Annotated in this window: 44 protein-coding genes and 2 tRNA genes (1 of these 46 running past the window's edge); 21 read left to right on the forward strand and 25 right to left on the reverse strand. The window is 72.1% G+C overall.

What is annotated here, in order from left to right; genetic code table 11:
• Nucleotides 1-79: 79 nt before the first annotated feature.
• Both A3Q37_RS30095 and A3Q37_RS30100 read left to right on the forward strand, forming a co-directional pair.
• The gene (locus A3Q37_RS30095) at nucleotides 80-550 is read left to right on the forward strand and encodes a PPOX class F420-dependent oxidoreductase (protein WP_065489354.1); all 471 of its coding nucleotides are present in this window, start codon (nucleotides 80-82) and stop codon (nucleotides 548-550) included.
• A 112-nt stretch (nucleotides 551-662) separates the two neighbouring features.
• On the forward strand, nucleotides 663-1,649 hold the full coding sequence (locus tag A3Q37_RS30100) for an NAD(P)-dependent oxidoreductase (protein WP_079138053.1): 987 nt from the start codon (nucleotides 663-665) through the stop codon (nucleotides 1,647-1,649).
• An 89-nt stretch (nucleotides 1,650-1,738) separates the two neighbouring features.
• On the opposite strand, the gene A3Q37_RS30105 is transcribed toward A3Q37_RS30100, so the two are convergent.
• On the reverse strand, nucleotides 1,739-2,482 hold the full coding sequence (locus A3Q37_RS30105) for a TetR/AcrR family transcriptional regulator (protein ID WP_065489357.1): 744 nt from the start codon (nucleotides 2,480-2,482) through the stop codon (nucleotides 1,739-1,741).
• Between the two features lie 265 nt (nucleotides 2,483-2,747).
• The gene (locus A3Q37_RS30110; protein ID WP_065489359.1) at nucleotides 2,748-4,316 is read right to left on the reverse strand and encodes a DHA2 family efflux MFS transporter permease subunit; all 1,569 of its coding nucleotides are present in this window, start codon (nucleotides 4,314-4,316) and stop codon (nucleotides 2,748-2,750) included.
• Nucleotides 4,317-4,582: 266 nt separating this feature from the next.
• On the opposite strand from A3Q37_RS30110, the gene A3Q37_RS30115 reads away from it, so the two are divergent.
• Nucleotides 4,583-5,488: an endonuclease/exonuclease/phosphatase family protein gene (locus A3Q37_RS30115; protein WP_065489363.1), complete on the forward strand. Its 906-nt coding sequence runs from the start codon at nucleotides 4,583-4,585 to the stop codon at nucleotides 5,486-5,488.
• Between the two features lie 137 nt (nucleotides 5,489-5,625).
• On the forward strand, nucleotides 5,626-6,804 hold the full coding sequence (locus tag A3Q37_RS30120) for a serine hydrolase (RefSeq protein ID WP_176711538.1): 1,179 nt from the start codon (nucleotides 5,626-5,628) through the stop codon (nucleotides 6,802-6,804).
• 46 nt (nucleotides 6,805-6,850) lie between these two features.
• Here A3Q37_RS30120 and A3Q37_RS30125 read toward each other — a convergent pair whose 3' ends face one another.
• The 7 genes from A3Q37_RS30125 to A3Q37_RS38255 form a co-directional block, all read right to left on the reverse strand.
• Nucleotides 6,851-9,022, reverse strand: coding sequence for a glycosyltransferase family 39 protein (locus tag A3Q37_RS30125; RefSeq protein WP_065489367.1), 2,172 nt, complete (start codon nucleotides 9,020-9,022; stop codon nucleotides 6,851-6,853).
• Nucleotides 9,019-10,383: a bifunctional glycosyltransferase family 2/GtrA family protein gene (locus tag A3Q37_RS30130; RefSeq protein ID WP_176711539.1), complete on the reverse strand. Its 1,365-nt coding sequence runs from the start codon at nucleotides 10,381-10,383 to the stop codon at nucleotides 9,019-9,021. Before A3Q37_RS30130 ends, A3Q37_RS30125 begins: the two co-directional genes overlap by 4 nt.
• A 25-nt stretch (nucleotides 10,384-10,408) precedes the next feature.
• Complete coding sequence (locus A3Q37_RS30135) at nucleotides 10,409-12,121, reverse strand: cell wall metabolism sensor histidine kinase WalK (RefSeq protein ID WP_065489449.1); 1,713 nt, start codon at nucleotides 12,119-12,121, stop codon at nucleotides 10,409-10,411.
• A gap of 72 nt (nucleotides 12,122-12,193) precedes the next feature.
• The gene (locus A3Q37_RS30140) at nucleotides 12,194-12,940 is read right to left on the reverse strand and encodes a response regulator transcription factor (protein WP_010071439.1); all 747 of its coding nucleotides are present in this window, start codon (nucleotides 12,938-12,940) and stop codon (nucleotides 12,194-12,196) included.
• 82 nt (nucleotides 12,941-13,022) lie between these two features.
• Nucleotides 13,023-13,931 carry an amidohydrolase family protein gene (locus A3Q37_RS30145; RefSeq protein ID WP_065489369.1) on the reverse strand — a complete coding sequence of 303 codons (909 nt, stop codon included), beginning with the start codon at nucleotides 13,929-13,931 and terminating at the stop codon, nucleotides 13,023-13,025.
• Between the two features lie 44 nt (nucleotides 13,932-13,975).
• A complete protein-coding gene (locus A3Q37_RS30150; RefSeq protein ID WP_065489371.1) occupies nucleotides 13,976-14,875 on the reverse strand; it encodes a DUF2797 domain-containing protein in 900 nt (299 codons plus the stop codon).
• A gap of 9 nt (nucleotides 14,876-14,884) precedes the next feature.
• Entirely contained in the window at nucleotides 14,885-17,368 is a 2,484-nt protein-coding gene (locus A3Q37_RS38255; RefSeq protein WP_065489374.1) for a helix-turn-helix domain-containing protein, read from the reverse strand.
• Between the two features lie 202 nt (nucleotides 17,369-17,570).
• On the opposite strand from A3Q37_RS38255, the gene A3Q37_RS30160 reads away from it, so the two are divergent.
• The 5 genes from A3Q37_RS30160 (at nucleotide 17,571) to A3Q37_RS30180 (ending at nucleotide 22,375) form a co-directional block, all read left to right on the forward strand.
• Complete coding sequence (locus A3Q37_RS30160) at nucleotides 17,571-17,810, forward strand: hypothetical protein (protein ID WP_255311987.1); 240 nt, start codon at nucleotides 17,571-17,573, stop codon at nucleotides 17,808-17,810.
• Nucleotides 17,811-17,859: 49 nt separating this feature from the next.
• Complete coding sequence (locus A3Q37_RS30165) at nucleotides 17,860-18,780, forward strand: hypothetical protein (RefSeq protein WP_065489378.1); 921 nt, start codon at nucleotides 17,860-17,862, stop codon at nucleotides 18,778-18,780.
• 46 nt (nucleotides 18,781-18,826) lie between these two features.
• Nucleotides 18,827-19,939 carry an alpha/beta hydrolase family protein gene (locus A3Q37_RS30170; protein ID WP_065489379.1) on the forward strand — a complete coding sequence of 371 codons (1,113 nt, stop codon included), beginning with the start codon at nucleotides 18,827-18,829 and terminating at the stop codon, nucleotides 19,937-19,939.
• A gap of 177 nt (nucleotides 19,940-20,116) precedes the next feature.
• Nucleotides 20,117-21,070: an RNA polymerase sigma factor SigJ gene (sigJ, locus tag A3Q37_RS30175; RefSeq protein WP_065489381.1), complete on the forward strand. Its 954-nt coding sequence runs from the start codon at nucleotides 20,117-20,119 to the stop codon at nucleotides 21,068-21,070.
• Nucleotides 21,071-21,163: 93 nt separating this feature from the next.
• The gene (locus tag A3Q37_RS30180) at nucleotides 21,164-22,375 is read left to right on the forward strand and encodes an NAD(P)/FAD-dependent oxidoreductase (RefSeq protein WP_107471617.1); all 1,212 of its coding nucleotides are present in this window, start codon (nucleotides 21,164-21,166) and stop codon (nucleotides 22,373-22,375) included.
• A gap of 88 nt (nucleotides 22,376-22,463) precedes the next feature.
• Here the strand turns inward: A3Q37_RS30180 and A3Q37_RS38095 are convergent, their stop codons facing one another.
• Nucleotides 22,464-22,721 carry a hypothetical protein gene (locus A3Q37_RS38095; protein WP_255311988.1) on the reverse strand — a complete coding sequence of 86 codons (258 nt, stop codon included), beginning with the start codon at nucleotides 22,719-22,721 and terminating at the stop codon, nucleotides 22,464-22,466.
• A 370-nt stretch (nucleotides 22,722-23,091) separates the two neighbouring features.
• Here A3Q37_RS38095 and A3Q37_RS30190 point away from each other — a divergent pair, with 370 nt between their 5' ends.
• A complete protein-coding gene (locus A3Q37_RS30190; protein ID WP_065489390.1) occupies nucleotides 23,092-23,625 on the forward strand; it encodes an NUDIX hydrolase in 534 nt (177 codons plus the stop codon).
• A 136-nt stretch (nucleotides 23,626-23,761) separates the two neighbouring features.
• On the opposite strand, the gene A3Q37_RS30195 is transcribed toward A3Q37_RS30190, so the two are convergent.
• The 3 genes from A3Q37_RS30195 to A3Q37_RS30205 form a co-directional block, all read right to left on the reverse strand.
• Nucleotides 23,762-24,232, reverse strand: a complete 471-nt coding sequence (locus tag A3Q37_RS30195) for an NUDIX domain-containing protein (protein WP_065489392.1) — start codon at nucleotides 24,230-24,232, stop codon at nucleotides 23,762-23,764.
• 105 nt (nucleotides 24,233-24,337) lie between these two features.
• Nucleotides 24,338-24,410 (reverse strand) — tRNA-Arg (locus A3Q37_RS30200).
• Nucleotides 24,411-24,614: 204 nt separating this feature from the next.
• Nucleotides 24,615-24,705, reverse strand: a tRNA-Ser gene (locus A3Q37_RS30205).
• A 300-nt stretch (nucleotides 24,706-25,005) separates the two neighbouring features.
• Between A3Q37_RS30205 and A3Q37_RS30210 the strand changes: the two genes are divergently transcribed.
• Both A3Q37_RS30210 and A3Q37_RS30215 read left to right on the forward strand, forming a co-directional pair.
• A complete protein-coding gene (locus A3Q37_RS30210) occupies nucleotides 25,006-25,581 on the forward strand; it encodes an SSI family serine proteinase inhibitor (RefSeq protein WP_065489394.1) in 576 nt (191 codons plus the stop codon).
• Between the two features lie 316 nt (nucleotides 25,582-25,897).
• Nucleotides 25,898-30,451: a PAS domain-containing protein gene (locus A3Q37_RS30215; protein ID WP_065489396.1), complete on the forward strand. Its 4,554-nt coding sequence runs from the start codon at nucleotides 25,898-25,900 to the stop codon at nucleotides 30,449-30,451.
• Between the two features lie 143 nt (nucleotides 30,452-30,594).
• Here A3Q37_RS30215 and A3Q37_RS30220 read toward each other — a convergent pair whose 3' ends face one another.
• The 8 genes from A3Q37_RS30220 to A3Q37_RS30255 all read right to left on the reverse strand — a co-directional run bounded on the left by A3Q37_RS30220 (nucleotide 30,595) and on the right by A3Q37_RS30255 (nucleotide 38,647).
• On the reverse strand, nucleotides 30,595-32,247 hold the full coding sequence (locus tag A3Q37_RS30220) for a long-chain fatty acid--CoA ligase (RefSeq protein ID WP_065489399.1): 1,653 nt from the start codon (nucleotides 32,245-32,247) through the stop codon (nucleotides 30,595-30,597).
• A gap of 130 nt (nucleotides 32,248-32,377) precedes the next feature.
• Nucleotides 32,378-32,941 (reverse strand): SigE family RNA polymerase sigma factor, encoded by a 564-nt coding sequence (locus tag A3Q37_RS30225; protein ID WP_065489401.1) that lies wholly within the window; start codon nucleotides 32,939-32,941, stop codon nucleotides 32,378-32,380.
• Between the two features lie 180 nt (nucleotides 32,942-33,121).
• A complete protein-coding gene (locus A3Q37_RS30230; RefSeq protein ID WP_065489405.1) occupies nucleotides 33,122-34,288 on the reverse strand; it encodes a lipid-transfer protein in 1,167 nt (388 codons plus the stop codon).
• Nucleotides 34,285-34,713: a MaoC/PaaZ C-terminal domain-containing protein gene (locus tag A3Q37_RS30235; protein WP_065489406.1), complete on the reverse strand. Its 429-nt coding sequence runs from the start codon at nucleotides 34,711-34,713 to the stop codon at nucleotides 34,285-34,287. Before A3Q37_RS30235 ends, A3Q37_RS30230 begins: the two co-directional genes overlap by 4 nt.
• Nucleotides 34,710-35,783, reverse strand: coding sequence for an acyl-CoA dehydrogenase family protein (locus A3Q37_RS30240; RefSeq protein WP_065489407.1), 1,074 nt, complete (start codon nucleotides 35,781-35,783; stop codon nucleotides 34,710-34,712). Before A3Q37_RS30240 ends, A3Q37_RS30235 begins: the two co-directional genes overlap by 4 nt.
• A gap of 1 nt (nucleotide 35,784) precedes the next feature.
• Nucleotides 35,785-36,699 (reverse strand): bifunctional MaoC family dehydratase N-terminal/OB-fold nucleic acid binding domain-containing protein, encoded by a 915-nt coding sequence (locus A3Q37_RS30245; protein ID WP_176711540.1) that lies wholly within the window; start codon nucleotides 36,697-36,699, stop codon nucleotides 35,785-35,787.
• Nucleotides 36,700-36,923: 224 nt separating this feature from the next.
• Nucleotides 36,924-38,087, reverse strand: a complete 1,164-nt coding sequence (locus tag A3Q37_RS30250) for an acyl-CoA dehydrogenase family protein (protein WP_065489411.1) — start codon at nucleotides 38,085-38,087, stop codon at nucleotides 36,924-36,926.
• A 245-nt stretch (nucleotides 38,088-38,332) separates the two neighbouring features.
• Nucleotides 38,333-38,647 (reverse strand): hypothetical protein, encoded by a 315-nt coding sequence (locus tag A3Q37_RS30255; RefSeq protein WP_006126089.1) that lies wholly within the window; start codon nucleotides 38,645-38,647, stop codon nucleotides 38,333-38,335.
• Between the two features lie 337 nt (nucleotides 38,648-38,984).
• Here A3Q37_RS30255 and A3Q37_RS30260 point away from each other — a divergent pair, with 337 nt between their 5' ends.
• Both A3Q37_RS30260 and A3Q37_RS30265 read left to right on the forward strand, forming a co-directional pair.
• On the forward strand, nucleotides 38,985-39,893 hold the full coding sequence (locus A3Q37_RS30260; protein ID WP_065489414.1) for a bifunctional DNA primase/polymerase: 909 nt from the start codon (nucleotides 38,985-38,987) through the stop codon (nucleotides 39,891-39,893).
• 240 nt (nucleotides 39,894-40,133) lie between these two features.
• A complete protein-coding gene (locus A3Q37_RS30265) occupies nucleotides 40,134-43,106 on the forward strand; it encodes a family 16 glycoside hydrolase (protein ID WP_065489417.1) in 2,973 nt (990 codons plus the stop codon).
• On the opposite strand, the gene A3Q37_RS36080 is transcribed toward A3Q37_RS30265, so the two are convergent.
• The 3 genes from A3Q37_RS36080 to A3Q37_RS30280 all read right to left on the reverse strand — a co-directional run bounded on the left by A3Q37_RS36080 (nucleotide 43,036) and on the right by A3Q37_RS30280 (nucleotide 45,444).
• On the reverse strand, nucleotides 43,036-43,887 hold the full coding sequence (locus A3Q37_RS36080) for a thioredoxin domain-containing protein (protein WP_255311989.1): 852 nt from the start codon (nucleotides 43,885-43,887) through the stop codon (nucleotides 43,036-43,038). The two genes, A3Q37_RS30265 and A3Q37_RS36080, sit on opposite strands and share 71 nt — an antisense overlap.
• A 207-nt stretch (nucleotides 43,888-44,094) precedes the next feature.
• A complete protein-coding gene (locus A3Q37_RS30275; protein ID WP_065489451.1) occupies nucleotides 44,095-44,589 on the reverse strand; it encodes a hypothetical protein in 495 nt (164 codons plus the stop codon).
• A 210-nt stretch (nucleotides 44,590-44,799) separates the two neighbouring features.
• Nucleotides 44,800-45,444, reverse strand: a complete 645-nt coding sequence (locus A3Q37_RS30280) for a dihydrofolate reductase family protein (protein ID WP_065489421.1) — start codon at nucleotides 45,442-45,444, stop codon at nucleotides 44,800-44,802.
• Between the two features lie 169 nt (nucleotides 45,445-45,613).
• On the opposite strand from A3Q37_RS30280, the gene A3Q37_RS30285 reads away from it, so the two are divergent.
• The 4 genes from A3Q37_RS30285 (at nucleotide 45,614) to A3Q37_RS30300 (ending at nucleotide 48,617) form a co-directional block, all read left to right on the forward strand.
• On the forward strand, nucleotides 45,614-46,192 hold the full coding sequence (locus A3Q37_RS30285) for a flavoprotein (RefSeq protein ID WP_065489453.1): 579 nt from the start codon (nucleotides 45,614-45,616) through the stop codon (nucleotides 46,190-46,192).
• A gap of 59 nt (nucleotides 46,193-46,251) precedes the next feature.
• Nucleotides 46,252-46,722, forward strand: coding sequence for a cation:proton antiporter regulatory subunit (locus tag A3Q37_RS30290; protein ID WP_065489423.1), 471 nt, complete (start codon nucleotides 46,252-46,254; stop codon nucleotides 46,720-46,722).
• A gap of 2 nt (nucleotides 46,723-46,724) precedes the next feature.
• Nucleotides 46,725-48,011 carry a cation:proton antiporter gene (locus A3Q37_RS30295; RefSeq protein WP_065489425.1) on the forward strand — a complete coding sequence of 429 codons (1,287 nt, stop codon included), beginning with the start codon at nucleotides 46,725-46,727 and terminating at the stop codon, nucleotides 48,009-48,011.
• Between the two features lie 150 nt (nucleotides 48,012-48,161).
• A complete protein-coding gene (locus A3Q37_RS30300; protein ID WP_065489427.1) occupies nucleotides 48,162-48,617 on the forward strand; it encodes a tellurite resistance TerB family protein in 456 nt (151 codons plus the stop codon).
• A 35-nt stretch (nucleotides 48,618-48,652) separates the two neighbouring features.
• Here the strand turns inward: A3Q37_RS30300 and A3Q37_RS30305 are convergent, their stop codons facing one another.
• Entirely contained in the window at nucleotides 48,653-49,726 is a 1,074-nt protein-coding gene (locus tag A3Q37_RS30305) for a CdaR family transcriptional regulator (protein ID WP_065489429.1), read from the reverse strand.
• A 398-nt stretch (nucleotides 49,727-50,124) separates the two neighbouring features.
• Here A3Q37_RS30305 and A3Q37_RS30310 point away from each other — a divergent pair, with 398 nt between their 5' ends.
• From A3Q37_RS30310 to A3Q37_RS30320, 3 genes are all read left to right on the forward strand, one after another.
• Complete coding sequence (locus A3Q37_RS30310; protein ID WP_065489455.1) at nucleotides 50,125-50,778, forward strand: hypothetical protein; 654 nt, start codon at nucleotides 50,125-50,127, stop codon at nucleotides 50,776-50,778.
• A 208-nt stretch (nucleotides 50,779-50,986) separates the two neighbouring features.
• The gene (locus A3Q37_RS30315; RefSeq protein WP_065489431.1) at nucleotides 50,987-53,101 is read left to right on the forward strand and encodes a flotillin family protein; all 2,115 of its coding nucleotides are present in this window, start codon (nucleotides 50,987-50,989) and stop codon (nucleotides 53,099-53,101) included.
• Nucleotides 53,102-53,464: 363 nt separating this feature from the next.
• Nucleotides 53,465-57,671: the 5' portion of a DNA repair ATPase gene (locus A3Q37_RS30320; RefSeq protein ID WP_065489433.1), read on the forward strand. The gene runs 812 nt beyond the window's last position; 4,207 of the gene's 5,019 nt are visible here — the first part of the coding sequence; the start codon lies at nucleotides 53,465-53,467; the stop codon falls past the right edge of the window.

Genomic DNA, 57,671 nt, shown 5'->3' on the forward strand with positions numbered 1-57,671 from the left:
GGGGCCGGGCCGACCTCGCGCCGGTCGTGGGCGAGGCGCTTCCCGGGCGGCCGCACGGCCCGGTCGTAGGGTGGTGGGCATGGCACCGAACATCGCGACCAACACCGCCGTGGACCTCGATGAGTTGCTGGCGTTCGTACGCCCCCGGCACCGGGCGGTCCTGCTCACCGCCCGGGCCGACGGCCGCCCCCAGGGATCCCCGCTGACCTGCGGCGTGGACGACGCGGGGCGGATCGTCATGTCGACGTACCCCGAGCGCGCCAAGACCCGCAACGCGCGCCGCGACGAGCTGGTCAGCGTGATCGTGCTGTCGGACGAGTGGGACGGGCCGTGGGTGCAGATCGACGGTACGGCGGAGGTCATCGACGCCCCGGACTCCGTCGAGCCGCTGGTGGAGTACTTCCGGAACATCTCGGGGGAGCATCCGGACTGGGACGAGTACCGGGCGGCGATGGTGAAGCAGGGGAAGTCGATCATCCGGGTCACCCCGGAGCGCTGGGGCCCCGTCGCCACCGGCGGTTTCCCGGCCCACCCGGCGCCCGGGAGCTGATCGCGCGATGAGCGGGGGCCGTGAGCCGGACGCGGCGGGCGGGAGCGCGGGGCGGCCGGTTCCGGGGCAGCCCCACGCGCACCTGGCGGGCGCGCTGCCCGCGCCGACCCACCTGTCCGCGCCGACCCCGCTGCCCACGGCCGACGCCCTCGCGCGGGCCCGGCTGCTGGTCGCGCCCTCGCTCGACTCCGACCTGGTACGGGAGGTGGAGCGGATCACCGGGCGCGGTGCGGAGCCCCTGACGGACGTTCCGCCGCCGTCGGACGCGCCCCTCCTCTGCGTGGGCGACGCACTGCCCGACGCCCTGCGGACGGACCGGCTGCTCTGGTTCCACAGCGTCAACGCGGGGACGGACCCACTGCTCGCCAGGGGCCCCTGGCCCGGCCCGGCGCTGCTGACGCGGACCGTGGGCCGGATGGGCGAGCGGATGGCCCAGTACGTCCTGGGCTGGATGCTCGCCGAGGCCCAGTCCGTACCGGAGTTCACCGAGCAGCACACCCGCGCGCACTGGGAGCGGCTTCCCTCGGAACTCGTCGCCGGGCAGACCGCCCTGGTCTACGGCACCGGCCGCATCGGCGCGGCGGTCGGACGGCTGCTCTCGGCCTGCGGGGTGCGGACCGTGGGCGTCGCCCGCACCCCGCGGTACGGGTCGGGGCCCGGGCCCGACCCCGTGGTGCCGCCGGGGTTCGACCGGGTGATCGCGGCCGCCGAGGACACCGGGGCGCTGGGCGAGGCCCGCTGGGTGATCTCCACCCTGCCGTTGACGGCGGCCACGGCAGGCTTCTTCGGGGCCGCCCGGTTCGCGGCGGTGCGCGGGGCGACGTTCGTCAACGTGGGGCGCGGCGCGACCGTGGACATGGGGGCGCTGGAGACCGCGCTGCGGGAGGGCCGGGTGCGGCGGGCGGTGCTGGACGTGCTGCCCGTGGAACCGGCCGCGCCGGAAGACCCGGTGTGGCGGCTGCCCCGTACGGTCATCACCTCGCACTCCGCGGGGATCACCACCGACGAGGACATCGCCGTGGACTTCGCCGCCTGCTGGGCGGACGTGACGGCGGGCCGCCGCCCCGGGCTGACGGTGGACACGGCGCGCGGTTACTGAGCCGAAGGCCCTGCCGGGCCGGGCCGCGCTGCCGAACCGCGGACGCGGCCGCTGCCCGGCCGGCACGCGGCTGCCGAGCCGGGATGCGGTTACTGAGCCGGGGACCCGCTCCGGTCGCGTACCGCCTCGATGCCCGCGATCATCAGGTCCAGCGCGAAGCCGAAGTCCCGCTCGCGCATCTCCTCGACCGTCTCGCCGCCCCGGGCCGCCATGATCTCGTCGGAGTAGTCGGAGATCTCCCGCAGATGCGGCTCCGCGCGGATCGTGCCCATCGCCCGCTGGTGGTACTCGTCCTGCGTGAGCCCGGTCGCGTCGCACCGCGCCTTGAAGTTGCCCTCGACGGTGCCGAATCCGTACACGAACTGGAAGACCGCCGAGAGCGCGCCCGTCTGCCGTTCCAGGGGCAGGCCGGTGTCCCGGATCACGTCCTGGACGGCGTACGAGAACAGCATGGAGTTCGGGCCGATGTTGAGGAACGTCCCGGCCAGCGGCGAGATCCAGATGTGGCGGACGAGGAGTTCCCGGTAGCTGCGGGCCAGTTCCCGCAGCCGGTCCCGCCAGTCGGCGTCCTCGCGGGGCCGGTCGATCTCGGCGTACACCGAGTCGAGCGCCAGCTCCAGGAGGTCGTCCTTGGTGTCGACGTACCAGTAGAGGGACATCGCGGTGACGTCCAGCTCGGCGGCGAGCCGGCGCATCGAGAACTTGGCGAGTCCGTCGGCGTCCAGCAGCCGCACCGACGCCTCGGTGATCCGGTTACGGTCCAGGCCCGCCGGGGACTCGGTCCGCCGCGAACGCGAGGGGGCCGTGCGGCTCAGCCACACACTGGTCTGCACGGCGGCGGCGTCCTTCGAGCCGCCCGACGACGTGGACGACGTGGAAGCAGAAGCCGATCCGGGCGTGGATCCCTGCGCGGACACCGCCTCTGACGTCGGCTCAGACGCGGAATCGGGTTCGGAACCGGGCCCGGACACCATGGCGCACTCTCCTCGTCGTGCTCGGATCGGCCACCGAGCGGTCCTGCCGAACGGCGGGCCGTGCGGGCCCGCCGAAGACCGCGTACCGGACGCTGACGGTCCGGTACGCGCGTCATATCCGATGCTATGCCGCCGGTCCCGTCGCGTCTGCCCGGTCCCCCGCCTGCGAAGCGTCGGCCTCCCGCTCACCCGCTGCCGCCTCCACCCGCTCCGCCCGGCGCAGCAGCAGCGCGGCGAGCAGGCCGCCCGCCAGCACCGCCACCGCGCCGACGAGCTGGCTGGTCTCCAGGCCCGCCGCGAACGCGTCCCTGATCTGCTCCCGGGCGGCGGGCCCGTCGGCGGCGGCCAGGGCCGCGGGCAGCGAGGCGGCGCCGACAGCGGCCGGTACGAGTGCGGCGAACCGGGCGTTGAGGACCGCGCCGAGCACCGCGACCCCGAGGCCGTTGCCGAACTCCGCGAGCGTGCCGTTGACCCCCGCGCCGACCCCGGCCTTCTCCGGCGGAATGGCGCTCATGATGGCGTTGGCCATCGCGGGCATGGCGAGGGCGACGCCCGCGCCCATCACGATCAGGCCGAACAGCATGCCGCCGTACCCGCCGTCGCCCCCGCCGAGCACCGCGATCGCGACCAGACCGGCGGCCAGACAGCTCATCCCCACCGCGATGACGGCGGGCGTGCCGAACTTCCGGACCGCCCGCGCGCCCAGCCCCGTGAGGTTGAGCGCGACCACGGTGAGCGCCATCGGGGCCGTCCGCAGACCCGCCTCCAACGGCCCGTACCCGAGGACGAACTGAAGGTGCTGGGTGAGCAGGAAGAGCGAGCCGGTCATGCCGAAGGCGACCAGGATCACGCCCGCCACCGCGCCGGTGAACTTCTGGTTCCGGAAGAAGTGCATGTCCAGCATCGGGTTCGGGATGTGCAGCTCCCACAGCACGAACCCGGCCAGCACGGCGGCGCCGACGAACGCCGTCAGCAGCACCCGGCCCGACCCCCAGCCGTGCTCGGGCCCGGAGATGATCGCGAAGACGACGGCGGTCATACCGATCGTGGAGAGCAGCGCGCCCAGCAGGTCGGGCCGCTGCCCCTGGCCGGACTTCGACTCCGGTACGAGCCGGACGACGGCGACCAGGGCGATCAGCGCGACCGGGATGTTGATGAGGAAGATCGCGCCCCACCAGAAGTGGTCGAGGACGAACCCGCCGAACAGCGGGCCCGCCGCGAACCCGAGGGAGGAGACGGTCGACCAGATGCCGATCGCCTTGACCCGCTCGGCCTCGTCGAAGATCTGGACCACGACGGCGAGCGTCGTCGTGAGCAGCAGCGCGCCGCCGACGCCCATCCCGGCGCGGGCCGCGATGAGCTGGCCGGAGGACTGGGCGAGCCCGGCCACGAGCGAGCCGACACCGAACAGGGCGAGGCCCACGATCAGCATCCTCTTCCGCCCGTAGCGGTCCGCCGAGCTGCCCGCGGTGAGCAGCAGACCGGCCTGGACGAGCGAGTAGGCGTTGATCATCCACTGCACGTCGGCGGTGGAGGCGTGCAGCTCCGAGGTGAGGGACGGGATCGCGACGTTCAGGACGGTGTTGTCGAGCAGCACCGTGAGCTGGGCCAGGCAGATGACGCCGAGGATCAGCCAGCGTTGCGGATGTCCCTGGTGGGAGAGGTCGGGTCGCTCTGCGGCGGGCGCCGTCATACGGGCTCCTCGGTCTCCAGGCTCGATGGCCCGTGGTGGTGGCGGCCGGTGATGGTGATGGTGGTGGCGGCGGCGGTTTGCTGTACGGCGTACAGGACGTCGCCTTGTACACCGTAAGACAGATCCTGTACGACGTACAAGTCGATTTCCGTGGGGCGGACCCGTCGCGCCGCCGGGACCCGAGGAGGGCCCCGGCGGTACGGTTCTCGACGCTGACCTGACAAGTTTTCTAACAAAGTGCGCGATTTCCGGCCCTTGGGAGAGCCATGTCGCTGCGTCGCCGCTCGTCTCGTGTCCCTCGACCTCTGCCGCGTGTCCCTCGACCTCTCCAACTCCTCCTCGCCGCCTCCCTCCTGGGGGCACTCCTCGCACCGCCCGCAGCCGCCGCGACACCCGCAGGCCACGCCCTTTCCGGTGGGGCCGGCGGACGAGTGCCGCTGCGGGTCGCCACGTACAACATCCATGCCGGTGCGGGCATGGACGGCGTCTTCGACCTGGACCGTCAGACGGCCGAACTCCGGTCGCTGAACGCCGATGTGATCGGGCTTCAGGAGGTCGACCGGCACTGGGGCTCCCGCAGCGAGTGGCGGGATCTCGCGGGTGAACTGGCCCGGCGGCTGCGGATGTACGTCTTCTTCGCGCCGATCTACAGCCTCGACCCGGCCGAACCGGGCGCACCCCGGGCCGAGTACGGGGTGGCCGTGCTGTCGCGGCACCGGATCGTGAGCGCCGAGAACCACGAGATCACCCGCCTCTCGACCCAGGACCCGAACCCGGTGCCCGCGCCCGCCCCAGGCTTCGGCGAAGTCTTCGTACGGGTACGGGGGTTGCCGGTGCACGTGTACGTGACCCACCTCGACTACCGCCCGGACCCCGCCGTCCGCGTCGCCCAGGTCGCCGACACCCGGCGGATCATGGCCGAGGACCGGGGCCCGAAAATCCTGCTCGGCGACTTCAACGCGGAGCCCGCCGCCCCCGAACTGGCCCCGCTGTGGCGGGAGCTGGCGGACGCGGACCCGGGCGCGCCCACGTTCCCGGCGCAGGACCCGGTCAAGCGGATCGACTTCGTGGCCGTGTCGAAGAACGGAACCGGCGTGCACAGGGCGTGGGTGCCGGAGAGCCTCGCCTCCGACCACCGGGCTGTGGTGGCGGACCTGCTGTTACGGAGGTGACGGCGGGGCGATGAGTTCAAGGTGCTCCGGAAGTCTCCATTTTCAGCTCGAATGCTTCCTTTTGCGGCTGGGACGCGTCCTCCTCACCGAGGGCCGCCGTGAAAGACCACGCGGTACCGGACGGACGAAGGATGGTCATGACCACCACCACCCTGCACGAACTGCTGGACACCCACATCGACAGGGGATCGATGCCGGGCGCGGTGGCGCTGGTCGCCCGGGGCGAGCGGGTCGAGGTCGTCTCGGCCGGGACAGCCGGCCTCGCCGGGTCCGCGCCGATGCGCCGGGACTCGCTGTTCCGCCTCGCCTCGATCACCAAACCGATCGTGGCGGCGGCCGCCATGACGCTCGTCGACGACGGCCTGATCGCCCCCGCCGACCCGGTCGCGGCCTGGCTGCCCGAACTGTCCTCGCCCTTGGTCGTCCGGACCCCGAAGAGCCCGATCGACGATGTCGTGTCGGCCGTCCGCCCGATCACCCTCCTGGATCTGCTGACCTTCCGGGCCGGCTACGGCTTCCCGTCCGACTTCTCGCTCCCGGCCGTCGCCCCGCTGTTCGCGGAGCTGAAGCAGGGCCCGCCGCAGCCGCAGGCCGGGCTCGCGCCGGACGCCTGGATGGCCGAGCTGTCCCGGGTCCCGCTGCTGCACCAGCCGGGCGACGGCTGGCTCTACAACACGTGCTCCGACATCCTCGGCGTGCTTGTCGCCCGGGTCGCCGACCGCCCGCTGGCCGCGTATCTGGCGGACCGGATCTTCGAGCCCCTCGGCATGAAGGACACCGGGTTCTGGGTGGAGCCCGCCGCGCTGGACCGGTTCACCGGCTTCTACCGGGCCGGGACGGGCGAAGGCGGGGACGGTGGCGGGGGCGGGCCCGAGCTGATCGACGCCCCGGACGGGCAGTGGAGCAGCCCGCCCCCGTTCCCGTCCGGCGCCGGAGGCCTCGTCTCGACCGTCGACGACTGGTACGCCTTCGGCCGGATGCTGCTCACCGAGGGGCTGAACGACACCGGTGACCGGGTACTGGCCGGCGAGTCCGTCCGCCAGATGGTCACCGATCACCTGACCCCGGAACAGCGCGCCGGGAGCGGGCTGTTCACGGAGGGCCAGGGCTGGGGGTTCGGCGGTTCGGTGGACGTCGAGATCGCCGCCCCCTGGAACGTGCTCGGCCGCTACGGCTGGGTCGGCGGCACCGGCACCACCGCCCACGTCATCCCGGCCACGGGCACGGTCTCCGTCCTGCTCACCCAGATGGAGATGGGCGGACCGGCCGCGCCCGAGGTGATGCGGGACTTCTGGACGTACGCGGCCGGGTTCTGATCCCCTTCCCGGGCCCGGCCGCGTACGTACCCCTATCTCCTGACGGTCAACTCGTGGGCTGCGTCAGGTCGTAGAACGTGGCGTTGCCGACGGTGACCTCGGTGAAGTTCTCGGTCACCCAGGAGGAGATCTGGGAGGAGGTGCCGGAACCACCCATGCCGCCGCCTCCCATGCCGCCGCCCATGCCGCCGCCCGAGACGAAGTAGTGGATCTTGCCTTCCGCCACGTACTTCTTGAACTGGGCGAGCGTCGGCGACGGGTCGCTCCCGTTGAAGCCACCGATCGCCATCACCGGGTCTCCGGTGGCGAGTTGGTAGCTGGCCGCGTTCTGCGCGCCGATGGCCGCGGCGACCCAGGTGTAGTCGTCGACGTCCTTCGTCAGGAGCGCCTTCGCCTCGGCGTCGACGGTCGCGCCGTTCAGCAGGCCGCCCATGCCGCCGCCTCCGCCGCCGCCCCTCATGCCTTCACCGAAACCGGGGACGGCGCCGGTGCCCGTGCCCGTACCGCCGGGCGCGGTGGGCATGCCGCCCGGGGCGTTGCCCTGCTGGTTCCCCTGCCCCTGAGGCTGGCCCTGGCCCTGGCTCTGCCCTTGTCCCTGGCCCGGGAACTGCCCCTGGCCCTGGCCCTGCCCGGGCGGCTGCTGCATGCCGCCGCGCTGCCCGCCGTCACCGCCGCCGCCGGGTCCCCCGGGGCCGCCCCGGCCGCCGCCCCCGGGCCCGCCCATGCCGAACCCGCCCGCCGAAGGACCGGCGGTCACGATCGAGCCCTGGTGGCCGCTGTTCAACGTACTGACGGTGTACGCGGTCGGCCCCGCCAGCGACGCCGCGCAGCTCAGCCCCACCACCGCGAGGGCCAGGCCCCGCCCGCCGAACCGTCCCACGACCAGCAGCCCGAGCGCGCCGGCGATCCCGCCCGCGAGCACCGCCCACCGCAGCCACGGCAGATAGTCCGGGGTGCGGCCCAGCAGGACGTACGCCCAGAGCGCCGTCGCGAGGACCGTTCCCGCGAGCACCGCGCGCGGCCACCAGGCCGACCGCTCCTCCCACAGCACCGTGACACCCATGGCGACGAGCGCCGCGATGTACGGGGCGAGGGCCACCGTGTAGTACTGGTGGAAGATCCCCGCCATGAAGCTGAACACCGCGGCGGTCATCACCAGCGCCCCGCCCCAGGCGACGAACGCGGCCCGCGCGGCATCGGTGCGCGCCGTCTTCCGGGTCAGCCAGAGCCCGGCCAGCAGCAGAATCAGCGCGGCCGGGAGCAGCCAGGCGATCTGGCCGCCGACCTCGGAGTTGAACATCCGCCCGATGCCGGTCTCGCCCCAGCCGCCGCCCCCGCGGCCACCGCCGCCTCCGCCGACGCTTCCGGTCTCCTCGCCGTTGATGCGGCCGAGCCCGTTGTAGCCGAAGGTGAGCTCCAGGAACGAGTTGTTCTGCGAGCCGCCGACGTACGGCCGCGAGGACGCCGGCATCAGCTCCACGATCGCGACCCACCAGCCACCGGCGACCACCATCGTCAGCGCGGACAGCGCGAGTTGGCCGATCCGCTTCCGTACGGGAACGGGGGCGCACACCGCGTACAGCACGGCCAGCGGCGGCAGGATCAGGAACGCCTGGAGGGTCTTCGTCAGGAACGCGAGCCCCACCGCCGCCCCCGCCCACAGCAGCCACTTCGTCCGCCCCTGCTCCAGCGCCCGCAGCACGCACCACACGGTGACGGTCATCAGCAACGCCAGCAGCGCGTCCGGGTTGTTGAAGCGGAACATCAGCGCCGCGACCGGCGTCAGCGCGAAGACCCCGACCGCGATCAGCCCGGCGACCGGCCCGAAGCGGCGGCGTACGGCGGAGTTGAGCACGGCCGCCGTGGCGAGGGCCATCAGGACCTGAGGGGCCAGGATCGCCCAGGAGTTGAGCCCGAAGAGCCGTACGGAGAGGGCCATCGGCCAGAGTGCGGCCGGGGGCTTGTCGACGGTGATGGCGTTCGCGGAGTCCAGCGAGCCGAAGAAGAGGGCCTTCCAGCTCTGGCTGCCCGCCTGAACGGCGGCGGAGTAGAAGGAGTTGGCGTAACCGGAGGCACTGAGGTTGTAGAAGTACGCGAGGCCGACGGCGAGCAGCAGCCCGTACAGCGCCGGGCGCGCCCAGCGGGGGCCGGGTGCGGAGCCGGGTGCGGGACCGGAACCGGGTTCCGGAGGTGCTGCGGTGGTGGTGATCGTGGTCATCGGACGTCCTCGGAGTCGGGGAGAGCGGGGGCGCGGTGGGTGCCCGTCGGGAAGACCCAGGCGCGCAGGAGCAGGAAACGCAGCACGGTGGCGGCGAGGTTGGCGGTGATCAGGACGGCCAGCTCGGTGGAGTGCGAGGGCGATCCGGAGGCCGCGCCGAGCGCCGCGAGGGAGCCGCTGGTCAGGGCGAGGCCGATCGCGAAGACGACCAGGCCCTGGGCCTGATGGCGGACGGCTCCGCTCCGGCCGCGTACGCCGAAGGTGAGCCGGCGGTTGGCGGCGGTGTTGGCGACGGCGGAGACGAGCAGCGCGCCGCCGTTGGCGAACTGCGGGCCGACGCCGAGCCGGAAGAGGGAGTAGAGGGCGAGGTAGAAGAGGGTGGACAGGACGCCCACGGCACAGAAACCGATGAGCTGGCGGGCCAGTCCGCGCTCCACCCCGGTCAGCGCCCGGTCGCGCGGATCGTCCCCGAAGGGCCGGGCGAGACGGTCCAGCGGCAGCGCGCCGACGGCCAGCGCCCGCCCCACCCGCCACACGCCTTTCAGGTCCTCGATGGCCGTCCGCACGATGTGGACGGTCGAGTCGGGGTCGTCGATCCAGTCGACGGGCACCTCGTGGATACGCAGCCCGGCCCGTTCCGCGAGGACCAGCAGCTCGGTGTCGAAGAACCAGCCGCTGTCCTCCACCATCGGCAGCAGCCGCTCGGCGACCTCGCGCCGGATCGCCTTGAACCCGCACTGGGCGTCGCTGAACCCGGCGGCGAGCGACGAGCGCAGGATCAGGTTGTAGGCGCGCGAGATGAACTCCCTCTTCGTTCCCCGCACCACCCGCGAACTCCGGGCGAGCCGTGACCCTATGGCCAGGTCGGAGTGGCCGGAGATCAGCGGGGCGACCAGCGGGAGGAGGGCGTTGAGGTCGGTGGAGAGGTCGACGTCCATATAGGCGAGGACCGGGGCGTCGGAGGCCGACCACACCGTCCGCAGGGCCCGCCCGCGCCCCTTCTCCTCCAGCCGTGCGTACCGCACGCCCGGCAGCTCGGCGGCGAGCGCGGCGGCCACGGCCGGGGTGGCGTCGGTGCTGGCGTTGTCGGCGACGGTGATACGGAAGGGGTACGGGAAGGTCCGCGCGAGATGGGCGTGGAGGCGGACAACGCAGGGGTGGAGGTCCTTCTCCTCGTTGTAGACGGGGACGACGACGTCGAGCACGGGGACGGAGGGGGCCACGGCGACCGGCTGCCGGGCAGGCAGATGCTCCCGGCCCGGCAGATGGCCGTGGTCCCGGCCGTCCCCGCCGTCCACGCCGTCCCTGCTGCTGCGGCCGGTCGTTCCGGGGCCGCTCCGGAGGCTGCTGTCGGTGGTCATGCTCCGACAGTCGCCAACCGCGCTGTCACGCCGGTGTGGTGAGCCTGTCCCCGACCTGTGAGTCCGCGCGGATCACGTCGCCGTCCGCCGGGAGACCGTCCGCCGGGACGCAATCCGCCGAGGCGCCGTCCGTCGGGGCGCCGTCCGTCGGCAGCTCGACCGCGAAGACCGTCCGGCCCGGCGCGGACTCCACCCGTACGCGCCCGCCGTGCGCGGAGACGACGGCCTGCACGATGGCGAGGCCGAGCCCGGTGGAACCGGTCGCTCCACCGCCGTCGGTACCCCGCGCCCGTGAGGCGTCGCCCCGCGCGAACCGTTCGAAGACGTGCGGCAGCAGCTCCGCCGGGATGCCGGGCCCGTCGTCCCGCACCTCCAGCGTGACCGGTCCCCCGGCGCGTACGGGCGGCTGCACGGAGACCGTGACGGTGGTCCCCGGCGGGGTGTGCGTACGGGCGTTGGCGAGCAGGTTGACCAGCACCTGCTGGAGCCGGCCGGGATCGGCGCGTACGGTCACGGGCTCGGCGGCCCCGGGCAGCTCCAGCCGCCAGCGGTGCCGGGCGTCCGAGCCGGTTCCTGTCCGGTCCCGGGCGTCAACGTCCGCTCCCCGTTGGTCCGCTCCCCGCTGGTCCGCCGCCCGGGCGTCGCTCACCGCGTCCACGACCAGCGGCAGCAGATCGGTGCTGCCGTACGAGAGCGGGCGTCCGGCGTCCAGCCGGGCCAGCAGCAGCAGATCCTCCACCAGGCCCGTCATCCGGTCCGCCTCCGACTCGATCCGCCCCAGCGCGTGCCGGGTGACGGGGTCGGGTTCCGGGGCCGTACGTCCTCCGCCCGCGCGGCGGGTCAGCTCGGCGTAGCCCCGGATCGAGGCCAGGGGCGTACGCAGCTCATGGCTGGCGTCGGCGACGAACTGCCGGACCCGCGTCTCGCTCTCCTGGCGGGCGGCGAGGGCCGAACCGACGTGCCCCAGCATCCGGTTGAGCGCCGCGCCCACCTGCCCGACTTCGGTACGGGGATCGGCCTCGGCGTCCGGGACGCGTTCGAGGAGCGCCACCTCGCCGCTGTGCAGGGGGAGTTCGGAGACCCGGGTGGCCGTGGCGGCGACCCGGCGCAACGGTCGCAGGGCGACCCCGACGAGCGCGGTGCCCGCGATGGAGGCGGCGATGAGCCCGGCGGCGGTGACGCAGACCTCGACGACGATCAGGGTGGTCAGCGCCCCGCTCACCTCGGCGCTGGGGATGCCGACGAGGACGGTGTCCCCTTCGGCGGTGGTCGTGGCCTCGACCCGGTAGCCGCCGAGCCCGGGCAGATCGACGCTCCGGGTGCCCTCGCCGGCCTCCGGGGCGGCCTTCTCCAGCGCGGTCCGCTGCTCCCCGGTCAGCGGCTTCGCGCTCTCCTGGGCGCGGAGCCCGCTGTCCTCGACGACCTTCGACGCGGTGACGTCCCCGTCGGCGCCGACGAGCGCCCCGAACGTGCCGAGCGGCTGCCCGCCCCCGCCGACGAAGCCGAGCGGGCCCGCCTCGCGCAGCGACTCGGGCAACGGGAGCGGGCCGGGCGGCCGTTCGGCCCGCTCGACGACGGAGTGCAGCTGGTCGTCGAGCTTGCCGTACATGTAGCTGTGGAAGGCGATCGCGGTGACGGACCCGATGACGGCCGCGACGACGGCGATCAGGGACACGGCGGACACGACGAGCCGGGTCCGCAGCGTCCAGGGCCTGCGCAGCACCTCTATGGCCTTCATGCCCTTCGTAGCCTTCGTCGCCTTCATGGCCTTCGTGACCTTCATCGTCTTCGTCGCCTTCACGACGGGCCCCTACTCACCGGGCTTGATCAGATACCCCGCGCCGCGCCGGGTGTGGATCATCGGGGTGCGCCCGGCGTCGATCTTCTTGCGGAGGTAGGAGATGTAGAGCTCGACGACGTTGGCCTGGCCGCCGAAGTCGTAGTTCCAGACCCGGTCGAGGATCTGGGCCTTGCTGAGCACGCGGCGCGGGTTGCGCATCAGGAAGCGCAGCAGCTCGAACTCGGTGGCGGTGACGTGGATCGCCTCCCCGCCCCGCCACACCTCGTGGCTGTCCTCGTCGAGCACCAGGTCCCCGACGGTGAGCGTGGACTCGCCGCGCCCGGCGGCGACGGCCGAGCCCGAGCGGCGGATGAGCCCGCGCAGCCGGGCCACGACCTCCTCCAGGCTGAACGGCTTGGTGACGTAGTCGTCGCCGCCCGCGGTGAGCCCGGCGATCCGGTCCTCGACGGCGTCCCGGGCGGTCAGGAAGAGGACGGGCACGTCGGCGTACTCACGGCGCAGCCGGCCCAGCACGGCCAGCCCGTCCATGTCCGGAAGCATCACGTCCAGGACCACCGCGTCGGGCCGGAAGTCGCGGGCCGCCCGGACCGCCGCGGCCCCGTCCCCGGCGCTGCGCACCTCCCACCCCTCGTAACGCAGGGCCATCGAGAGCAGCTCGGTGAGCGGAGCCTCGTCGTCCACGACCAGGACCCGGACGGGGGTACGGTCCGGCCTGAGCAGTTCGGTACGCCCCTGGGGCGAGGTCGTCGTCGTCATGGACCCCACTCTGTGAGGCGCCCGTGAGAGAAGCCTGACCCGTTTCTGTGAATTCCCTGAGAAAGCGGGCCGCGCGGGCTCGTCACGCCCGGGCGGGGAACAACGCGGCGGCGTTCCCGTGACAGACCGCCCGCAACCACGCGTCGCCCAGCCCGAGCCGTTCCAGCGCCTGAAGCTGATGAACGTACGGGTAGGGGATGTTCGGGAAGTCCGTCCCCAGCAGGATGCGGTCCCCGAGGTCGGCGAGCCGCCCGCGTTCGGCCGCCGGGAAGGGGCTGAGCCGCTCGCTGAAGTCGGTGAACGCCATGGTCGTGTCGAGCCGGACCTCCGGATACGCCTCCGCCAGCGCCAGGAACTCCGCGTACTCCGGCATCCCCATGTGCGCGACGATCAGCCGCAGCCGGGGATGGCGCGCCAGCAGCCGCCCGATCGGCTCCGGCCCGGTGAACTTCCCCGGCGCGGGCCCCGACCCGCAGTGCATGACCACCGGAATCCCGGCCTCCGCGAGCAGCCCCCACACCGGATCCAGCAACGGATCGTTGGCGTCGTACGCGCCCACCTGAAGGTGCGACTTGAACACCCGAGCCCCCGCCTCGACGGCCTCCTTCACGTACACCTCGACGCCCTCCTCCGGGAAGAGGGTCGCGGTGTGCAGACAGTCCGGGGTCCGGCCGGCGAAGTCGGCGGCCCAGCCGTTCAGCCAGCGGGCCATACCGGGCTTGTGCGGGTAGAGCATGGCGGTGAACCGGACCACCCCGAACGCCCGCAGCAGGGCGAGCCGCCGCTCCTCCTCGTACCGGTAGGTGATCGGCCACTCCAGCCCGGTGAGGGGCCCGACCGCGTCGAAGTACGCCCACACCTTCCGCAGGACCTGCTCGGGCATGAAGTGGGTGTGTACGTCGATGATCCCGGGCAGTCCGAGCCGCTCCCGGAACCGCACCACGTCATCCTGCTCCCGGGACCGCACCACGTCATCGCTTCCCGTCTCCATGCGCAGGCCCTTTCGCCGGTCGTCCGGAACGACCCACCGGTCGTTCAGAACAACCCACCCTGCACACCGCCGCCGCCGATGTCGATGAGGGGGACACGTACATCGCTCCCGGACTCCGCCGCGAGATCCCATCCGGTGATCAGCCGCGTGTCCAGCACGACGACGCCCCCGCCCGCCACCGCGAGGTGCAGATCGGGCCCGGCCGCCGCGACGAGCCGCCCCGCGACGACGCCGCCGTCGACCAGCTCCCGTACGGAACGGGCGAGCGCGGACTCATGGCCGAGCCCGAAAATACTTACCTGGTCGACGACTTCGAGAGGCAGCCGCTCCAACGACTCGGGCCAGCCGCGCCCTTCGAGCGCCGCCGCCCGCGCGTACAGCTCGGCCACCGCCCCGGCCCGCTCCTCCGCCCCCGGCAACTGCCCGCGTACGGCACGCTTCTTGGCGTACGGGATCCGGTCGGGCACCCCGAGGGCCACCCGCAGCACCTCCTCGGTCCGCCGGGCCGCCATGAGGGGCCCGCGCCCCAGCCAGCTGAAGGCCACGGCCCCCTGCTCCCGGAGCCGGACGGCCCCGCGCTCTTCCCCGGTGATCCCGACCTTGACCATGCCGGGCCCGAACCAGGCGAGATACACGCGGTACGTCCGTGGGTCGTCCGCCATCGTGTCGGCGGCCACCGAATGCGCCCGGTCCAGCCGCGCGCACTCCGCGCACCGCCCGCCCGTCGAGCGCCCCGGCACCACGGCCCCCAGCGGGCAGGCGTTCCCCCGGGCCCCCACGCAGTGCCGCTCCCCGACGGCCCGGAACCCGAGGCCGGCCCCGTACGCGAGGACACTCACCCGCCGGTCACCGCCCCGGCGCCACCCCAGCTCGGGCACTTCCCCGGGCCACCGCACCCCGGCACACCGCCAGCCACCACCGGATTCCCGCACCCCGCACCTCATCCGGGGATGCTAACGGGACGCCGCCGGCCCGGAGTAGGTCGCCGGTGCGTAATTGCCCCGTCGCTGACGGTAGGTGTGCCCGAGGTGGTGCTGGAGCCGGACGTGACGGAACTGGTAGACCGCGCCGGAGCGGCGCAGCACCCCGCGCCGGTAGGCGTCGTCGAGGAAGGCGTCCGTCCGCCAGGGCAGCTTCCCGGTGAGCGGCAGCAGAAGGCGGGAGAAGATCAGCCACTGGCCCCAGGCGGTGAAGCAGAGCGTGTAGGAGAGGCCGCCGCCGAATCCGCCCACGGCCCCGATGACGAGGCCTTCGGGCAGGCTCCAGCTCATCGGCCCGAGCAGGCCCCGGAGCAGCCGGACGATCAGGGTGCCGCCGACCGCGATGGCCAGCGTGAGGACGGGCACGATGACGAGGAGCTGCCGGTGCACGGTCGCGCGGTTGGCGGACAGCAGCCCGGCGGGCGTGGCCGCGGAGGCGACGTCCAGCGGCGTTTCGAGCGCGGCCAGGAGTCCGAAGACCAGTCCGGCGGCCGAGCTGAAGATCAGCCCGAAGACCAGCATGTTGATGAGCACGGTGTCCATCAGCGCGGGATCCGTGAGCGAACGCCCTTCGTACAGGGCCCGTTGGAGCGCGAAGGCGCACGCGCACCCGATCCCCATGACGAACCCGCCCGGCATGACGGCGGCGAACCGGTCGGCGAACGTCCGCACCGTTCTGCGCCCGATGCCGCCGGCCCGTCCGTGCAGCCGCAGGCGCACCTGGCTCGGCGCGAAGGAGCCGCCGCCGAACGCGGCCACCGCCGCGTACACGGACCCGAAGGCGAGCCCGCCGACCGGGCCGACCACGGCTCCCTGCACCAGCACCTCGCCGAGCGGAATCCCGGTGACGATCAGCACGACGGCCCAGTCGGACACGGTGATGCAGAGCGCGGAGACCAGGACGACAGCCAGGACGCGTGTCGAGCGCGGCAGCGATTCGCCGATCTGCCACCAGGCGAGGTCCTGCCGGTCCCGGTCGAGCCGGACCAGATGGTGGGCGAGGTGGCCCAGCCAGTGCCGGGCACGCTCCGGCTCCCAGTTCCGCGGCCGGTCCCGGCTCCGGGCGGCCGCCCCGGACCGCTCGGCGACGCGCGGCCGGTAGACCGTGGGGACGAAGCCCGCCAGCAGATGGTCCTCCAGGGAGCTCGCGGTGGGGAACCGCGAGCCGTCCAGCAGCTCCGCCGGATCCCGGCCGGGGGCCTCGCTGTACATCGTGCGGGCCAGAGCGATCATCAGAGGCGTGCTCAGCACCTCGGAGAGCTGTTCGCAGGCCTCGCTCTCCCCGGCCCGCAGCACGTCGAGGACGGGCCCCCACAGGTCCGCACCACTGCCGTCCCCGTCCTCCACACCCGCCGGGCGCGTGGTCCGTGACAGGTAGACGAGGAGGTCGTCGGGCGTGAGGCCGGTGAGTTCGATCCCGGCGGCCCAGACCAGGGGCGCACGCGCCGCTCGTACCGCCTCGGCGTACTCCGCGGCCCTGCTGGTCAGGACGAGCGGCAGCGAGGTCGCGTTCAGCGCTTCGAGCGCCTCCTGCCGCAGCCCCTCGGCGATCTCGTCAAATCCGTCGAGTACGGGCAGGATGAACCCGGCGTCGATCAGGGCGGCGGCCAGGGTGGAGCCGCCCGGGGTCCGGCGGGCGAGATGCGGGTAGTCGCGCAGGAGGAGATCGACGAGCCAGTCCCGTAACGCGACAGCCGTCGCATCCCAGGCCCCGACGCTGAAAATCACCGGAACCCGGCCGGGGTGGGCGGGGTTCCCCAGAAGATCCAGGACGAGCCGGATGGCCATGATGGATTTTCCGGACCCGGCCCGGCCGAGCATCACGAGCCGCCCGGACGGAATACGCCGGTAGACATCGGCGACGCTCCGCAGATCACCCGCCAGGTCCATGGGCAGGGGGCGGGCGCCCGGAGGAAGGCGCTGAATGTTCTCCGCGTGGTCGGTCAGCCGTGCGGGCGCCCGGTTCCAGCGCACCGGCAGTGGAAAGGGATCGTGGACCCGGCGCTGTTCCTCTTCCTTCTGCCAGCGCCGCCCGACTTCACGCGCCAATTCCGCGGCGGCGTCGGCGAGTACGCCACCGGCTTCGGCGTAGCTGCTCTTGGCGGCGTGATGGCCCTGCGGGAGAGCCGGTTCGGGATTCGCGTCGGGAGCCGGAATGGAATCCAGGGCGGGAGCCGGGGTGGAATCATCCAGGGCGGGAGCCGGGTCGGGAGCCGGAATGGGGTCCGGGTCGGGAGCCGGGGAGAGTACGGCCGTCAACTGCCGGCGTTCCTCGGCGCCGAGATCGAGGGCATCGGCCAGCAGATTCACCGTGCCCAGCCGGTGATCGGCGGCCTTTCCGGTCTCCAGCCGGCGGATGGTGCGCACGCTCACCCCGGAGCGTTCCGCCATCTGTTCCTGTGTCAGCCCCGCCCGGGTCCGTAAGCGGCGCACCAATATGCCGAGCCGATCCGTCACTTCGGTCCCCCACCTAGGGCCTGCCTATCCCGCCCGGACGGCGGCGAGTCTAGCGCGCCCGGCCGGACCGGCCACCGATGGCCGGTGCCCTGGCCTGTCCTCCGAGCTGCGGAAACGCCATCGTCGGCAGCAGCGGTCGAGCAACAAGCGGGTGCGGCGGTCGAGGAACGACGGGTGCGAGGAACACGGGTGGGGAACGACGGTGAGAATCGGCATGGCCTATCGCTATTGGTGCGGTGAATGCACCTCAAGGACGCCATGGCTCAGCAACGCCCGCGCCCAGCAGGCACAGATCGACCACTACGCCGAAAAGCACCCCGGAATTCCGCCGGGCGGCCATGTCGAAGTGCACCGCGGGGATCCCCAAGGCGGCCTGGGCTGCCTGGTCTTCATCGGCATCACGGTCGCGCTGCTGATCGTCGCCGCCTCGTGCCACCGATGAGCCGCCCCGACACCGACCACCAACGGAACGGAAAGGAAAGGAAGCACGTATGCGCAAGCAACCGAAACGACGCGGACTGCTCACCGGAGTCCTGGGACTGGCCCTGTCGCTGACAGGCATCACAGCCTCCACGACCACGGCGGCGGCCGCTGAGCCCGCCGCCACGCCCACCGCGTCCGCCACCGGATCCGCCACCGCATCGGCAGCGGAGAAGCGCGTCTTCAACGGCATGCAGATCATCTTCCGGCCGGACGTGCCGGACGCCTTCTGCACGATCGGAGCCGTCGGCACCGACAAGTACCGGCGCGACATCGCCATTTCGGCGGGGCACTGCCTGATCGACAAGAAGTACGCCGACCGCGAGATCCCCGAGAACATCCAGCCCGTCTACGACCGGAACGACACCGCGTTCGGCCCGATCGGTCACCTGCGGTACTTCAAGGACCCCGAGGGCTCCATGGTGGGACACGCCACCAAGGACTACATGATCATCGAGCTGGAGCCGACGGTGACGCTCTCCTCGCAGGGCCCGCACCTGAAGCAGACGGGCGTGCTGAAGGTGCCCGGCGGGCAGCCCAGCCCCAACGTCACCGGCACGGCGCTGGACGAGGAACGCCTCCTCGGCGCGGCCCTGTTGAACAACAACGAGCTGGTGGTCTCCGGTCAGCTGGGCGTCCACTACGGCCGCGTCACCGACGCAGGCCAGGGCATCTACCAGTCCTGGGCCCCGCACAAGAGGGGCGACTCGGGAGGCCCGGCGATCTGGCACGTGCCCGGCAGCGCCTACCCCTCCGAGGCGAACGGCTTCCAGGCCGCCGGTCCCTGGGCCGGCATCACCAAGGCCATCGCCCTGGGCGTGCCCCCGTACACGTACACGAGCTCCGCGAACATCCTGGCCGACCTGCGCACCCGGGAGGCCGCACAGCCCGGCATCCACGGCGCGGGGTTCCAGATCACCGACAACCCGTAGCCGATCGCCCCGGGCCGACGGCCCCCGTCCGAAGGAGAACCTGTTCATGAACCCCCTGCTGTCCGGCGCACGGGCCCTTGCCGGGCTACGCGCCAAGGCGGCGGCCGCGGCCGCCGCGACCGCGGCGCTGACGATGCTGACCGCGTTCGCCGCGCCGGTGGCGCGGGCCGACGCGCCCGCCGTCCCGGACTTCGCCGACAGCCACGGCCTGACCCGGGTCACCGACGCCACGGAGGTGCGCTCGGCCACCGACTTCACCCTCACCGTGACCACCCCGCAGGTGGCGGGGGACCACAAGATCCGCGTCTTCCTCCCCGAGGGCTACGCGGCGGACACCGACCGGCGGTGGCCCGTGACGTACTTCCTGCACGGCGGTGGCGGCACCGTGGACGACGCCGCCGCGGCCCCCGCGTTGCGCTCGGACGAGATGATCACCGTCGTACCGGACGGCGGGCTGAAGGGCTGGTACGCCGACTGGGTCATGCAGAACACCGCGGTGGGCGCCGCCAACTGGGAGACGTTCCACCTCGAACAGGTCGTCCCGTTCATCGACGCCAACCTCCGTACCCTGCCCGGCCGGGAGCACCGGGCGGTCGTCGGGCTCTCGATGGGCGGTTTCGGAGCCCTCCACTACGCCGAGGCCCGCCCGGACCTCTTCGGTCACGTCGCCTCCCTGTCCGGCGGCATCGACTTCGGCATGCCCGCGATCCGGGGCGCCGTCGTGGCGACGGAGCTGAACCTGACGGGCGCGTGGTGCGCGGTGAGCACGTCGGGCACCGGCGACTGCACCGGCTACGGACCCGTCGTCGACAGCGACGCCATCTTCGGCTCCCCGTACCCGGTCCTGGGCGCGGACCGGATCTGGAACGCGGTCGACCCGGCCGCCCCGGCCAACCTCGGCCGGCTGCGGGGCACGGAGATCGCGCTGTACACCGGCGACCGGGGGCTGATCGATTCCTTCACCGCGCTCGCGTCGAGGACGGTCAAGAACCGCCTGGACCAGCTCGGTGTGCCGGCCCGCCTGGTCGACTACGGCAACGGCTCCTCGCTCGCGCCGACCTGCGACGGCGGCCACAACTACGGCTGCTGGGCCCCCGCGCTCGCCGACTACATCCCGCGGCTGGAGACGGCCTTCGCCTCGGCGGACGCGACCGCGTAGCGGGACCGGCCGACGCGTGTGCCCCGCCCTCCGCGGAGGAGAGGGTGGGGCACACGCGTCGGCGACGAACCTCTCCTGAGGGGGCCGCGGACCGCACCACCACAGGAACCTGCTCCCGGAGGCTGACCGCACCACCGCCACCGCCACCAGGAGGCTGTTCCCGTTAGGATCCGAACCATGGTGCTGACCGGGAACCAGGTAGACCTGTTCGAGGCTTCCATGCCCCGCCTCAAGGCCATCGCCTACCGCCTCCTCGGCTCGGCGAGCGATGCAGAGGACGCCGTGCAGGACACGTTCCTGCGCTGGCAGGCCGCCGACATCGACCGTATCGAGGTCCCCGAGGCCTGGTTGACGAAGGTCCTCACCAACGTCTGCCTCAACGAGCTGACCTCGGCGCGCGCCCGCCGCGAGACGTACGTGGGCCAGTGGCTGCCGGAACCGCTGCTCGCCGGGGACCCGATGCTCGGCCCGGCCGACACCGCCGAGCAGCGCGAATCGGTCTCGTTCGCGGTCCTCGCCCTGATGGAGCGGCTGTCCCCCAACGAGCGGGTGGTGTACGTGCTGCGGGAGGCGTTCGCGTACCCGCACGGGAAGATCGCCGAGATCCTCGACACCACGGAGTCCGCGAGCCAGCAGCTGTTCCACCGCGCCAAGAAGCACATCGCGGCGGGCCGGACCCGTACGGAGATCGACGAGGCGGCCGCCCGGCGCATCGTCGAGGAGTTCCTGACGGCGGCCACCAGTGGCCGGACCGAACCGCTGGTGCGGCTGCTCACGTCGGACGCCATCGCGATCGGCGACGGCGGCGGAAAGGTACCGGCCCGCGCGAAGGCGTTCGAGGGCGCGGCGGCCGTCGCGACGTTCATGCGGAGCCTGTTCACCCCCAACCAGGCCGCGCGCCGGCTCATCGGCGGCACCGCGGAGATCCACATCTCGTCCGCCAACGGGCTGCCCGCCCTGGTGGTCCTGGTCGACGGCCAGGTCATCGGCGTGATCTGCCTGGAGTTCACGCCGGACGGCATCGCCGCGTTCCGCAGCCAGGTCAACCCGGACAAGCTGGAACGCGCGACGCGGCGGTGGGCGGCGACGCCCCACGAGGCCCCTCTCTTCACCATCCCCCAGAGCATGTGACCCACATCACACACCCCACCTGTCAGAAATCTCGGGGCTGCCCGGTTCAAGGGGCGAAACCGCGCGAGACAGGAGTGCAGGGACATGCAGAACATGCGGCAGAACATCCAGCAGCACCGCGTCGTCGTCATCGGGGCCGGATACACCGGGGCGAGCGCCGCCGGACGCCTGGCGAGGCGACTGCGCAGCGAGGACGTCTCCATCACCCTCGTCAACGCAGAGCCGGACTTCGTCGAGCGCGTCCGGATGCACCAGCTGGCGGTGGGCCAGAGCCTCCGCCCCCGCCCCTTCGACGAGATGTTCGCCGGTACGGGGGTGACTCTGCGCCTCGCGCGGGTGACGGGCATCGACGTCGACCGCAGGACGGTGACGGTCACCGGCTCGGACGGGCCTTCGGACCTGGAGTACGACACCCTCGTGTACGCCCTCGGCAGTGCCTGGAACACCCAGGGCGTCCCGGGCACCGCGGAGCACGCCCACGAGATCGCCGGCCGCGAAGGGGCGCTGCGCCTGCGGGACCGTCTGGCCGCCCTCGCCCCGGGCAGCCCCGTGACCGTCGTCGGAGGCGGCCTCACCGGCGTGGAGGCAGCGACGGAACTGGCGGAAGCCCGCCCCGACCTCGACGTCTCCCTGATCGCCCGCGGCGGACTGGGAGACTGGCTCTCCCCCAAGGGCGCCCGCCACCTGCACAAGGTCTTCGGGAACCTGCGGATCACCGCCCACGAACACACCACCGTCACCGCCGTGCACGCCGACCGCGTCACCACCACCGAGGGCGACATCCCGGCCGCGGTCACCATCTGGACGACGGGCTTCGCGGTCCACCCGATCGCCCGGGCCACGACCCTGGAGACCGGCGACACGGGCCAGATCGTGGTCGACGCCACGATGCGTTCGCTCTCCCACCCGGACGTGTACGCCATCGGCGACGCGGCCCTGGTGACGGGCCCCGGCGACAAGCCGCTGCGCATGTCGTGCGCCTCGGGCGTCCCCACCGCCTGGCAGGCAGCCGACGCCATCGCGGCCCGCCTGACCGACACCAAGCTCCCGACCATCGCGGCCCGCTACTTCAACCAGTGCATCTCACTGGGCCGCAAGGAGGGCCTGATCCAGTACGTCACCGCCGACGACCGAGCCGTCAGCGCAGCCCTGACCGGCCGCCTGGCCGCGCTCTACAAGGAGCTGGTCTGCAAGGGCGCGGCCTGGGGCGTAGCAAACCCCACCCTGGGCCTGCCGACCCGCCGGCGCCGGGTGGTGGGGGAACCGGCCCGGGCCACCGCGACGCCCGCCACCGAAGCGGCTTGAGCCCGGCGGTCCGGGCGGGACCCTCAGACTCCCCTGAGGGCCCCGCCCGCAGCGCGCTCCCTCTCTCGGCCTGCCCGGCCCGGGCGATCTACGAGGCGGCGACCGTCAACGCGTAGTCCACGCCGACGGAGAAGTCGCCCGACTGTCCCCGGATCGCCAGTGAATGCGCCCCGGGAGCCAGGGACGGTATCTGCACCCAGAGCCCGCACCCGGTACCGCTGAAGGTCCCTCCCTCTCCCGTGACCGGGTTACCCGGAGCGCCCTCCACCACCATGGCGGCACCTTCATGGACCTCCGGCTCCACCGGCTCGCCGTCGAGCACGACGGTCCCGCGGGCATCACGCATGAAGGCCGCGCAACTCTTCTGGTCCCCAAAGGAGTTGGTCACGGGCACGGCGATCGGTCGCCCGTGCGGAACGCGGCAGTCACGCTTGACCTGACCACCGAAGGTGCCCGCCAGGAACCAGACATCGCGCGGCTGATGACGTCCGCACATACTCCCGACCGCTCGCGCTTCCCGGGTAACCCTCGGCGCGACATGAGCGGCCACCCTATCCACGAGCTCAGGACCGAGCTCAGGACCGAGCTCGCGCCGAACGCGCCCACCCTCCGGCCTGATGTGTCGTATGTGTCGATCTGACGCGAACGCGCCTGAAGCGCGGTGCCCATCTCCACAGCACTGCGATGCTGAAGGCCGATCGAGAGGGGCCGCAGCGATGCAGTGGAAGATCCACGGGGAACGTCCGATCTACGAGAACAGCTGGGTGAACCTGTGGCTCACCGACGTCGAGACCCCGGACGGGAACCGCTGGGAACACCACGTCGTCAAGCTCCGCCACCTGGCCGTGGCCGCCGTCATCAACGAGCGCCGCAAGATTCTGATGATGTGGCGACACCGCTTCATCACCAACGCCTGGGCGTGGGAACTCCCCATGGGCCTGGTCGAAGAGGGCGAGACGCCCGCGGAAGCAGCGGCCCGTGAGGTGCTGGAGGAGACCGGTTGGCGGCCCGGCACGATCGAGCCGCTGATCTACGCGGAACCCGCCAACGGCATCACCGACTCCCAGCACCACGTCTTCCGGGCCGACGGGGCGACGTACGAAGGTCCCCCGACCGAGAAGAACGAGTCGGACCGCATCGAGTGGATCCCTCTGGACGACGTGCGGGGAATGATCGACCGTCGCGAGATCGTCAGCAGCGGCTCCCTCATCGGGCTGCTCTACGTCCTCATGGACAACGCCATCCGATGACATGGCGGCGCCGTGCTTCACATAGCCGAGCCGAAATGCGTTGCGAGGAGGCGCAACAGGCACAGCATGCGCCGAACGTGGCCACGGCGTTGGAATTCGTTGATCCATCGTGGCCGCTCGATGCGGTCCAGGTGAGTCAGCCGAGATACGGCCGAACACGGTGCTCCAGGAAGTGACGGATCCGGAGCCGCTGCGTGTGGTGCATCGGCAGTTGATCGATCTCCTCGGGCCTGACGAACCGCAGTTCCGTTGACTCGTCCGAGATCGCGAGTCGGCCGCCGACCAGGCGGGCGGTAAAACAGACGTTGAACTGCCTGCGCACCTCGCCGTCCGAGTAGGCGATGACATGGCGAGGGTCGGTGTACGTGCCGACGAGCCCGGTGATCTCTACGTCCAGGCCCGTCTCCTCCTTCACCTCGCGGACGGCCGTGCCGGGGAGTGAGTCGGTCATCTCCATACCGCCTCCGGGGAGCGCCCAAAGGTCGCTGTCCCGTCGGCGCTGAAGGAGTAGGCGCCCTTCGGCGTCGATGACCACTGCGGACGCCGCGACCACCAAGCTGTTCGGCTCAGGTGCCGTCGGGTCGTCGTAGTACTCGGTCCGTGCCATGCTCACCCTTCGCTGACTGGTGTCGCGGTCTCCCAGCGTCGCGGCTGCCCGCTCCTGAAACGCGAGAGGCCCCCAGGATTTCTCCCGGGGGCCTCTTACTCGATGTGCACTCGGCAGGATTCGAACCTGCAACCTTCTGATCCGTAGTCAGATGCTCTATCCGTTAAGCTACGAGTGCTTGGCGTTCCGGGCTTTTTCTTCCCGGTCGGCGTTGCGAGAACAACATTACATGACCTGCGCCGTGACGCGAAATCTATTAGCCGCACCACCGCTGAGCTGCGGAAACAGCCTCCGACGCCCCACCCCGCCCCCCCTCCGCGCCCTCCCCCGCCCGGGAACGACCGAAGCCCCGTGCCGGGGGGCACGGGGCTTCGGGATGGAGCGGAGGCGGAGGGATTTGAACCCTCGATGGGCTTTAAGACCCAAACCGCATTAGCAGTGCGGCGCCATAGACCGGACTAGGCGACGCCTCCTCCACACTCCTCGCGCGGACGCGAGTGGTGCGTGCAGATGATGACACAGTCGAGCGTCGTGCCACCAATCGCCGACCACGTTACTAGTCCTCCGGGGGCCAGGGCAAAGCAGTTCGGCGTGGTGGCGCAACGTCCGGGCGCGGTGCGCGTTAGAGAGGGGTGGGGGCCCCGGGGTCTCCGTTCGTCGTCCAGTCGTCGTCGCCCGTTCGTCGTCCGTCAGCGGGGCGCCGGGGCGGGTCCGTGATCGTCCGTGACCGTCGCCCGCGGCCGGCCCCGCCGCAGAGATCCTGGAGCTTTCGCATGCTGCGTCGTCTCGCCCTCACCGCCGTCGTCCCGCTCGCCGTCCTCGCCACCGCCGTGCCGGCCGCCACCGCCACCGCCTCCGGGCCCGCGTCGACCGGGCCGGTGCCCGCCGCCGTGCCCACCTCCGGTCCGTTCGCCGCCGCCCGGCCCGCCCTCGGCCCGCTGCCCATGCCCCTCCCGCTGCCCGGGTTCCTGAACGACGGGCCGGGGGCGGGGGCCGACGAGGCCGACGAGGCGCTCACGCGGCTCACCGTAAGCGTGGAGAACACCGGGGTTCCCGGGGCCGACGGCACCTTCGAGCTGGAGTGCGGGCCCACCGGGGGCACCCACCCCGAGGGGCAGGCCGCCTGTGACCGGCTGGCGGAGGCCGGGGCCACCCGGTCCGGGCAGCAGGAACTGTTCCGGGAGACCCCCGAGGGCACGATGTGCACCATGATCCACGGCGGCGACGCCTTCGCCCGCATCGTCGGCACCTGGGAGGGCCGGGCCGTGGACACCACCGCCAGCCGCCGCGACGGATGCGAGATCGCGCGCTGGAACAGCCTCGTGCCGGTGCTCCCGGATGTCCGGTAGCCCGACAGCCCGATACCCGGTCAGCCCGTCGTCGTCGGCGTAAAGACGTTCGCACCGGCGAAGCGGCCCGGGGCGTTCCGGGGCCCGGAAGGAACCGCCGGGCCCCGCGTTCGCGCACGTCACAGGGTGTGCGGACGCTCACGGCACGGGCCCGTGGCGTACACCGCGCGCACAGAACCTTGGTGAGAGCTCCCCCTCATCCGCCGCCCCAGGGGCCTCCCCTGGCCTTAGACTCCTCCAGTGACAGTCTGCGGCCCGAGGGGCAAGATGGGGCCCGCTGTCGGCAAGGTGCGGTAATCAGGGAGGAAGCGTCGTCGTGAGCAGCAGGCCATCCCGAGGCACTGCTCGCCTCGCAGCCATACTCGATGCCCTTCCTGACGGGCTTCTGCTCGTCAATTGCAATGGCACGGTCGTCAACGCCAACGCCATCGCCCTCGAAATGTTCGAGACCCCGGGCACCGCGCTCGTCGGTCGCGGACTGCTCGATCTGCTGCCGGAGTTCGACTCCAAGCTGATCCCGGGGTCGATGCGACGGCCCGAGGCTGCGGATGAGCAGGGCAGGACCAAGCCCACGCGGATGACCGCGCGGCGCACCGACGGCCACGAGTATCCGGTCGAGGTCACCAGCGCGAGCCTGGACAGCGGGCAGGCCGCGTACAACGACATCCACTCCAGCTACACCGGCGACGAGCTCCTCATGATCGTCGTACGGGATCTCTCCGGAACCGTCGACACCGAGGCCGAGCTGGCCCGTTCGCAGCGGCAGACCGAGATGATCCTGCGGGCCGCGTCCGAAGGCGTCGTCGGTACGGACACCGACGGGCGTGTCGTCCTCGTCAACCCCGCCGCCGCGCAGATCCTCGGCTTCCGGGCCAGCGACCTCGGCGGCCAGGAGCTGCACCCGCTGATCCTGCATTCGCGGGCGGAGGGCGAGCCGTTCCCGTACGAGGACTCCCCGCTCGCCGACACTCTCAAGTCCGGGCGCAAGCACCGGGTGCGCGGGCAGGTGCTGTGGTCCAAGAGCGGCGACCGGGTGCCGGTGGACCTGACGACCGCTCCCGTACGCGACGGGGACCAGCTCGTCGGCGCGGTGATGACGTTCACCGACCGCCGGCCGTACGAGGAGCTGTCCGCCCAGCACAAGAACGTCGTCGCCGAGCTGACCACCAGCCACTCCGCCGAGGTCACCGCGCTCAAGGAAGCGCACGCCAAGGAAGTGGAGGCGCTGAAGGAGGCGCACGCCGCCGAGCTCGCCGACCGCAGCGAGCGGTACGCGGCCGAGATCGAGGGACAGGCCGAGCTGCTGGCCTCCCTGAGCGCCCAGCACGCCCAGCTCACCGCCGTCCTCGGCGGTTCGCTGCGCGGGCCCCTGGAGGAGCTGCGCGGCGAGCTGTCCACGCTCGCCTCCGACCCGGCCGGTCAGCTGTGGCCCGAGGCCAACCAGATCCTGCACCACCTCGCCGCCGGGTACGCCCGGATGACCACGCTCGTCGACAACGTCCTCGGCTACCAGCGCCTCGACACGGGGGTGGAGGGGCTGCACAAGGCCCCCACGCTGATCGAGGGGATCGTGAAGGGCGGGATCGACGGGGCCGTCGAGCTGATCGGGCCCGGGCGCGCCCAGTTCGCCGTGCACGCCCCGCCGATCGAGGCCGAGGTCGACGCGCGCCGGCTCGCGACCGCCATCGCCCACCTCGTCGCGGACGTCTGCGGCGTCGACTCGACCGGCAAGACCCGGGCCGTCCCCGGGGGCGGCTACGTCGACTCCACCGTGGTCGTGGCCGCCGCCCAGCGCGGTGACGTCGTACGCATCGAGGTGCGCGGACCGTTCGCCGGGGGCGACCCGGTGCACGAGCCGATCGTCCGCGGCATCGTCCAGGCTCACGGCGGGGTCCTCCAGACGCACGAAATGCCGGGCATGAGCGGCAGCGCGTACGTCCTCGACGTGCCCATCGGCGCGGCGGCCGGCACGATCGCGCCCCCGGAGCCGGACGGCAGCGGCCTGTCGCCGGAGCCCGCCGCCCCGATGTCCTCGTCGTCGCCGGAAGGCGTCGGAGCGCCGGGCGTCACCAGCGGCGGCCGGCGCCGGGCGCGCAGGTCCTCCACCGACGCGTTCCTGGACAGCCCGGTCGGTACGCCGGAGAGCGCGGGTGCCGGCACGGCCGAGGCCGTGGCTCCCGGTGCTCCTGCCGCTTCCGTTCCCGTTGCCGACGACCGGCCCGTCGCCGAGCCGACCGGGCGGCGGCGGGCGCGCCGTGGACCGGCCGCGCCCGAGGAGCAGCAGGCCCCCGAGCTGATCCCGGCCCAGCAGGGCGAGGGATCCGGGCGGCGGCGCGGACGACCCAGCCCCGCCGAAGCGGCCCTGGAGACCGTTCCCGGGGGTGCGGCGGACGCCGGGACCGGTGGGAACGGTGGCAGCGGTGGGAACGCCCTTCGGGAGCAGCAGCCGCAACCGCAGCGTCAGGCGCTGGCCCTGACCTCCGCCCCGTCCGGTGCCCCCGCCGCGCCCTCGGAGGGGGCAGTCGTCACCGCGGCCGAGAACGCCCAGGGCGGTGGCCGTCCGCAGCTCGGGCCGACCGTGCCGCCCCAGGGCGTCCCGGTGGACCCGCAGCAGCCCGTTCCGCCCACCGGACGGCGAGCCCGTCGGGAGGGTGAGCCCGTCCCCGCCCTCCCCGCCCTGGCGTCCGGCAACGGCGGCGCCGACGGACATCCGGAACCGGCCCGTCAGCCGGGTGGCCGGCGGGCCCGGCGCGCGCTGGCCGCCGCCCAGGAGCGCACCGCGGCGGACGCCGGTCCGCGGACCGCCTTCGCCCTGCCGCCCGCCGACGCGGACCGGGCGCCCGCGATCCCCGACGCCCCGGTGGGCCCCGGCGACGACGCGACCGCGCATCACGCACGTACCGCACCGGAGGCCGGCCACACCCCTCCGCAGGCGCACCCCATCGCCCCGGCTCCCCCTGTCGCCCCGGCGCACAACCTCCAGCAGACGGACGCCCCGCAGACGAACCCGATGACCGCCGGGAACGGTGTTCCCGGGCTGGGCGTCCCTGGGACAGGTGTCCCCGGGCACGGCACACCCGCGCACGGCGTCCCCGGTGCGGGTATCTCCGAGCCGGGCGTTCCCGGCCAGGGCACCCCGGCGCACGGCACCCCCGGGCAGGACATCTCCGGACCGGGCACCCCCGCGCACGGCATGCCCGGTGCAGGCGTCTCCGAGCCGGGCATCCCCGGCCAGGGCACCCCGAGGCACGTCACCCCCGGCCAAGGCACACCCGCGCACGGCACCCCCGGCACGGATGCATCCGGGAACGGCTTCCCCCAGGCACAGGCCCACGCCCACGCCCAGGCCCCGGTGTCGGCGACCGGACAGGGCCCGGAGAACGGCCCCTGGGGCGACCCCAGGCAGACCGACCCCCGGCAGACCGGACTCGGCGACCCCCGGCAGACCGCCCACACCGGGCACACCGCCCACACCACCGGTGTCGCCGTCACCGGTCCCGGGGCGCACCCGGCCGACGGTGAACCGGGCGTCCCGGCTCCGGACGCGCGGCGGCAGCCGTTGCCCGCCGAGGAGCCGATGCCGGAGGGCACCAACCCCGACTCGACGCAGGGCAGGGCCTTCAGCGTGCGCACGCTGGGCCAGGGCGTGCCGTTCGCCCAGCACCTCGCGCATCAGCAGAACCAGCCGCACCAGAGTCTCGGCGGGGCCGGTCGGCGTCGGAAGCTCGCCGCACCGCCGGAGGGCGACCGCACCCCGGCCCGGGCCCCCGGCAACCAGCAGGCCGCGCCCCAGCAGGACCGGCCGGGCCGGGCCGCCCAGCCGACGGGTCAGGCACCGATCCCTGCACCCGCGACCGCGACCACGAGCACCCCGACGCCTCCGCCCACGCCCGGACCGGGGCAGAACCAGCCCCAGCCCCCGTCCCCCGCTCCGGCGCCCGAGCTCGCCCAGCCGGCTCACGTGGGCGGCGGGACCGGTGCCGCCTACGGCGAGGGGCAGCTGCTCGCGCCGCCGGTCGCCGAGGGGCGTGCGTACGCCATAGGGGCGCCCGACGAGGGCGCCGAGGGTCCCGAGCCGCTGGACGGGCCGGGGGGCGCGGTCGAGGTCGCCAACCGGCCGCACCCGCACCCGGTCGACGACGAGCTGCCGCCCGAGCCGCTGGACAACCCGCGTCGGCTGCTGGTCTGGCCCGCCCCCGACGTACCGACCCAGCAGGCGCTGAGCGACCGGGGCTACCGTCCCGTGATCGTGAACTCCCGTGAGGAGGTCGACGCCCAGATCGCCGCGTTCCCCGCCGCGCTTTTCGTCGACCCGCTGACCGGCCCCATCACCCGTACCGCGTTGCAGTCGCTGCGCCAGGCGGCCGTCGCGGCCGAGGTCCCGGTGCTGGTCACCGCCGGCCTCGGGCAGGCGACCCGGGAAGCGGCGTACGGGGCGGACCCGGCCGTCCTTCTCAAGGCGCTGGCCCCGCGCGACAGCGAACAGCATCCCTCGCGGGTGCTCCTGATCGAGGAGCACGAGGAGATCGCGGTGGCGCTGACGCAGACCCTGGAGCGGCGCGGCATGCAGGTGGCGCGTGCCGCGACGGACAGCGAGGCCGTCGACCTGGCGGGCCGGATGCGGCCGAACCTCGTGGTGATGGACCTGATGCAGGTACGCCGTCGGCGCGCCGGGATCGTCGACTGGCTGCGGGCCAACGGGCAGCTGAACCGCACCCCGCTGGTCGTCTACACCTCGGCCGGGATGGACCAGGCGGAGCTGCCGCGGCTCGGATCGGGCGAAACCGTTCTCTTCCTGGCGGAACGGTCGACCAGCGACGAGGTCCAGTCACGGATCGTCGACCTGCTGGCGAAGATCGGCACCAACTGACCGTACGCGCGAACTGACCGCACGCGCGAACTGACCGCACGCGCGGAGAGCGGAACAGGGCGGGGGCGGTACGGGATTCCCGTACCGCCCCCGCCCTGTTTCACGTGAAACCAGAGGCGGAACCAGAGACTCAAAGCTGAGGCTCAGAGCTGGGTGACGTCCAGCTCGCCCTCCGCGTACTGCCTGCGGATCACCTTCTTGTCGAACTTGCCCACGCTCGTCTTCGGCACCGCGGGGATCACCGACCAGCGCTCCGGCAGCTGCCACTTGGCGATGCCCGACTCGGCGAGGAAGGCCTTCAGCGCCTCGTAGTCGACATCGGCGGCGCCCTCCTTGAGGACGACGGTCGCGAGCGGCCGCTCGCCCCACTTCTCGTCCGGTACGGCGACGACGGCCGCCTCCGCGACGTCCGGGTGGGCCATCAGCGCGTTCTCCAGCTCGACGCTGGAGATCCATTCGCCGCCGGACTTGATGACGTCCTTGGCCCGGTCGGTGAGGGTGAGGAAGCCGTCGGTGCTGATCACGCCGACGTCGCCGGTCTTCAGCCAGCCGTCCTCGCTGAACTTGTCCTCGGGGCGCAGGTGCTCGCCGTCGGACCCGCCGTAGTAGGCGGCGGCGATCCAGGGGCCCCGGACCTCCAGCTCGCCGGCCGACTCGCCGTCCCACGGGAGGTGTTCGCCGCCGGGGCCGACCAGCCGCGCCTCGACCCCGGCGGGGAAGCGGCCCTGGGTGACCCGGTACGGCCACTGCTCCTCGTCGCTCAGCCCGGCGGGCGGGTGGGCCATGGTGCCCAGCGGCGAGGTCTCCGTCATGCCCCAGGCGTGGCAGAGCCGGACGCCGAGCTTGTCGTACGCCTCCATCAGCGAGGGCGGGCAGGCCGCGCCGCCGATGGTCACGTTGGCCATGGAGGTGAGGTCGCGCGGGTTGGCGGTGACCTCGGCGAGCAGGCCCTGCCAGATGGTGGGCACGGCGGCCGCGTGCGTGGGGCGCTCGCGCTCGATCATGTCGGCGAGCGGGGCGGGCTGGAGGAAGCGGTCCGGCATCAGCATGTTGACGCCGCTCATGAACGTGGCGTGCGGCAGACCCCAGGCGTTCACATGGAACTGGGGCACGACGACGAGGGTGGTGTCCTTGTCGGTCAGCCCCATCGACTCGGTCATGTTGACCTGCATCGAGTGCAGGTAGATCGACCGGTGCGAGTAGACGACGCCCTTGGGGTCGCCCGTGGTGCCGGAGGTGTAACACATGGCCGCGGCCTGGCGTTCGTCCAGCTCGGGCCAGTCGAACGTGGTGGGGCGGCCCGCGATCAGCTCCTCGTACTCGTGCACCCGGGGCGTCACCCCGGCGAGGGCGGAGCGGTCGCCAGGGCCGGCCACGACGACGTGCTCGATGCTCGGCAGGTGGGGCAGCAGCGGCACGAGGAGCGGCAGCAGCGAACCGTTGACGATCACCACCTTGTCGTCCGCGTGGTTGACGATCCAGGCGAGCTGCTCGGGCGGCAGCCGGAGGTTGAGGGTGTGGAGCACCGCGCCCATGGAGGGGATGGCGAGGTACGCCTCGACATGCTCCGCGTTGTTCCACATGAGCGTGGCGACCCGCTGGTCGCCGTCGACGCCCAGCTCGTCGCGGAGCGCGTGGGCCAGCTGCGTGGCGCGGGCGCCGATCTCGGCGAAGGAACGGCGGTGCGGCTCGGGTTCGCCGGTCCAGGTCGTGACCTGCGACTTCCCGTGAATCGTCATCCCGTGGTGCAGGATGCGGGTGACAGTCAGCGGTACGTCCTGCATGGTGCTCAGCACGGCGTCCTCCCGGTGGGCGCTACGCGGCAGTAGGGTTCCGCTGATTCTGCGCACATACCAGGCGGTATGTCACTACTCGCGGGAGAAAATTCCTGACCGGAGCCGTCCGGGTGCCCCGTGGTGGTGCTGGTCAGCGGACCGGCGTCAGCTCCGGGTCCTCGCGGAGCTTGCCGAGGGCGCGGGAGACGGCGCTCTTGACCGTACCGATCGACACGCCGAGGACCTCCGCCGTCTGGGCCTCGCTCAGGTCCTCGTAATAGCGCAGGACGACCATCGCGCGCTGGCGGTCCGGGAGCTTGAGCACCGCGCGCCACATCGCGTCGTGCAGCGACTGCTGCTCGGCCGGGTCCGGCGTCGGAAGGGTCTCGCGCTCGGGCAGCTCCTCGCAGGCGAACTCGTCGACCTTGCGCTTGCGCCACTGCGAGGTGCGGGTGTTCAGCAGGGCCCGGCGCACATAGCCGTCCAGCGCCCGGTGGTCCTCGATCCGCTCCCACGCCACGTACGTCTTGGCGAGCGCGGTCTGCAACAGGTCCTCCGCGTCGCACGGGTTCGCGGTGAGCGAGCGCGCGGTGCGCAGCAGGACCGGTCCCCGGGCCCGTACGTACGAGGAGAACGACGCGTAGGGCGTATGGGGGTGGCCGGAGGCGGTGGCGGAGGCCGCCCTGGAGGCGCCCGTGCAGACTGGCGTGGTCATGTACTCAACGCTAGGAGCGGGCGCCGCCGAGGGGATCGGCCCCAGGTCCCGAAGCGCTGTCCGCCTCAGGTTGTAGGGGGCGTCCACCCTGAACCTCCTGAAGGTGGACGGGCCTCGGCGCCTCCGTCAGGGTCCACCCCCGAGAGCCCCCGGGGGCGGCCGTGGCCCGGGCGGTGCCGCTCAGCCGTCCGCGCCGAGGACCAGGCCCGACGTCGGGACGCCCGTACCGGCCGTGACCAGGGATCTCGCCGCGCCCGCCACCTGGTTGACCGAGGTACCCCGGATCTGCCGGACGGCCTCCGCGATGCCGTTCATCCCGTGGAGGTACGCCTCCCCCAGCTGACCCCCATGGGTGTTCAGGGGCAGGGCGTCCGCGGCGACGAAGTCGCCCGCCTCCCCCGGCCCGCAGAAGCCGAACTCCTCCAGCTGCATCAGGACGAACGGGGTGAAGTGGTCGTAGAGGATGCCCACGTCGATGTCGGCCGGGGACAGCCCGGAGGTGCGCCAGAGCTGCCGGGCGACGACGGCGGTCTCCGGCAGGCCGGTGAGCCCGTCCCGGTAGAAGCTCGTCATCTGCTCCTGCGACCGGCCCGCCCCCTGCGCCGCCGCGACGACGACGGCGGGCGGCCGGGGCAGATCGCGGGCCCGCTCCACGCTGGTGACGACGAGGGCCTGGCCGCCGTCCGTCTCCTGGCAGCAGTCCAGCAGCCGCAGCGGCTCCACGATCCAGCGGGACGCGGCGTGCTCGGCGAGCGTGATGGGTTTCCCGTAGAAGTACGCCGCCGGGTTCCGCGCCGCGTGCCGCCGGTCGACCACCGCCACCTGCCCGAAGACCTCCGGGTCGAGGCCGTACGTGTGCAGATAGCGCTGGGCCGCCATCGCCACCCAGGAGGCGGGGGTGAGCAGCCCGTACGGCAGATTCCAGCCGAGCGCCGTGCCCTCGGCGGTGGGCTCGCGCCGCTGGACGCCGGAGCCGAAGCGGCGGCCGGAGCGTTCGTTGAACGCCCGGTAGCAGACGACGACGTCCGCGATGCCGCTCGCCACCGCGAGGGCGGCCTGCTGCACGGTGGCGCAGGCCGCGCCGCCGCCGTAGTGGATCCGGGAGAAGAACGACAGCTCGCCGATCCCGGCCGCCTGGGCGACGGTGATCTCGGGGCTGGTGTCCATGGTGAAGGTGACGAGCCCGTCCACGTCGGCGGGCGTGAGGCCGGCGTCGTCGAGAGCGGCGCGGACGGCCTCGACGGCCAGCTTCAGTTCGCTGCGGCCGGAGTCCTTGGAGAACTCGGTGGCCCCGATGCCGACGATCGCCGCCTTTCCGCCGAGCGTGTCGGCCCTGCGGATGCTCATGGTCCGGACCTCTTCGGGCTCGGGCCGGGGAGGGCGACGATGACCGTGCCGGAGACGTGGCGGCCGATGCCGTTGTCACCGGTGACGTGGACGACCGCTTCGGCGGGTTCTCCGGCTCTTACGTCGGTGACGTGTCCGGTCAACCGGAGTACATCGCCCGGATAGTTGGGCGCGCCGAGCCGGATCGCGACCTTGCGGAGGACGGCGGTGGGGCCGAAGTGGTCGGTGATGTAGCGGCCGACGAGCCCGTTGGTGGTGAGGATGTTCATGAAGATGTCGAGGGATCCCTTCTCCCGGGCCAGCTCCGCGTCGTGGTGGACGTCCTGGTAGTCGCGCGAGGCGATGGCACCGGCGACGATCAGGGTCCGGGTCACCGGGATCTCCAGGGGCGGCAGCTCGTCGCCGACGCGATGCGCCCGCGTCATGACACGCCCTCCCTGTGTCCGTCCGCCGCCAGCAACAGGCCCAGCTCCTCCAGGACTTCGCCGCCGCAGCCGAGGTACGCGTCGAGCTGGCGGCCCCAGAGGAAGTGCCGGTGGACCGGATGGTCGAGGTCGGCCCCGGTGCCTCCGTGCAGATGCTGACCCGCGTGGACGACCCGCTTGCCCGCCTCCGAGGCCCACCAGGCGGCGGTCAACGCCTGTGCTTCGCACGCCCGTTGCTCGTCGTGACGCCAGGCCGCCTCGTACGCGGTGACGCGGATCGCCTCGGTGTCCATGTGGGCGTCGGCGGCGCGGAGCAGGACGCCCTGGTTGGTGGAGAGCGGCCGCCCGAACTGCTCGCGGGTGACGGTGTGGTGGACGGCCCGCGCGAGCGAGCCCGCGCACACCCCGGCCTGGAGCCCGGCGAAGGCCGTACGGGCGGTGGCGAGGACGGCCGCGTACGCCCCCGGCTGCCCGTTCCCCAGCCTCTCCCCTCGTACGCCGTCGAGAACCAGCCGCCCCGCGGACCAGGGAGCGGTCGTCTCGACGAGTTCGACGGTGACGCCCGCCGCGCGCGCCTCAGCGCCGGGCGCGCCCGCCTCCACGATCCACAGCGCCAGGTCCGCGTCCGCCACCAGCACATGGGTGGCGTCGCGCAGCCACGGAACCCAGGGCACAGCCCCGTACAGCGCCCCGTCCTCCGCGATGTGTACGCCGCCCCGCGCCGGGAACGCGCCCGTCGCCACCGCCGTACCGTCGCGCAGACCGGGCAGCAGGCGTGCGCGCTGTTCCGCCGTACCGTGCTCGGCGACCGCGAGCAGCCCGTACACACAGGTGGCGGCGAACGGGACCTGGGCGGTGGTCCGGCCCTGTTCCTCCAGGAGGAGTACGAGTCCGAGCAGCCCGATGTCCTCGACGGCCGCGGGCAGCCCCGCCGCGCACAGCTCCTTCCACAGCTCGGCGTCCGTGCCCGTACCGGCCGCTGCCAGCCGCTCGTGCGTGGACAGGTCGCCGAAGATCCGCGCGGCCAGTCCCTGCGCGGCGGACTGCTCCTCGCTCGGGGTGAAGTCCATCTCAACCGCCTTCGCTCGCCCGGAAGACCGGCAGTTCGAGGTCGGGGTCCGTACGGAGGAACTCCAGGTGTACGGGCATGCCGACGCGGACCTTGTCGTACGGCACACCGATCACGTTGCTGACGATGCGGACGCCCTCGGCCAGTTCGACCAGCGCGACGGCGTACGGTCCGCCCGCGCCGTCCGGGGCGAAGGCGGGGAACGACGGGTGATGCATGACGACATGGCTGAATACCGTGCCTTCCCCGCCCGCCTCGACGGTGTCCCACTCCGCTCCGCCGCAGGCGTTGCAGCCGGGCAGCCAGGGCAGGCGGAGGGTCGCGCAGTCGGTGCAGCGCTGGATGAGGAGGCGGTGTTCGGCGACCCCGGCCCAGAACCCGGCGTTGTCGCGGTTGATGACGGGCCGGGGGCGACGCGCCGGTTCGGAGCCTCGGGTCCGCTGCGCGGGGCGGTACTTGAGGATGCGGAAGCGGTGCGTCCCGGCGAGTTCGCCGTCGGCGTGCACGTCCGTGCGGGTGGTGACGAAGTAGCCGGTGCCGAGCTTGGTCGTCTTGCGCGGGGAGACGGAGTCGATGACCGTGTCGAAGGTGATCAGGTCCCCGGGGCGGAGCGGTCGCAGGTACTCCTGCTCGCAGTCGGTCGCGACGACGGAGGTGTAGCCGGCACCGTCGAGCAGCGCGAACATCTCGTCGTACGCGGCGGAGCGCCCCGTGCCGTCCGTGTGCCCGGTCAGCCCGCCCATCGTCCACGCCTGGAGCATGGTCGGCGGGGCGACGGCGTCCGGGCCCCGGTAGGCGGGCGAGGTGTCGCCCATCGCCTCGCACCAGTGCCGGATCATCGGCTCGTTGACGGGGTCCTTGCCGCGCCCGGTGGTGGCGGCGGAACGGCCTTCGTAGGCGCGGAGCTGGGCGTACAGCTCATCGCGCTCATCACGCTCGGCGCTTTCGGCCTTCTCGGCATTCTCGGCCTCCGGCCGGGGGCTTTCGGCACCGGGCCGTGGGACATCAGCCTCCAGCCGCGGGGCATCAGCCTCCGGCCGCGGGGTTTCGGGCACCAGGGCTCCAGCCGCCGCCCGGGGGCCTTCGGCGCCCGCCCGGGGGCTCTCGGCGCCCTGCCACGAGGCTTCGCCGCCCGCCCCCCTCATCGCTTGCTCCGGATCATCCCGAGCCGGGCCGTGGCGACGATCTCGCGCTGTACCTCGCCGACACCGCCCCCGAACGTGTTGATCTGGGCCGCACGGTTCATCCGCTCCAGCTCACCACCGGGCCCGAAGCAGCCGGGGGACCCGCCCCGCAGCAGGGCGGTCTCTCCGACGGCCTCCTGGCACATCCGGTAGACCTCGACCGCGCTCTCCGTGCCCGCGAACTTCACCCCGCTGGCCTCGCCGGGAGCGGGTGCGCCGGCGCCGACGGCGTCGACCAGGCGCCAGTTCAGCAGGCGCGTCGCCGCGAGCCGGGCGTACGCCTCCGCGAGCCGGGCGCGCACCCACGGCTCGTCGATCCGGCGGCGCCCGGTCGCGGGATCGGGGGTCCGGGCGTGGGCGAGGGCCTCCTCGTAGAAGTCCTCGGCCTGCATGCCGATCGCGGCCAGGGCGACGCGTTCGTGGTTGAGCTGGCTGGTGATGAGCTTCCAGCCGCCGTTCTCCTCACCGACGAGATTCGTGGCCGGGACGCGTACGCCGTCGTAGTAGGTGGCGGTGGTGGTGACCCCGCCCACAGTGGGGATCGGCGTCCAGGAGAAGCCGGGGGCGTCCGTGGGCACGAGGACGATCGAGATGCCGCGGTGCTTGGGTGCTTCGGGGTCCGTACGACAGGCGAGCCAGATCCAGTCGGCCTGCTGGGCGTTGCTGGTGAAGATCTTCCGGCCGTCGATGACCCAGTCGTCGCCGTCCCGGACGGCACGGGTCCGCAGGGCCGCCAGGTCCGTACCGGCCTCGGGCTCGCTGTAGCCGATCGCGAAGACGAGGTCGCCGCCGAGGATGCGGGGCAGGAAGTACGCCTTCTGCTCCTCGGTTCCGTACGCCATCAGGGTCGGGCCGACGGTGTTGAGCGTGACCATGGAGACGGGGGCGCCGGCCCGGTACGCCTCGTCGAAGAAGACGAACTGCTCGTCGGGGCCACGGCCTTGGCCGCCGTACGCCTCGGGCCAGCCGAGCCCGAGCAGCCCGTCGGCGCCGATCCGCCGGAGCAGCCGCCGCTGCTGCTGCCCGCTCCCCGGTGCGGTCTCGTCGACCATCAACGTACGGAAGTAGGAACGCAGTTCGTCACGGAGTCGCTGCTGGCGTTCCGTCGGAGCGAGATGCACGGAGGGCCCTCCAGAACCGCGGACAGGTCGGATGCCGGAGCGCCGCCGACCGGCGCCCCGGCGATCAACGCCCCGGCGATCAGCGCTCAACGTTTCTGACTGTCCGTCAGATACTGGGCCCCTGTCAAGACGCGAGCAGCCCGCACGAGGCACCGAAGTGCCGCCGCGCGGGCTGCCGTTCGGTCCGCCGGAACCCACCCCCCGGGAGGTCCCGACGAACGCGTCATCCGATGGCGATCAGACGATCACCAGAAGAAGGGAGTGAAGTTCACCGCGACGCTGTGGTCCGACTGGTCGATCGGCACGAAGGCGGAGTTGCTCACCTGGGCGGACGTGTTCTGGTTCGACGCACCGGCGCCGACGGCCTGCTGCTGGGTCGTGGACGAGTTGCCGGAGTTGTTGCCGCCGACACCGCTGCCGCCGATCGTCGCCACGGCCGCGTTCGATCCGTCGTTCGCGAAGGAGCCGTTGTCCGCCACGGCGACCCCGCCGCAGAGCGCGACGGCGAGGGGCAGAGCGGCGACGGCGGCGAGGGCGCGAGCGGTACGGATACTTGCCATGTCATGTCCTCCAGAAAGCGGAATTGCGGCTTCATATTCGGCTGGTTCCGGGGGAGTTGGCCGACCGCCCCGGTGCTGTTCACAACGTCGCGAGACCAGAGTTGCCCAGCACATCCCCGGCGAATCCCTCACGACCTCCCGATTCCCTCTCACGTATGACGAAGAGCGGATAAACCTCCTACGCCAGGGAAAAGCCCAGGTCAGCGAGACGGCCGCGACAACCCGTTGGCGTACCGGGGAAGAACCGTTCCGCCACCCACCCACACCACCCGATAGCAAGCCGCCCCCACCCACCTCCCCCCTTCCTTTCTTCGAACACATGTACGAAACTATTTCCATGGCCACCATCGACCGGCAGACCCCCACCTTGGCCCTCGCCCATGCCCTCGCCGCCGCCGGGCGCGGCCTCCCCGTCTTCCCCCTCTCCGCCACCAAGCTCCCCGCCCTGCGCTCCCCCCACCGCGGCGAGCAGCCCTCGACGCACTGCCGGGGCGAGTGCGGGCTGCCGGGACACGGGGTGCACGACGCCACCACCGACCCCGCGGCCGTCCGCGCCCTCTTCGCCGCCGCGCCCCGGGCCACCGGCTACGGCATCGCCTGCGGACGCACCCCGCACCGCCTCATCGGCATCGACCTGGACGTCGACCCGGCGTACGGCAGCGACGCGGCAGGCGCGCTGCGGCAGCTGGCCCTCCAGCACCTGTTCACGATCCCGCCGACGGTCACGGTGCTCACCCCGAGCGGCGGCCGCCACCTCTGGCTGACCGGCCCCGCCGACGCGACGGTCCCCAACTCGGCCGGCCGCCTCGCCCCGGGCATCGACATCCGCGGCAGCGGCGGCTACCTGGTCGGCCCCGGCTCGGTCACCGCCCACGGCCGCTACCGCCTGGCCCCCGGCACCGCCCACCTCACCCCGGCCCCGTGCCCCCGCGCCCTGCTCCGCCTCCTCACCCAGCCCCGCCGCCCGGCCCCAGCCATCAGGGGTGTGGGCGCCTCCCGCACCCCGGACCGGCGGGGCGAGGGCCTGATCCAGTTCGTGCTGGCCGCTCACGAGGGCCAGCGCAACACCCGCCTGTTCTGGGCGGCCTGCCGTGCGTACGAACACGGCTTCGGCGACACCCTGGCCGACGCGCTCACCGCGGCCGCCGTCCGCACGGGACTGCCGGAACACGAGGCCCGAGCCGCGATCGCCTCGGCGGCCCGACTGACGTCGAGGCGGGGCGAGGAGACGAACGGCGCCGCCTGAACACAAGGGAGAGACAGCGCTTTCTATCGCCGACCGGAAGCACCACAAGCCTCGTTTTCGCAGGTAGCAGAAGCCGAGAAACACACCCCTCAATGATCGAACAACCCCCACCTCTACAACGATAAAATAGAAAGCGCTTGCCGACCTGTTGCCTTTCCTCCGAGGGCTGCCCTTCACTGTTGTGCGGCAGCCCGTCAGCCACCGACCGCCGGCTGCCTCGGCCCCCAAGGAGGCAGGCCCATGCGGCGCTTGGCCGTACTCGTCTCAGCCGTGTTCCTCTCCACCCTCGTCCAGGGCCAGGCCGCCGCCGCCCAGCCTCCCGACATACCGCCCCAGGAACCGGGCGTGACCATGCGGGTCTTCGACGTACAGATGGCGCTGGAGGACTTCTGCACGCTCAAGCCCGGACAGACGCCCAACGTCGACGAGTTGAAGCCGACGATCGACTGGACCACCGCCGAGGACTTCGGGCTGGGCGGCAAGTTCGTCACCGAGGTCACCGCGTACCTGAACGTCGAGTCGGCCGGGACGTACGACTTCCGCATCACCAGCGACGACGGATCCCGGCTGATCATCGATGGCACGCAGATCATCGACAACGGAGGAAAGCACGGCGCCCAGCCCAAGGAAGGCTCGGCCGAGCTGGCCGAGGGCCACCACGCGCTGCGTATCGACCACTGGGACGGCGAGTACGACCAGCGCCTCCTGCTGGAGTGGCGGCCGCCCGGAGCGGACGCGTACACCGTCGTCCCCACCTCCGTGCTGAGCACCGACGCCGACGTCACCCGGGTCACCTCCCCGGGCCGCAAGCTGTGCGAGGGCATCGACGAGTCACCGGGCGACGGCCTGCCGCTGGCCGGGGTGCACCCCGACTACACGCTGACCGATCTGCGCCCCGACGGTTTCGAACCGCAGGTCACCGGCATGGACTGGCTGCCGGACGGCCGGCTGGCCGTCAGCACCTGGGGCGGCAGCAGGGAGAGCGAGCTCGGGCAGGTGTATCTGCTCGACAACGTCACCGGGAACACCGACCCGTCGAAGGTGACGAAGAAGCTGGTCGCCGAGAACCTGCTGGAGCCGATGGGCCTCACGTACGTCGACGGCACGATCTACGTCTCCGAGAAGGACGACCTGACCGCGCTGGTCGACAAGGACGGTGACGAGGTCACCGACGAGTACCGGCAGATCGCGACCTGGCCGTTCGGCGGCAACTACCACGAGTTCGCGTTCGGGCTGCTGTACGAGAAGGGGCACTTCTACGTCAGCACGGGCATCGCGATGGTGCCGGGCGGCGCGACCCAGGACCCGCAGAACGTGCCGAACCGGGGCTCGACGCTCAAGATCAACAAGAAGACCGGCAAGGTGTCGTACGTGGCCGGGGGCCTGCGCACACCGAACGGCCTCGGCTGGGGCCCGAAGGGCGAGATCTTCGCCACCGACAACCAGGGCGCGTACGTCCCGACGTCGAAGCTGGTCCGGATCAAGCAGGGCGCCTTCTACAACCACCACACCAACCCGGACGGCGTGTACGACGACCAGCCGGTGACCGAGCCCGTCCTCTGGCTGCCGCACGGCGAGATCTCCAACTCGCCGAGTAACCCCCTCCTCCTGCCCGAAGGCCCCTTCGCCGGACAGATGGTCTTCGGCGACGTGACCTACGGCGGCCTCCAGCGGGCCTACCTGGAGAAGGTCGGCGGCGAGTACCAGGGCGCGGTGTTCCGGATGACGCAGGGCCTGGAGGCCGGGGTCAACCGGATCAGCCTCGGCCCGGACGGGGCGATCTACGCCGGCGGCATCGGCGACTCCGGGAACTGGGGCCAGGAGGGCAAGCTCAAGTTCGGCCTCCAGAAGCTCACGCTCACCGGCGACGAGGCCTTCGACATGCGCGCGATGCGGGCGGTCGACGGCGGCTTCGAGATCGAGTACACACAGCCGCTCTCCGCCGAGACGGCCGAGGACCTGGCGGCCAAGTACAAGGCCCAGCAGTGGCGTTACGTGGCGACCCCGCGGTACGGAGGCCCGAAGGCCGACGAGGAGACGCTCGACGTCACGTCGGCGACGCTCTCCAAGGACCGCAGGAAGGTGACGCTCAAGCTGGACGGCCTGCGCCCGGGCAGGGTGGTGCACGTACAGTCCCCGCGCCCCTTCGCCGCGGAGTCCGGGGCGGAGCTGTGGGGCACCGAGGCGTGGTACACGCTGAACACGCTGCCGGACGGATCGAAGCCGCCGCCGGTGTACGAGGCGGAGTCCGCCTCACTGTCCGGCGGCACCAAGTTCAACGACAACCACTCCGGTTACTCCGGCACCGGCTTCATCGACAACAACTGGGAGCCGGGCTCCCGCACCACGTTCGCGGTACGCGCAGACAAGCAGGGCAAGCACGACCTCGCCCTGCGGTACACGAACGGCCAGAACGCGGACCCGCAGCCCACGCCCCGCTCCATGACCCTGTACATCAACGGCGAGCGCTACAAACAGATCTGGCTGAACTCCACCGTGGCCTGGAACAAGTGGGCGACCCACACCGAATCGGTGCCGCTGCGGAAGGGCGCGAACTCGATCACGTACGCCTACGAGCCCGAGGACGACGGCCATGTGAACCTCGACAACCTCACCGTCACCCCGACGAAGCGCACCACGCTCTTCGACGGCACGAACCTGGACGCCTGGGAGGCGAACGACGGCGGCCCGGCGAAGTGGCCGGTGGCGAACGGCTCCATGGAATCCTTCGGCGGTGACATCCGTACGAAGGAGAAGTACGGCGACTTCCGGATGCACGCAGAGTGGTACCAGCCCCACTACCCGCCGGACGTCACCGGACAGGCCCGGGGCAACAGCGGGGTCTACATCCAGGAGCGTTACGAGCTCCAGATCCTGGAGTCCTTCGGCGTCGAGACACCCGCCACGAACGACGCCGGCTCGATCTACCTGCGCAAGGCCCCGGACACCAACGCGGCGAAGCCGTCCGGCACCTGGCAGACTTACGACATCGAATTCCGGGCGGCACGCTTCGACAGCGACGGCAAGAAGACCGAGGACGCCCGGGTGACCCTCCGCTGGAACGGCAAGCTGGTGCACAGGAACGTAGCCATAGCCGGCCCGACGGGAGCGGGCCAACCCGAGGGCCCCGCACCGGGCCACATCAAGTTGCAGGACCACGGGGACCCGGGCGAGAACCCAAGGTTCCGCAACATCTGGATCGAACGGCTCTGACAGGCGGGCCCGTTATGGGACGAAGCGGTGCTGCCTTCTCCTCCGACGTCGAGGGAGAAGGCAGCACCGCTTCGTCCCCCGACGTCCTGCGGGCGCAGGTCGGTGGCGGCCTGAACTCATCCGGCCTGTCGCTAGTCGCGTTCCACGTACAAGTACAGGACTCCGGCGAACAACTCCCTGTCGAAGAGCGAGTGGTACCGGACCCCCTCGACCTTGGTGCTGTTGATGACAACCGTGGGGTGCCAGGGCCGCGAGGGTCGTCGCCACCGGCCGTCTCGTACGTCTTCTGTGAAGCGGTGACGAAGTCCTTGTACTTCATCGTCGTCACGGCGGAGTCGAACGTCTCACTCCGCAGCCCCTCGACCTGGTCGGCGAGTTTCAGGAGGGAGGCCGTGGTGTAGCCGCCCGCGAGCTCGTTCACGGTCATGTTCTCGAAGATCACGGCGTGGTACTCGGTGAACTTGCCTGCGTCCAGCGCCGCGCGCAGGGCGTTGACCGCCCTCTTCGATCCGTCGCCGCCCACGCGGTCGTCCCTGAAGGACGCGAGGGTGTACTCGGTCTTGACCTCCCGGAGCAGCGTCATCTCGCGCAGCGCCGGGGCGCCGGTCGCCTCGAACTCCTCGACGAAGGGACAGCGTGGGTCCTCGTACAGCCGCACCGTGGTTGCCGCGGCCGGGTCGCCCACCACGATGGTCGTGCCGTCCGCGGCCAACTCCTCCGGCAACTCCTCGACCCCTGCATAGGCCGGAGGCGCAGGTGTGCCACCGCGTGCTTCATCCATGGGCTGCCCCCTGGGGGCGCACCCCGCCATCACGAGCACAGCGATCGTGGCCGCGGTTCCGGCGGCCAGCGGTCTTCCCTTTCCCACCTGCGGATCCCCTCCCCTTGATCGCGCAGACTGTAGTAGCTCCAGGTCACGAATCTCACAGCAATTGCGGACGGCCCGAGGACCTTCACCGCCGCGACAAGGCTCGGCGACCCCGCCTCGCTACTCCTCCCGCTCCGCCCCCGACTCCACCTGCGTCAGCGCATCCGTGATCATGCGGGTCGCGAAGTTGTGGTCGTCCGTCATGCGGTTGATGTGTTCGGCGAGCAGGAACGCCGTCGCCTCCAGCGGGGTCAGTTCCGCTTCCGTCCAGTCGCCGTACTGGTTGCGCCACAGGGTGGGGCTCAGGCCGATGGCGGCCGCGATGGCCAGGCCCGCCATCGTGGGGACCGCCTCGGGCGGGACGCTCTTCGGCAGCATCTTCAGGGAGGTGACGAGCGTCGGCACCACGTATTCGACGACGTCCTTCTCGTGCGCCTCGTGGGCCTCACGGAGCCACTTCATGTACAGGTAGATGAGCGTGCAGGTTCCGTCCAGCACGTCGTCGACACCCTCCGGGCCGAGTGACGTGAGGAGTTGCTGGACGAGCTGCTCCTGTTCGGGGTCGGTCCCGCTCCTGCCCGCGTGGACGGTCCTGAGGCGGGAGTCGATCAGCATGAGCGCCGCGCCCACATCGCCGGCGGGAGCGTATCGAGGGTCGAAGGGCGACAAGGCGGAAGTCCTTTTCGGGGTGGCTGCGGGTGGGCAGCGTGCGGTGTCCGAGCGCGCTTCGTACCTCTGCGCGCTCGGACGACTACGCAACCGACTCTCCACGATCCCCGGCGGCCCCGTCGGGCACTTCACGGAATTGGCCGGCCTCCCCCTACCTCACTTTCGCCAGAACAGGTGATGCGTCATGCCACTCGGGCTCGGGACGACGTCCAGGTGGTAGCGGTCGCGCAGGTCGTCCGGTGTGTTCCACAGACGCAGGCCGGTGCCCAGTTTCACCGGGGCCACCGCCACGTGCAGGGTGTCGATCAGGCCGGCGTCGAGGAACTCGCGGATCGTGGTGACGCCGCCGCCCAGCCGGACGTCCTTCCCGTCCGCCGCTTCCTTCGCCCGGGCCAGCACCGTCACCGGGTCGGCGTCGACGAAGTGGAACGTCGTGTCGGAGAGCGTGAACGACGGGCGCTCGTGGTGCGTCATCACGAACACCGGGGTGTGGAACGGGGGTTCGTCGCCCCACCAGCCCTGCCACTCGTGGTTCTCCCACGGGCCCCGCTGCGGGCCGAACTTGTTGCGGCCCATGATCTCCGCCCCGATGTTGTGCGTGAAGTCCCGCGTGAAGTAGTCGTCCAGGCCCCGGGTTCCGCCCGGGGCCGTGCGGTTCGGCCAGCTCGCCGTGGCGCCCGCCCAGGAGAACAGCGGGCCCGGGTCGACGTGGCCGAACGGGCGCTCCAGCGTCTGGTCCTCGCCTGCGGCGATTCCGTCGCTCGACACCGTGAAGTTCTGAACTCTCAGCAGTTGTGCCATGCCGTCCTCCTACGATTCGCTTCCGGTGGTCTCCGTGTTGGACCGGGGGCGCCGGCTCAACTCATCGGTCCCGGTCATGCCGGTAGCCCTCTCCCCCCACTATCGCCGTCCCGCCCCCGTACGCTGCTGAGCCGCACCGCCTCAGCGATCAACAGGGGAGCCCATGTCCATGAGCGATCAGCCCGACCGGCCGGACCGGAAGCCGTTCCTGTACGTCGTCGTCTGCGCGGCCGGCGTCGCCCGGGACGTCGACCGGCTCTTCGTCGCGGCGCGGGACGCCGGCTGGGACGTCGGTGTCGTCGCCACCCCGCAGGGGCTCGGCTTCCTCGACGCGGCGGCCGTCGAGGCGCGGACCGGGTATCCGATCCGCTCCGGCTGGCGCGCCCCCGGCGACCCCCGGCCGTTTCCGGACCCGGACGCCATCGTCGTCGCGCCCGCCACCTTCAACACCATCAACAAGTGGGCGGCCGGGATCGCGGACACCCTGGCCCTCGGCATCCTCTGCGAGGCGTACGGGCTCGGCGTCCCCACCGCCGTACTCCCGGCCGTGAACTCGCTGCTCGCCCAGCACCCCGCGTACGGCGAGAGCCTGGCCAGGCTGCGGAGCATGGGCGTCCGGATCAGTGCCGGCGCACCGCACACTCCCAAGTCCGGGGAGACCGCCGCCTTCCCCTGGGAAGAGGCCCTGGAGCTGCTCGCGTCCACCGCCGACGGCCCCTCGACGGATTCTCGCCGCCCGATAAGGTAATGGCCGGATAAAGAGATCACCAAGTGCGCGCACACCGCCGCACGTCTCGGGAGGAAGCCATGGGAACCCGCCGTACATCACTGCCCGGAGTGGGGGCTCAGTACGACTTCACGACCGAGACGGGGCAGCACATTTCGGTCGTCGTCCACCACGACGGACGCCGGTTCATCGGGTTCTACCAACAGGACGACCCTGATTCGTGCCAACTCTCCGTCCCCCTGACGACGACCGAGGCCACCGCGCTCGCGCACCTCATCGATCCGGCGCCCATCGACGCCGTACGCACCGAGGGCATCGACCTCGTCACCGAGCACATCCCGCTCGGGTCCCGCTCCCCGTACGGCGGGCGGCTGCTGGGGGAGACGCGGGCGCGGACCCGGACCGGGGCGTCCATCGTGGCGGTGCTGCGCACCCACAGCGCGCACCCGTCGCCGGAACCGGATTTTCGACTGGCCATCGGGGACACACTCGTCGCCGTCGGTACGCGTGAGGGCGTCGACGCGCTCGCCGAGATCATTGCGGAGGGCTGACCGTGCATGACACGACTGCATTGCTGGTGGAGCTGGGGGCCGTCATCCTCGGGCTGGGGCTCGTGGGGCGGTTCGCCGGGCGGATAGGGCTCTCCCCCATCCCCCTGTACCTGCTCGCCGGGCTGGCGTTCGGGCACGGTGGGCTGATCCCGCTCGACGCCAGCGAGGAATTCACCATGGTGGGCGCCGAGATCGGCGTCATCCTGCTGCTTCTGCTGCTGGGTCTCGAGTACAGCGCTTCCGAGCTGGTCACCAGTCTCAAGACGCAGTATCCGTCGGGCGCCGTCGACTTCGCCCTCAACGCCGTCCCGGGCGCCGTCGCCGCCCTGATCCTCGGCTGGGGACCCGTGGGCGCCGTCGCGCTCGCCGGGGTCACCTGGATCTCCTCGTCCGGGGTGATCGCCAAGGTCATGACCGACCTCGGCCGGCTCGGTAACCGCGAGACCCCCGTCATCCTCGGCGTCCTCGTCATGGAGGACCTGGCGATGGCGGTGTACCTGCCGCTGCTCACCGCCATGCTCGCCGGGGTCAGCCTGGCCGGCGGCAGCCTCGCGCTCGTCATCGCGCTCGGGGCCGTCGGACTCGTCCTCTACCTGGCGCTCCGCCACGGCCGACTGATCAGCCGCGCGGTCTCCTCCGACAACCCGGAGATGCTGCTCCTGGTCGTCCTCGGCCTCACCGTCCTCGTCGCCGGTGTCGCCCAGCAGCTCCAGGTGTCCGCCGCCGTCGGCGCGTTCCTCGTCGGCATCGCGCTCTCCGGTGAGGTCGCCGAGGGCGCCCGCAAGCTGCTCACCCCGCTGCGGGACCTGTTCGCCGCCGTGTTCTTCGTCTTCTTCGGACTCTCCACGAACCCGGCCGACATCCCGCCGGTGCTGCTGCCCGCGGCCCTGCTGGCCATCATCACCACCTTCACCAAGATCGGCACCGGCTACTACGCGGCCCGCCGCGCCGGGGTCGGCTCGCCCGGCCGCTGGCGCGCGGGCGGCACCCTCGTGGCGCGCGGTGAGTTCTCCATCGTCATCGCCGGTCTGGCCGTGGCCACCGAGCCGCGCATCGGCCCCATCGCCACCGCGTACGTCCTGATCCTCGTCATCGTCGGCCCGCTCACCGCCCGGTGGACGCAGCCCATCGCGGCGAAGATCGAGGCCCGTCGCGGCGGCGGGGACGGCAAGAGCACGGGCACGGCCGCGACTGCCGAGAAGGAGCCCGTCGCGAAGTCCGCGCCCGAGCGCCGGCTGGGCTCGCACGACGACCTCACCCCGGAACCCGCGGGCGAGAAGCACGAGTAGCCCCGGCCGAAGGCACGCAGCCGAAGCCCCCGGACGCCCCTGATGGGTGCCGGGGGCTTCCGCGTACCCCGGCATTCCCGGCACACCCATCTCTACATGTCTGTAGAGTCGATCGCGTTCCGGCACTGCTTCGCAAGGTAGGGAGATGTCATGGCTCTGTGGGACCGCATCAAGGAATCCGCTTCGTCGATGCAGACGCAGCTGGAGGCGAAGAAGAACGAGCTGAAGTCGGGGTCGTTCCGGGACGCGAGCATGGCCATGTGCGCCCTGGTCGCCGCCGCCGACGGTTCCGTCGACCCGGCCGAGCGCCAGCGCGTCGCGGCCCTCATCGCGTCCAACGACGTCCTGCGGAACTTCCCCGCCGACGACCTCCAGCGGCGCTTCAACGCGTACGTCGACCAGCTCACCGCCGATTTCGCGCTCGGCAAGGTCAGCGTGGTCCAGGAGGTCGCCAAGGCCAGGAAGAAGCCCGCCGAGGCCCGTGCCGTGATCCAGATCGGCATCGTCATCGGCGGCGCCGACGGCGACTTCGACGCCACCGAGCAGGCCGTCGTGCGGGAGGCGTGCTTCGCGCTCGACCTGCCGCCGCACGAGTTCGACCTGTAGCCGCCCCTCCGTGCGGCATCGGCCGGCCGGGCGCGTCACAGCTCCTTGGCCGGCCAGTCCAGCAGCCGGGCGCCGATGACCGCCGTCTGGAGGCTGTAGCGGTGCATCGGGTCCGAGGGGTCCGACCCGGTCAACTGGTGGATGCGCTCCAGCCGGTACGTCAGCGCCCGTACGCTCAGCGCCAGCCTGCGGGCGGTCTCGGCGGCGACGCAGCCCGCGTCGAAGTAGACCGCCAGCGTGTTCAGCAGCGGTTCCGCGCCGCCCCTCGCCTTCTGGAGCGGGCCCAGTTCGCTGCGCACCAGATCCGCCATCGCCTGCCGGTCCCGGGTCAGCACCGGGTAGACCATGAGGTCCGAGGCGTACAGCACGGGGTCCTCCATCCCCATCCGGTCCGCCAGATCGAGGGCTTCGAGCGCCTCGTCGTACGAATGGACCACCCCGCCGGGCCCCTTGTGCGGGCGGCCCACCGCCACCTGTCCGCCGTCCGTCGCCGCGTGCGCCTGCTTGGCGAAGTACCGCAGGACGTCGGGCTGGCTGCCCGGCGCGATGCAGACGATCCGGCCGTCCTTCGTCGTCAGCAGGATCTTGCGCCCGCTGAACCGCGTCAGCAGCGCCGCCTCCACACTGCGCGGCACCGCGTCCGTCTCCGTGTACGCCTCCGGGCCCGACGCCACCGCGACCGCGTGCGCCCGGGAAAGCCGCAGGCCGAAGCGGGTCGCCCGCTCCGCGAGCCGGACCAGGTCGCTGCGCCCGTACAGCAGATCGTCGATGAACTCCCGGCGCGCCGCCTCCTCCCGTCGTACGGTGAGGCGTTGGGCCCGCTCGAAGCCCTCGGCGAACGCGTCGACCGCCTGCTCCACCGCAGCCAGGACCGCATCGGTGACGGCGGGGGAGTTTCCGGCAGCGGCCCGGGGCCAGGCTTCACGGGTCTGCGCCAGATGCATCGTCACCAGGGCCCGCAGCTGATGGCCCGCGTCCGCCGCCGCACGGCCCAGAGCGCGGCGCTCCTCCAGTTCGTTACGAGTCAAACGGCGGCCGGTGAGGGCAACTTCGCCCAGAATATGGGCATAATTGCCCAGCATTTCCTCGGGAATCCTTGGCTCGGCCACGCACTCTCCTTCAGCCTTGCAACAGTCCTGTCATTTCCCCAACGCACACCGGGCGGTGCCGGTGCCCGGCATTAGCAAAGCGTAAAGATTGCCGGGATCCGGCAATGCGTCAGGACGGTCCCGGATGACAGGATCAGGTCAGCAACAACACGGGGGAAGCATCACGGGGGAAGTACCGGGGGAGCACGGGGGAAACATGGGGAATCGGGGGTAACCACCCGGCCGCCGCGGCAGGTTGAGGCCGCGCCGCGGTTGCCGGGCCCCGTCACCCGCGGAGTCGCCCGCGGACCGGGCGCCCTTCGGCCGGACGCTCGTCGACCGGCCGCCGCCTTCCCCGTACCGGATCACGGAAGCGCACGCCTCAGGGCCCGTGCGCCGAACCGCAGGGGGTGGGATCGATGGACGAGTTTCTGAGCGCGGCGATCGGCTTCCCCGCCGTCATCTTCGGCGCCGCTCTGGTCGTCATCATCTGCTTCTGGCTGCTGGTGCTCGCCGGGGCCGCCGGCCACGACTCCTTCGACGCCGACCTCGACACCGGTCCGGTCGGTCTCGGCGGTGTCCCGGTCTCCGTCTCGGTCTCCCTGCTGATCGTGTTCGCCTGGTTCGGCAGCCTCACCGGCACGGTCCTGCTCCGCCACAGCCACACCGACAGCGCCACCCGCGCCGTGCTGGCGGTCGCCGTGCTCGCCGGGTCGCTGCTGCTCGCCTGGGGGGCCGTCCGCCTCCTCGTACACCGCTTCCGCCGGTACTTCCCGGCGGAACCTCCGCCATCCCGGCTGGACTTCGTCGGGAGCGTCTGCACGATCCGCACCGGCACCGTCACCGCGACCTTCGGCCAGGCCGAAGTCGTCTCGCGCGACGGGTCGACGGCCATCGTGCAGGTCCGCCGGGCCGAGTCCTTCCCGTCCCCGTCCCGGCCCTCGGGGCCGGGCGCCGAGGACGCGCAGCTCGTCATGGGCTGTTCGGGACTCCTCTACGCGTACGACGAGGACGGCGAGTTCTTCTGGGTCTCGGCCTACGACGCCGCGCTCGACCCGGGCCCGAACGGCTGATCCGGGCGGGCCACGGGGCTCCTGACGGCCCTGTCCGTGGCGAGCCCTGCGGTTCGCCGGGCCACGGCCGCCGTCCGCCCGCCGCCTGCCTGACCGCCGCCTGTCCGCCCGTGCGTCGCGCTCCGGCCGACCCGCCTGGCGTAACCGCTGGTCACGCCACTACTTCGCTGTGCCACTTCCGTACCAACCAGCCGCCAAGGACTCTTCTATGGATGCCATCTCCCTGGGCATCGGCGTGCTCGTCGCCGTTGTCCTGCTCATCGTCATCGCCATCGCCATCGTCGTCACCCGGCTGTTCCGCAAGGTCGAGCAGGGCAAGGCGCTGATCATCTCCAAGACCAAGAAGGTCGACGTCACCTTCACCGGGGCCGTCGTCCTGCCCGTGCTCCACAAGGCCGAGACGATGGACATCTCGGTGAAGAAGATCGAGATCCACCGTGCCGGGCGGGAGGGGCTGATCTGCCAGGACAACATCCGCGCCGACATCCAGATCACCTTCTTCGTCCGCGTCAACAAGACCGTCGAGGACGTCATCAAGGTCGCTCAGGCCATCGGCACCGAGCGGGCCAGCGACCGGGTCGCCATCCAGGAGTTCTTCTCCGCGAAGTTCTCCGAGGCCCTCAAGACCGTCGGCAAGCAGCTCGACTTCGTCGACCTCTACACCAAGCGCGAGGAGTTCCGGGACCGGATCATCCGGGTCATCGGCACCGACCTGAACGGCTACCACCTCGACGACGCCGCGATCGACTTCCTCGAGCAGACCCCGATGGCCCAGCTCGACGGCTCCAACATCCTGGACGCGCAGGGCATCCGGAAGATCACCGAGCTGACCGCGATCGAGCACGTGCGCACCAACGAGTTCCAGCGCATCGAGCAGAAGGAGATCACCCGGCAGGACGTCGACGCCCGCGAGACGATCCTGGAGCTGGAGCGCCGGCAGGCCGAGGCCGAGATCAAGCAGCGCCGCGAGGTCGACACCCTGCGGGCCCGCGAGGAGGCGGCCACCGCCCGGGTGCAGGAGGAGGAGCGGCTCGGCGCGCAGACCGCGTTCATCAGGACCGAGGAGCAGCTCGGTATCCAGCGCGAGAACCAGGCGCGGGAGATCGCCGTCGCGCAGAAGAACCGCGAGCGGGTCATCGCCGTCGAGAGCGAGCGCATCGAGAAGGACCGGATGCTGGAGGTCATCGGGCGCGAGCGCGAGACCGAGCTGAACCGGATCGCCGCCACGAAGGAGGTCGAGGCCGAGCGGCGCGAGGTCGCCGACGTCATCCGCGAGCGGATCGCGGTGGACCGTACGGTCGCCGAGCAGGAGGAGTCGATCCTCACCCTGCGCGCCGTCGAGGACGCCGAGCGGGCCCGTAAGTCGGTCATCATCGCGGCCGAGGCGGAGGCGCAGGAGAAGCTGGTCAAGGACATCAAGGCGGCCGAGGCGGCGGAGGCGGCCTCCACGCACCTGGCGGCCGAGCAGCTCACGCTCGCCGAGGCGCGGCTGAAGACGGCCGACCTGGACGCGCAGGCCAAGCTGCGGCTGGCGGAGGGCATCCAGGCCGAGTCGGCCGCGCCGGGGCTCGCCGCGGTGCAGGTCCGTGACGCGGAGGCGGACGTCATCGAGAAGGCCGGTCTCGCGGAGGCCGAGGCGACGGCGGCCCGGCTCAAGGCCGAGGCGGAGGGCGCGCGGCTCAAGGCGCTCGCCGACGCGGAGGGCACCCAGGCGCAGGCGACCGCGGACGCGGCGGCCATCGGCGAGAAGCTGAAGGCGGAGGCCGCGGGGCTCACGGAGAAGGCGGCCGCGATGGCGGCGCTGGACGAGGCGTCCCGTACGCACGAGGAGTACCGCCTGCGGCTCGACGCGGAGAAGGAGATCCGGCTGGCGGGGCTCGATGTGCAGCGGCAGGTCGCCGAGGCGCAGGCGACGGTCCTGGCGACGGGTCTGGAGAACGCCGACATCGACATCGTCGGCGGGGAGTCCGTCTTCTTCGACCGGCTCGTGTCGTCGGTCTCGCTCGGCAAGGCGGTGGACGGGTTCGTGGACAACTCCCAGACCGCGCAGGCGCTGGCGGGGTCGTGGCTGGACGGTTCGTCGTCCTTCACGGACGACCTGAGCCGGGTGCTGGGGTCGGTCTCCACGGGTGATGTGCGGAACCTGACGGTGTCGACGCTGCTGATGCGGCTGATGGGGTCGTCGGGTGCGGCGTCAGGCCAGGTGGAGCAGTTGCTGGCGGCGGCGAAGGAGCTGGGGCTGGCGGATCTGCCGGTGTCTTCGGTGGCCGGTACGGGGGTGGCTCCCGCGGTGTCGTTGAACGGGGCCGGGGCCAAGGGGTAGGCCGCCCGCACCACCACAGCCCGTCCGTTGCCTGGGGCCGGGGCGCCCGGCCCGGCGAGGCGGGCCCGCACCACCACAGCCCGTCCGGCGTTTGAGGACGGAACCCTTGGCCCGGGGGGCCGGAAGGTCTGGGTGTGCGTCCCACGGGGGTGGGCGCACCAGGGCCTGGCCCGCCCGGCAGGGCGGGCCCCTCCGGGCCAGGGGTTCCGTCCTCAAACGCCGGACAGGCTGGAGTTCCGGGGCCGCGCCACACGCCGGGAGCAGGCCCACCAGCTCGAAGGTTCCGTCCTCAAGCGCCGGACGGGCTGGAAATCCGGGCCCGGGCCCGACGGCGCATCACGAAACACGTAGGGAGCCGTACGCATGGACAGCGACATCACCGCCACCGCCACCGCGCCCCAGGGCGATGTGGACGCCGGTGCCTACGAGGTGCTGCGGCGGCGGCTCTCCGCGCAGGCCGGGGAGCTCGTGCGGCGGGCCGAGGCGCTCAACGCCCGGCGGACCGAGGAGTTCGGGTCGACCGGGCTGCGGCTCCTGGCCACCGAGCAGGTGCGCACCGAGCACGCCTCCGTCCCGCGTGACCTCGTCGCCGTGGGCGGGAAGCTCCTCTTCGGGTTCGAGCGGGGGCCGGGGGCCCGGGGCGAGGCCGGGGTCGACGACGTCCTCCTCGTACGGGACGCCGAAGGGGACAGCGAGGCACCCGAGAACGGCGACACCCTCCTCGACGACGACGGGTTCCGGCGCGAGTTCGCCTCCCTCCACCGCTACTTCCGCGACGCCCGCCTCCTCCGTCTGCGCCGGACCGGCGGGAAGCTTCTCGCCGTCTTCCGTACGGGCGAGAACGCCGAGGACATCCGCGTGCTGCGCTGGGCGCTGGGCGCGGACGGGTCCCCCGGGGCGTTCCTCGACGCGCAGGGCGAGCGGGACCATGTCTTCCCCGCGTCCCACGACTTCGACTGGACCGTCGCCGGGCGCGAGGCCCACCGCCCCGGCCGCCACCCGCACATCGCCATCGGCAAGGGCGGCGGCCTCTTCGTCGACACGCTCGGCGGCACCCTGACCGTCAAGGTCACCGATGACACCGAGTCGCCGGACGGGATCTACGAGGAGCCCGTCGACGAGCCGTTGCAGTCGCTGGCCGACGCCGACGTCGAGTACGCGGAGGTCGGGCCGCTGGTCCTGCTGCGCGTACGGCCGTACAAGGAGACCGACTGGCGGCATCTGGTCTTCAACTCCCTGCTCTCCAGTGTCCAGCGGCTCGACTCCATCGGACCGTCCTGCCACCGCCTCCCCGAGGACCAGGGGATCATCTTCCCCGGCGGCTACTACCTCACCACCGGCACCGCGAAGACCTTCGACACCGCCGAGGAGCTGACCGAGCCGGTCTTCGAGGGCGCGGTCCGCTCGCCCAATGGGGAGGACGTCCTCTACGTCTTCCGTTCCCGCGACGGCCTCCGCAGCCTCCTCCTCCCCTACAACCTGATCCGCCAGGAGGTCGCCACCCCGCTCACCGGGCGCGGGCACGCGCTGCTGGACGACGGAACGCTGGTCCTGCTGCGGGACAACCCGGACGGGCCGGCCCGCGTGCACCCGTTGCAGCGCTGGCAGACGCCGTACGTCTCCGACACCTACGCCGCCGCCCGGCCCGCCGGGACCGGGCCGCTCGCCCGGACCGGCAACGCCGATCTCGTACGCGGGATTTCGGACTGCCTCGCGCTCGCGCACGGGGTGCGGGACATGACGCCGACGACCGCCGTGTACGGGCAGCTCGCCGCCGACTGCGCCCGCGCGCAGGACCGCTACCACTGGCTGTCCGACCCCGAACTGGGCGCGCTCGGTGAGCCGTTGGCCGAGCTGCGGGCCACCGCGCAGCAGGTGCTGGCCGAGTTCACCGCCGTACAGGATCTGACCCGGCGGGCCGCCGAGGCGCTGGAGGAGACCGCGACCCGCATCACCGCGCTGGTGCGGCGGGTGCGCGGCGAGGTGCCCGGGTCGGCGTCCGCGTGGGTCGAGCGGCTCACCGAACTGCGGCAGGCTCATGGGCACTTGGCGACGGTCGGCGAGATGCGGTACGCCGACGTCGAGCGGATCGCGGAGCTGTCGGCCCGGACCGAGGACGACATCGCCTCCGCCGCCCAGCGGGCCGTCTCCTTCCTCGCCCGTGAGGACGCGTTCGACGGGTATCACGCGGACATCGCGGGGCTCGTGGCCGACGCGGGGGCGCTGGAGACCGTACGGGACGCCTCCGCCGTGACGGACCGGCTGGCGTCGATGACGGAGGGGCTCGCCACCGTCACGGACGTCGTCGCCGGTCTCGACATCGGCGACGCCACCGTGCGCACCTCGATCCTGGAGCGGATCGCGGAGGTGCTGGGCGGGGCGAACCGGGCCCGCGCCACGCTGGACGCGCGCCGCCGGGAGCTGCTGTCGAAGGAGGGCCGGGCCGAGTTCGCCGCCGAGTTCGCGCTGCTCGGGCAGGCGGTCACGGGCGCGCTGGCGGCGGCCGAGTCGCCGGAGGCGTGTGACGAGCAACTGTCGCGACTGCTGCTCCAGTTGGAGAACCTGGAGTCACGGTTCGCGGAGTTCGACGACTTCCTCGCCGAGCTGGCCGAGCGCCGCACCGAGGTGTACGAGGCGTTCTCGGCGCGCAAGCAGACCCTCCAGGACGAGCGGGCGCGGCGCGCGGAGCGGCTGGCCGGGTCGGCCGACCGGGTGCTGGAGACCATCGCCCGGCGGGTGGCCGCGCTGGACGATCTCGACGCCGTCCACACCTACTTCGCCTCCGACCCGATGGTCGCCAAGATCCGGCGGACCGCCGACGAACTGCGTGAACTCGGCGACCCGGTACGGGCGGAGGAGCTGGACGGGCGGCTGAAGGCGGCCCGGCAGGAGGCGGGCCGCGCCCTGCGCGACCGCACCGAGCTGTACGCCGACGGCGGGTCCGTGATCAAGCTGGGCCGCCACCGGTTCGCGGTGAACACCCAGCCGTTCGACCTGACGCTCGTGCCCTCCGGGGAGAGCCTCGTCTTCGCGCTGACCGGGACGGACTACCGGGCCCCGGTCACCGACCCGGCGTTCGCGGCGGCCCGGCCGTACTGGGAACAGCTGCTCCCCTCGGAGAACGCCGCCGTCTACCGCGCCGAGCACCTCGCCGCCCGCCTCCTCGACGAGCACGGGGCGAGCCGCCTGACCGCGTTGTCCGACGCCGAACTGGCCAAGCTCGTAAGGGAGTCGGCGGCCGAGGCATACGACGAGGGGTACACCCGGGGCGTCCACGACGAGGACGCCACCGCGATCCTGGCCGCCCTGCTGCGCCTGCACGCGGACGCCGGGCTACTGCGCCACGAGCCCGGGGCACGGGCGGCCGCCCAGCTGTTCTGGACGTACGGCGTGGACGCGGCGCAGCGCACGGCCTGGGCGCGGCGGGCGGTATCGCTGGCCCGCGCCCGCGACACCTTCGGGCTGGCCCCGGCCATCGCCGTGCTCCAGGAGGAGTGGGCGACGGCGATCGAGTGCAGCCCGGCTGCGGCGGACGGAGTGCGGCCCGAGGCCGTCGCCGCGTACCTCTTCGAGGAGCTGACGACCGGACCGGCCGGGTTCGTCCGGTCCGCCGGGGCCCGGGCGTTCCTGGACGGGTTCCACCGGGCCGCCGGGCCCGATGTGTACGCGGAGGACCTGGCGGCCCTCGGCGACGACCTGGCCGCCCGCAAGCAGCTCGTGGAGGGCTGGCTCGTCCCGTACGCCGAGTCCACCGGGGCCGCCGGAGCGACGGGGACGGGCTTCGGCGGCGGCGATCTGGCGGAGGCCGTCGCGGTGGAGCTCTGCCCGGAGCTGGAGCGGTACGCGTGCGACGCGCCGCTCACCGAGCGGCTGGAAGGGCTGCTCGGCGACCACCCGCGCATCGCGGGCGGCGGTGCCCTCACCGTACGGATCGACGAACTCCTCGCCCGTACCGCCGAGTTCCGCACCGACACCGTGCCCGGGTTCCGCGCCTACCAGCGGCTGCGCACCTCCCTGGTGACCGGTGAGCGCGGCCGGCTGCGGCTGGACGACCACCGGCCGCGCGTGATGTCGGCGTTCGTCCGCAACCGGCTGCTCGACGAGGTGTACCTGCCGCTGATCGGCGACAGCCTGGCCAAGCAGCTCGGCACCGCCGACGCCGACCGGCGCACCGACTCGCAGGGCCTGCTCCTGCTCGTCTCGCCGCCCGGCTACGGCAAGACGACGCTGATGGAGTACGTCGCGGACCGGCTCGGCATGGTCCTCGTCAAGATCAGCGGCCCGAACCTGGGCCACGACGTGACCTCCCTCGACCCGGACCGGGCCCCGAGCGCCACCGCGCGGCAGGAGATCGAGAAGATCAACTTCGCGCTGGAGGCGGGCAACAACACGCTCCTCTATCTCGACGACATCCAGCACACCTCGCCCGAACTCCTCCAGAAGTTCATCCCGTTGTGCGACGCCACGCGCCGTATCGAGGGCGTACGGGACGGCGAGCCGCGCAGCTACGACCTGCGGGGCAAGCGGTTCGCGGTGTGCATGGCGGGCAACCCGTACACCGAGTCCGGCG

The organism is Streptomyces sp. PTY087I2, assembly GCF_001687325.1.
In the GTDB taxonomy this organism is placed as follows: Bacteria; Actinomycetota; Actinomycetes; order Streptomycetales; family Streptomycetaceae; genus Streptomyces.

Bases quoted from the DNA above. Each gene is read 5' to 3' on its own strand.
- A3Q37_RS30115 (WP_065489363.1), top strand. From the start codon at position 4,583: ATGTCGCTGCGTCGCCGCTCGTCTCGTGTCCCTCGACCTCTGCCGCGT.
- A3Q37_RS30285 (WP_065489453.1), top strand. From the start codon at position 45,614: ATGAGCGATCAGCCCGACCGGCCGGACCGGAAGCCGTTCCTGTACGTC.
- A3Q37_RS30230 (WP_065489405.1), bottom strand. From the start codon at position 34,288: ATGAGCATCCGCAGGGCCGACACGCTCGGCGGAAAGGCGGCGATCGTC.
- A3Q37_RS38095 (WP_255311988.1), bottom strand. From the start codon at position 22,721: ATGCGTGATGCCCGCGGGACCGTCGTGCTCGACGGCGAGCCGGTGGAG.
- A3Q37_RS30290 (WP_065489423.1), top strand. From the start codon at position 46,252: ATGGGAACCCGCCGTACATCACTGCCCGGAGTGGGGGCTCAGTACGAC.
- A3Q37_RS30125 (WP_065489367.1), bottom strand. From the start codon at position 9,022: ATGACCACGATCACCACCACCGCAGCACCTCCGGAACCCGGTTCCGGT.
- A3Q37_RS30300 (WP_065489427.1), top strand. From the start codon at position 48,162: ATGGCTCTGTGGGACCGCATCAAGGAATCCGCTTCGTCGATGCAGACG.
- A3Q37_RS30255 (WP_006126089.1), bottom strand. From the start codon at position 38,647: ATGGCAAGTATCCGTACCGCTCGCGCCCTCGCCGCCGTCGCCGCTCTG.
- A3Q37_RS30135 (WP_065489449.1), bottom strand. From the start codon at position 12,121: ATGAAGGCCATAGAGGTGCTGCGCAGGCCCTGGACGCTGCGGACCCGG.
- A3Q37_RS30120 (WP_176711538.1), top strand. From the start codon at position 5,626: ATGACCACCACCACCCTGCACGAACTGCTGGACACCCACATCGACAGG.
- A3Q37_RS30165 (WP_065489378.1), top strand. From the start codon at position 17,860: ATGCGCAAGCAACCGAAACGACGCGGACTGCTCACCGGAGTCCTGGGA.
- A3Q37_RS30150 (WP_065489371.1), bottom strand. From the start codon at position 14,875: ATGAGGTGCGGGGTGCGGGAATCCGGTGGTGGCTGGCGGTGTGCCGGG.
- A3Q37_RS30130 (WP_176711539.1), bottom strand. From the start codon at position 10,383: ATGACCACCGACAGCAGCCTCCGGAGCGGCCCCGGAACGACCGGCCGC.
- A3Q37_RS30315 (WP_065489431.1), top strand. From the start codon at position 50,987: ATGGATGCCATCTCCCTGGGCATCGGCGTGCTCGTCGCCGTTGTCCTG.
- A3Q37_RS30095 (WP_065489354.1), top strand. From the start codon at position 80: ATGGCACCGAACATCGCGACCAACACCGCCGTGGACCTCGATGAGTTG.
- A3Q37_RS30260 (WP_065489414.1), top strand. From the start codon at position 38,985: ATGGCCACCATCGACCGGCAGACCCCCACCTTGGCCCTCGCCCATGCC.
- A3Q37_RS30240 (WP_065489407.1), bottom strand. From the start codon at position 35,783: ATGGACTTCACCCCGAGCGAGGAGCAGTCCGCCGCGCAGGGACTGGCC.
- A3Q37_RS30210 (WP_065489394.1), top strand. From the start codon at position 25,006: ATGCTGCGTCGTCTCGCCCTCACCGCCGTCGTCCCGCTCGCCGTCCTC.
- A3Q37_RS30180 (WP_107471617.1), top strand. From the start codon at position 21,164: ATGCGGCAGAACATCCAGCAGCACCGCGTCGTCGTCATCGGGGCCGGA.
- A3Q37_RS30190 (WP_065489390.1), top strand. From the start codon at position 23,092: ATGCAGTGGAAGATCCACGGGGAACGTCCGATCTACGAGAACAGCTGG.
- A3Q37_RS36080 (WP_255311989.1), bottom strand. From the start codon at position 43,887: ATGGATGAAGCACGCGGTGGCACACCTGCGCCTCCGGCCTATGCAGGG.
- A3Q37_RS30265 (WP_065489417.1), top strand. From the start codon at position 40,134: ATGCGGCGCTTGGCCGTACTCGTCTCAGCCGTGTTCCTCTCCACCCTC.
- A3Q37_RS30310 (WP_065489455.1), top strand. From the start codon at position 50,125: ATGGACGAGTTTCTGAGCGCGGCGATCGGCTTCCCCGCCGTCATCTTC.
- A3Q37_RS30110 (WP_065489359.1), bottom strand. From the start codon at position 4,316: ATGACGGCGCCCGCCGCAGAGCGACCCGACCTCTCCCACCAGGGACAT.
- A3Q37_RS30145 (WP_065489369.1), bottom strand. From the start codon at position 13,931: ATGGAGACGGGAAGCGATGACGTGGTGCGGTCCCGGGAGCAGGATGAC.
- A3Q37_RS30195 (WP_065489392.1), bottom strand. From the start codon at position 24,232: ATGGCACGGACCGAGTACTACGACGACCCGACGGCACCTGAGCCGAAC.
- A3Q37_RS30235 (WP_065489406.1), bottom strand. From the start codon at position 34,713: ATGACGCGGGCGCATCGCGTCGGCGACGAGCTGCCGCCCCTGGAGATC.
- A3Q37_RS30280 (WP_065489421.1), bottom strand. From the start codon at position 45,444: ATGGCACAACTGCTGAGAGTTCAGAACTTCACGGTGTCGAGCGACGGA.
- A3Q37_RS30170 (WP_065489379.1), top strand. From the start codon at position 18,827: ATGAACCCCCTGCTGTCCGGCGCACGGGCCCTTGCCGGGCTACGCGCC.
- A3Q37_RS30225 (WP_065489401.1), bottom strand. From the start codon at position 32,941: ATGACCACGCCAGTCTGCACGGGCGCCTCCAGGGCGGCCTCCGCCACC.
- A3Q37_RS30140 (WP_010071439.1), bottom strand. From the start codon at position 12,940: ATGACGACGACGACCTCGCCCCAGGGGCGTACCGAACTGCTCAGGCCG.
- sigJ (WP_065489381.1), top strand. From the start codon at position 20,117: ATGGTGCTGACCGGGAACCAGGTAGACCTGTTCGAGGCTTCCATGCCC.
- A3Q37_RS30275 (WP_065489451.1), bottom strand. From the start codon at position 44,589: ATGCTGATCGACTCCCGCCTCAGGACCGTCCACGCGGGCAGGAGCGGG.